The organism is Burkholderia aenigmatica (assembly GCF_902499175.1).
GTDB lineage: Bacteria > Pseudomonadota > Gammaproteobacteria > Burkholderiales > Burkholderiaceae > Burkholderia > Burkholderia aenigmatica.
The window spans coordinates 1-50,727 of record NZ_CABVQC010000021.1 but is presented as its reverse complement, the minus strand read 5'-3'; the positions used below and the strand labels follow the sequence as shown (position 1 = coordinate 50,727).

Below are 50,727 nucleotides of genomic sequence, written 5' to 3'. Positions count from 1 at the left end.
GGCTGACCCTTCTGCTCCCGATGCTGCAGACCATGTCAAAGGTGGACGTCCGGATCACGGCGACGAACATCAATCCGCAGGACGTGATCACGAGCGACAACGTTTCGGTCAAGGTGGATGCGAGCACCTACTACCAGGTGACGGACGCCAGGAAGGCGCTGCTCGATCTGCGCGACTATGCGGGCGCGATCAGCCAACTGGCCCAGATCACGCTGCGTTCGACGATCGGCCAGCACAAGCTCGACGAACTGCTGTCCCAGCAGGCGAAGCTGAACGACGCACTCAAAGCGACGATCGAGGAGCGTTCGAAAGAGTGGGGCATCCGCGTCGATCACGTCGAAATCCGCAGCGTGGATCTCGATGCGACGATGATCCGTGCGATGGCGCAGGAGGCGGAAGCCGAGCGCGGCCGCCGCGCCCGCGTGATCACTGCTTCGGGCGAATACGAGGCGGCGCAAAAGCTGAGCGAAGCGGCTGATATCCTGGCCAAGAACCCCGCCGCGATCACCCTGCGCACGCTGGCTACGCTCAAGGAGATCGGCGCCGAGCAGAACAGCGTGATCATCTTCCCGGTGGCGCAGGAGACCCTGTTGCCGACCAGCAGCAGCGGGCTCAGCGCAGCCGCGATCGCGAAGGCGCTGGCGGACCAGATGGGGCAAGGGAGCCGCACGGCGCCGGCCGCGAGCTGATTGGGGAGGCGCTTTGACGGTAGGGCCGTGACTAAGAGGCGGGATTGGGCCACCGTCAGGCCTTTGGATACCCGTTCCGCTGCAGCGCCTGCAGCACGGCGACCGCATAGGGCGAGAGTTGCCCCTAGCAAGCGGACAAGACCGTCGCTGCGGCGCGGGTGCCAACTGCCCAAACTGAGTTATCGCGAGGCCGTTCAATGGACAATTACCGCTTCTTCTATCGCATCGACGGGCTCGATCTCGTGCCGGGCAACAAGACTGCCGGCTTCTGCTTTTCAGTCTTGACCCAGGCGTTGGCCGATCTGATCCAGATTCAGGTCCCGGCCATCGAGATCGAGCGCCTGATGTCGGACGTCCACCAGCGAATCGCGAGGGTGGGCGGTTCCGTGTATGAAGCGGGACAGCAGGCCCAGATCCTGTTCGTCGAGGGAACGGCATGCCCGAGGGCCTTCATTTCGGATTCCCTGTTTGGCGGGAGCCTGGGCGCCGATCCTGAGACGTTCGGCCGGCTGCACAGACCCGATCGGCTCGACTGGATCGGTCCTGAGGTGGAATACACTCCCCACAACTGCGACACACCGGATCAGGCCATTATTTTGGTTGTGCTGGTGCAGGCCTGGGCTGAGTACGCGCGGGCCAAATTGCGCCAGCTTGAATGAGGAAATTATCTGGGTATAGTGGCTTAAGAGTCGAGCAATCCCAGCCGTTAACCCTGGGGTGCAGATTGATCACCGTAACCGATATCTTGCAGCAAGATCGGTAGGAAACAGATAGAGCCATGAAGAGACAGCTTATTTTGTTTGCGCTGGCAAGTTTAGGAGCGGCGACCGCTGTCGGTGCTCATGCCCTGGATGCACAGCAGATCTTGAAGATTTGCGGCGAACAGATTTCGCTCCTCGGTGATGGAGGCGATACGTGCATGCGGGCAGCCGCCGCCACAACGGCGCACTCGTACACAATGCGGATCGAAATCGATGGACAGCGTTACGCGGTTACTGCCGAGGATGGCCTGATGGCAACCGTTCGAGCGGCCGGTGTGGGAGTTGAAATTATCCCCAAAGGGGTTGACTCGGAGGGGCGCGTCAGCCTTGCCTACCATGTCGTCGATTTTGCTGACGACAAGGATGTGTACGGACGTGGATTGTCCCCAGATTACGCCTTACTTCCGCTCGGGATGACCGCCAAGATCGAAAGTTTGGCCGGCCGTCAGATCACTATCACGATGGAATCGATGCACGATTGACGTGACAATGCGGGCGAGATAACACATCAACGGGACAAACCGTGTCCCGTTCCGAGGATCGGCGATGACGTGTTCGTCAAACAGGCTCACGCGGATGGTCTCGAGATTCTCGGTGGTGATCGGGTTGGTGACGCCGGTACAAGACACGATTTTGCGATTGATCTGAGAACGACATGGCGAACAATATGTGGAACCGGCTGAAGGGTCTGTTACTGCTGGCATTTTGTGCAGGCATCTGGGCATGGATGCTGGGATGGTTCGCGAAACCGCTTCCGCCCGGCTGTCTCAAAGACGCGCCAATGTTAGCGGCGTGGATGGCGCCAGGCATGATGGGTTTCCCGGTACTCGTCTCAATCATCGCTGGCGTGGCCGGACTGCTTTACGTGACGGGTGTCTTCCCTTTGACGACTTCGGCAAACAACGTTTCGCGCCAGTAAGCATCAACACTGGCGAGGCTCAGCCCAAACGCAAAGCTAAGCGAACAAAAACAGGTGTCGGGACACCAGATACGAACTACGAGGATGATCGAATGAAGAAGCTGCTTGTGTTGCTCGCGCTGGCGAGTGTGTGGTCCGGGGCGATGGCGGCAGACGGAGATGGAGAAAGCAGTGCGGGACGCGTCGCCGAGAAGTTCCTCGCCAGTAAGTTCATCGCGATGGGCGCTCCCGATATTCACGGGGACGGTGCAACTGTCTATGCGCAAGTCGCGGGTCAGAAGTGCAAGGTCGAGCTCCGTCGGGACATGATTGCAAATCCGGAGGGGTGGCGAGTTCAGGCGCTCGATTGCGCACAAGGGCACTGGCCAAAGTAGCGGCAATTCAGATGCCGTGGCCCAAAATCGAACATTCAACAGGAGTCGAGACAATGATTGAATCGAAGACCTTCATCCCGAAATCCACCGATACCGACCAAAAGGACGCGTATCGGCAACTGGCGCTGACGCAAGAGGAATTCTCCAGGATTTCCCTGGACCGGACTCGGGAGACCGGTGTTTCGCCGAGTCAAAGCGAATAAGGGCTCTGGGAAGACGATAGAAGGCGGTATCGCCTTCCGGGAGTAATCCGCCTCGTTTGGAGAGGGCAAGCGCAGCAGAGCTGGTCGGCAGTATGCAACTGGCAGGGTGCGTGAGCCGGAATGCCCTCTCCAAACGAGGTGCCCTGTAACCAGCGGATGACCATGACGAACAAACTGATGGGCATCATCAATGGCGGAGAACCGACTTCGATGTTGAGTCGCCTCAACGACGAAGAAAGACGATCGCTGGATGCGTGGGCGACGCAGCAGCCGGCAGAACCCAACGGCTCTGTTGATCTGCGCAAGTGGCCGGGTTGGCTGGATGCGTTCGTTCGTCGAACCTCCTCGTCCGACAAGGCGAGCCCGACCGAAATCAGGAAAAGTTGACGTGAGCATCACATTTTGGGCGCCTGATGCGCCGACTCGAACTGTTATACACCAGCCGGAGGGATACGAAGAGTACACCGAGGAGGTGTCCGTGCTGCCGGAGATCAAACTGGTGGATAGCAACGCGTTCGCAATGCTCGAGGCTCTCGGTGTCGCGCCCGATCAATGCGGCTCGTGGTCTGCAAGCGAGCTCGGGGAGCTGCTGCGTCGCGCACTGAAGGTAGCGAACGTTCAATCGCTGCGCGAACCCGCGACGTCCGAGACGCTCGACACTCAAGGGGCGGTGCGAGTCGTTGACCGATCCGGGGGCGTCGTCTCGATCGGTCGGGGGCCGCGCATCGTGTCCTTCGGGCGGACAGACGACTATATTCGGCGCGTTGCACTGTGTTTTGTGGCCCTCTTTCAGCAGGCGCAGGCGGGCGGATACAAAGTCAGTTGGGGTTGAAAAGCCCTTGCGTGCGGCTAAATGTAAGGGCCTGCCCGCTAGCAAGGCCAAAGCAAATCGGCGCTCCAGCGCCCCGCATGAACGGCCGGTAGCCGGAACTTGCAAGACCAAGATGAACAAATTCGCGATCGCCTCATTCATTGCGGCTCTGCTAACGAGCCCGGCTTTCGCCGCGGATGTCGGGGGCGTTGTCGATCGCACTGCATATGACGCGGCACTTGCTCAAAATCAGCACGTCGCTGTGCCGATTGTAAAGAGGCTGGTGAAGGAAGAAGTAGTGAAACGCGAGCACGCCAAAGTTGAACGCGTCGATATTGTCTCGCCTGGCATGGCAAGAGCCGTTTTTGCGGGTGGTATTGCAACCGTGAGGTTTGGCTTCAAGTCGCCCATGGACTGTCCTGTCAGCGATAACCGCCAGTGTGAAAAGAAGTTCGAGGCCAATCCGTTCGGCTTCGAAGTTTTGTCCTATCAGGCGCATCGCAATTGAGCACACGGGAAACAGGAAAAGACGGCATGCGCACGTGCGTCTCTCATACACACCCGATCGGAAACGAGTCTCTGGCCACCGCACTTGTTGATGGCCTTGCCGCCGCACGGCGAGCACGCCCGATCCAACATGTGCGACCAGCAGCCCAGCCTCGGCCAAACTGTCACGATGCAGTCGACGCGTGGGTTGCCACTCATACGGGCACTCATGCCGTGCGCGGGTGGCTCGCGATCGAACTTGACGGCGCGTCGGTGCGATTCGTTGCGCATTCAATCGTACGCAGTGTTGACGGCATGCTGTTGGACCCGACCTTCTCGGAGAGCGAGCCGGGTTTCCCATTCGTGCCGCATCCGCGGGCGGCCGGAGGATTCTTCTCGCTCTTATGTCGGCCCGGAGCACCCTATGAGCTGATGGTGTTCACCCATAGCGATGATTTCTTGCCTGACTAGGAAGATGGGAAGCCCACATGATCAAGGCCATATTCCAGTATTTTGTACCGACGCCTCCGAACGAAATATCACGTGAATCGGTTGAGGCCCTACGGGCGGACGTCAATGCGGCTGGAGCGTGGGGTGAGTTCGGCGATGCCTACAGGAGTGCGGTGAACGTCTGGACGCGTCACGCTGATCGCCAAAGCCGTGAGGCCAACCTCGAGTGGCTGAAACCACGTGCCAAGTCATTTGCCGTGCGATGGGCAGTCTTGTCCTGCGTCCTATGGCTGGGTGCATGGATTGTGTCGGGGCGACTCGTAGCAGAGGTGCCCTTGACTCTTTCAGGATTCTTGACAGGAAGCGTCGCAATGGTGTTCATCTACCTCCATCTGGCATTGAACAAGTAACCGTCGGAAAAAAATGAAGCGAACATTGCTCGTATTGTTCCTTTGGTGCTGCACTCGCGTAGTTTGCGCCGGCCAGCTGGCTAATCATTCGGATGAGGGCGTGCCTGCATTCGCGGTCACCGCCCCCAACGGACGACAGAGTCTCTTGATTGGTGTAATGCACGTCCCTGCCAAAGGGCTGTTGCGGCCGTCCCCGGCAGTGCTTGCCGGAAAACGGCACTTCGTCCTCGAGCATGTGGGAGAGACGTCATCGGAAGAACTCGGTGTACCGGAGGCGGTATCGTCAAAACGTGCCGAACCTGCTGCATGGGCTGCCGGGCTGAGTGCGGCCGAGCTCGATACGTATCATCGACGAGCTGCCTGTTCTGGCAAGACGCCCGAGCAGGCAGACGAACTGCTCACACATCCCGAAGTGCGCGATGCCAATCAGGTGGCTTATACGGTGTGCGGCCTGAATCAGTTTCAGGCAGCGGATTTTTCGCTCACGCTATCCGCGATGCTGGACTACCACCTGAAGCCTGAGTATCTGGAGGACGACGCATTCGTCCAGCGTCAACGACTCGCGGTACCCGAGGGCATCGAGCGGCGCGGGTTCAGATGGGCGCTGTCCCATGATCCGGCCGCGGTGCTTGCTCCGGTCGCTGGAGCCTTCAATGCCGGAGACTTTGATGCCCTACAGCGTCTCGTAGACGGTTCCTTTGCCAATTCGACCGACGCCGCCACGCATCGGCACATCATGGTCGACGAACGCAATGCCGCATGGATGGACCGCCTGCGCGGTTATCTGGATGATGGTGATGCTGCAATCGTCGTCGGCGCCCTTCACCTGCCTGGCCCGCATGGACTCGTCGCCCGTCTGCGCGCAGACGGCTATGCCGTAGATTTGGTGCGAGTGCCTGCCTTGCCGTGACGCTGCAATTCGAATTGATAGGAAAAACAAACTGGCGCACGAGCGCCCGGCACGGCCCGAAGCCGAAAGCAAATGGATGCTGGATGAACCAATTTGTCGTGATGGGCACAGTAATCGTGACAGTCGCCATAGTTCATTGGGTGGTACGCGGCGATGTACCTCGCCAATGGCGGCTAGAGCGACGGATAAAGCAATCGACCCGGCGTCGAGAACGTCAGCTCTTGGAGTGGATGGTCAAGAATCGAATGGAACTCGATACAGTCCGTGATCTCTCGATAGACGGCTTGTTGGTTCGCGAGTTCGGTTATCTGCTCCGCCACGTGACAGACGGTCAGCTGGATACATTCAAAGATTTTGAGAAGGTTCACGATTTGTACCCCTTGATCGTCGCGGGGATCAACAAAGATATGCAGGACCCACTTGAGGTCGAGCGGAACCTCGCCGACTTGGAAACAGCACGTGCAAACCTGACGAATCTTCGCCGGATCGTTGACGTTATTGCTCGCTATGTCGAAAAATGCCGGGACCTGCATTTGACTGATCGACTAGCCCTCGACTGAGGCCGGAAAAACAATCGGTGCCAGCGGCGCCCCGCGCACGGCCGGCCGCCGTGAAATCAAACGAAGAGAACTATGAGCACTCCCGTAGTCACCATTTCCGTAGAAACGATCAGCGACTCCCTTACCAAACAAGGGAATCCTGCTCTCTTTGAAACGCACATCGTTGGACTCCTCAACGAGGGCTATACCGTCGGCATCAGCAATGAAGGTGCGCTGACCAAGGTGTTCACCGACGCCGCTGAGTTCGCTGCATGGTTCAACAACTTGCGCGTCGACATCGAGACTGCGTAAATTCTGCCTGATGCCCGCCGCCACGCGGGCATCAGGTGAGCGGTATGCCGGTTGGCATCGCGTGGGCGACCATGTCGCTCTCGCCGGCGTGGCAATCGCGACCTAGCGGTCAAGATATTCCCGCAGCAACGAGGGCTTACGAGCTCTTGTCGGGATCTACCGGGCAGGTATGCTGGCCGTATGGAAAACGCGGACACGCTCTACTATGCCGGCATCGGCTCCACCGATACCCCAGTCGAGATCTGCAGACGCATGACGGCGATCGCCAGGCGCCTCTCTGCGCTTGGCTACGTCTTGCGCTCCGGCGCAGCTGATCGGGCCGATGCAGCTTTCGAGGCGGGATGCGACGCCGTCGGCGGCGCGAAGGAGATCTGGCTTCCGTGGCCGGGTTTCAACAGCCATTCCGCGGATCATGCGCAATTCCCAACACCCAGGCACTCCGAAGTAGCGGCAACGGTGCATCCGGCCTGGTCTCGGGTGAAGGAAGGCGATCGTCGGCTGCATTCGCGCAACGTCGGCCAGTTTCTGGGGCCGAACCTCGACAGGCCGGCGCGGTTCGTCCTCTGCTGGACGCCGGATGGGTGCGAATCAGAGGCGACTCGATCTCCCGAAACGGGCGGAACTGCAACCGCAATCGTCTTGGCCAGTCGCCATCGCGTGCCGGTGTTCAATCTCGCCAACGACGGCGCATACGATCGTTTCGTGCTGTGGATGCTGGGGCAACATCGGATTTTCCATCTCGACGGAACCCTGCCGAAGGATGGCGAAATCTTCGTGTTCGGATCGAATCTTGCATCGCGGCATGGCAAAGGCGCGGCGCTTGTCGCTCGCGAGAAGTTTGGCGCAGCCTCAGGAAAACCGGCAGGCAGAAGCCGCCAGAGCTATGCGGTCCCGACGAAGGATGGCCGGCCGACGCCAGGAAATCCCCGTCCGCCACTGGACGATCCCGAACAGACCCTGCCGCTCGAGCAGATCGCGGGCGCGGTCGCAGAATTCATCGCATACGCGAAGAGCAAGCCGGCCGAGCGGTTCTTCGTGACAAGAATCGGTTGTGGACTGGCGGGGTACCGCGACAGTGAGATCGCACCGCTGTTCGCCTGGGCACCGATCAACTGTTCCCTGCCGGAACCGTGGAGGGAATGGCTCGTCCGAGTCGAGCCCGTCGCTCAAGCCGAGGAGGCTGTTCGCACGGGTGAGACGTCCCGCAGCGGGCAGGCGGACCTGTTCGGCGAATAAGTCGGTCAGCGCGACAGCGGCGAGGTCAGTGGTCGGTGTAGATGACGTGACCGACGACCTTCCCGTTCGCGATCATGTCGGCCGATGCGTAGTGAACCGGATGTTCCTGGTCGCTGTTCATTCGCGCCTGCTTGCCCAACGTCACAGGGTATAGCTCCCCGTCGACGTCGCAGTACAGGAACTCGGGGATCGGACCATCATCGCAATCGGAAAGATCGTGGCTGCGGCTGATGTGTGCCTCGGTAGTCGGCCAGAGTTTCTTCGATCCGTCATCGAGAATCCGGCGCTCGAAGAAGCGCGAAGACCACAGGCCGTTCATCTCCTCGGTCTGCTGGCGGATCTTGGCGCATGCAGCGTCGTAGGCGGCGTGGATGCCTTTCTGGTCGAAAATCCGGGCGATGTGTTCGGTGCTCATGTTCAGGCTCTCCAGTGTCGTATCCAGCGGCGCAGCGTATGCCGCTGAACCATGACATGAAGATACGCGGCGAGCTCGCGCATTCAAGGCATGTCGAACGAACTGAGTTTTCGCGCAGAGGCTTGAAACCCGGCGCCGGACCGGTAATGTGTTCCCATGATCTGCCCGTCAAGACAAATGGAGGATTCGGCAATGTACAGAAAAGCGAAGATCGAAAAGTGGAAGCTCGATATCCGGTGGACCTATGTGTTCGAGCACGGCACCGGACCGTATCTCGCGGTCCAGGACGATTTCGGCAATCTCGTCGAAGTCGACCCGGACTTCACGATTCTGGAAGTTTGACTTCTCAAGCGATAATGACGCGGTTGGCGATGTCTCGCCACTGCACGCTCAATCCGGACGAGAAAAATGCACGTAGACCAGAGAATTCCCACGCTTCCTGCCGCGATCCTTCGCCAATTTGCAGGGGGCAGGAACATCGCCAAATGCGAGATCAGTGACGCCAATGACACGGCGGTCATCACCTATGGCGAGCAGCAGCCGGGAGACAGTCTGAGCCTCTCGCTCAGCGTCATGGATGCACATACTGCATTCCTGTACCTGTATAACACCCACTCCAGGGTGGCGTCCCATCCGACCTACCAGCTCGATGACCGCCGGCAGACCGCGAAGCTGAGAGCCAGGATCGACGGATCCGTGATCGACCTGTGGTTTGCCGCGCTCCCGACGAAGGTCGGCAAGACCGTGATTCTCGCGAAAATGGGCGATGGGGACATGCTGTTCGAGCGCGAAACGCAGCTCGTCGAAGGGGAGGTGCTCGGCGTCGATGCGCTGGACAGTTTCGTCAAGTGGTGCGCCGACAACGAACCCTTCCTCGCGCTTGGCCGTAAGCATGGTTACCAGATCGCCGTCAGCCAGGAACTGAAAGACGCAATCGAGCGCCGACTGGATCCGCTGATGGCGGCGCGGGTCAACGCATTCCTGCAGGACATCAAGGCATGATGGGGGGCACGTCCATGTCGAACTCCAACTACCCGAAAGGGTGTTTCGTGGACGAAGACGGCTTCGTCCGTGATGTGGCGAACCCGGGACCGGGCCTCTCCTGCCAGGTGACGGAACGCACGGTCATGTTGTGCGGATCCTATGAGGAAGGCGACGGTGCCGAAGTGCTCGGGGAGTTCACCTATTATCCGACGCTGGACGCGCTCAGGAGCGTGGGCTATGCGCCGGGGATCAACGGAGAGGCCGTGCTGGTGGCAGCATCGGGCCGCGCCGAGGTTCAGTAAAGGCGACAAGTAATGGCTGACAATCCGCTTCACCACATGGCCAAGCCGTGCGCCTCGTGCCCCTGGCGGCTCGACAGCTCGGTGACCGACATCCCGCAATTCGACATGGAATTGGCGGAGAATCTGGCGGCCACCTGTCCGGACCATCGCGGGATGGGACCGGAGATCGGTGCCGGGATCTTTGCTTGCCACCAGTCGAGGGTCGGCGCAGAGCTCGCGTGCGCCGGTTGGCTGGCAACGGTCGGCCACAAGCATCCGCAGGTTCGTCTTGACGTGTTCAAAGGTCGTCTGGATCCGGGCGCACTCGAGCCGGGTCCGGACTGGCCAGCGCTCCACGAGAACTACCAGCAGGTCATGGAGAAGCTTCGCGCTACGCAGCCCGGTCAGGCAACTCGGGATCGTGTGGCCGGTGCAATCTGCTCGGCCTGTGGCGAGCAGCCCATGCATCAGGGCGACGCGGCGGGAAATGAATACAGATGGCAGGACTACCTCAACGTCGCGGACGCTGTGCTGACCGAACTGACGGCTGCTGAGGGAGGGGAGCCGGGCCGGAGCGCGGTGCCGCATATTGCCAGCGTGATCAGCCGCGCATGCGACGACAGGCCTGAGAACGCTCGACATTACGAGGAGGCCGCCGGCGACGCGGTGCGGGCCGCCATTCGTATTTAAGGCTGCTCCGTTCGAATCCGTTAACCTGTAGTTGCCGAATTTCGGCCAACCCGAAAGAGTCAGTCATGCAGATACTGGGAGTAACGCTTCGCCGGCCGACATTCAACGATGTGACATTCGCCGCGGCGATGGGCACGGCGGTCTTTGCTGTGTACGAGCTGGCGGTAATGGCCCTGGGCGTTCACGAGACGACCAAGGGCGGGCTGCTGTTCTTTGTCGGAACGGTATGGGGTGCTTTGAGCAACCGAATCGGAATTGACCTGGCCAAGGGCTGGCGGGCGAAGGTGTTGTTCCTGATCGGATTGGGGCTGTTGATCATGGTGCCAGCGGTCGCTGTGATCTTTACTCGATAGCTGGCGGCGCGAATCCAGACCGGAAAAACGATCGGTTCGGCACGCTGCGTTGTCTAGATTCGTGGGAACGGGCTGGCAAAATTTGGTCGTGTGCCGATAGTCCCTGACAGGAGTTGAGAGATGCCGAGAAATCATCAGGTCAATCGGGTGATCGCAGTCAATTCGGTAAGGAATGGGGAAGGTAGGATCGACATGGTAAATGTATTCACTTCTGCGCTAGGTAAGCTCGAGCGTCGAGCACGTTACGCGGCAGTAGGCATCACCGGCCTTATCGTTGTATTGGCCATCGCGTTTCCGTACGCGCGGGATCTGGCTCGTGAAGTCATGGTCCAATCCGGTATGGGTAACCCTGACATCATCATTCAGCCGGGATACAAGGTGCAGATTGACGGTCATGAGACTGCGATTTTCGGTTTCGATCCTTGCCCTGATGATCCTCGTCCGTGGAAGGACTATTGGATCGGAGGCCGTCCGGATGATAGCCTTCGCCCGTTCACCGGATGCGTCGTCGTCAAACCAGGCACGAACACCGTGCGGGTCCAGTTTCTGACTGGTGGTGAGCGAGTGGTGGAAACGTGGACCGTCGAACACCGCGAGCACGACGGAATGCCAGCGACGGTCGTCAAGCGCCCCAACGGGGACTACGTCGTTCCGGCACACTGACGGAAGAACGACGATGGATTCGATGAACGAACCCTGTCCGCGATGTGGAGCGCAGCCGGTTGTGACGAAGGGGCCAACGTATTGGACCGCGTACTGCACCAAGTCGCACTTTCCGGGGGGAGTCCGGGCAACCCCGATGCGAACAAAGTCGGCTGCGCTGCAGGCGTGGGACGATGGCGTTAAAAGCAAATCGATCCGGTAGGAGGGGCGTGGTCGTGTGTCCGTACGTTTAGTCCAGCCCGCGCGAGGTACTGCATCCGCTACGCGCAGTGGATGCAGCCGCAGCGGAGAAACAAGCGGATCTTCGAGCTGCAGTCGCACGAGCGGCCTCGGCGGCCGGGGTCAGCGTTGAAGAGCTTAAAGACCTCGAAGTGGCCCAGGTCGAAACCTAGCCACTCCACAGACAACAAGAAGGAAAGGGCATGTTGACCGAAGCGCAACTGAAGAAAGCGGTAGAGGCATTTTGCAACGCCCTCCCAGCGGGCCAGACGTTTTATGCAATGCACGCTCTACCCCGCGTGGGTTTCGGTGACACGGAAGCAAAGCCCGTCATGGCGCTCGTGCTTGCCGAGACGGAGGAGGATTTCAGGCGCTTCGAGCAGGTATTCAACCGGGGCATCACTTCCTATCGGGAGGAATTCGGGCTGAGCGCGAAAGTTTGGCGTGAGATCGACATGCGGCGCAACGGCGAAGCACCTTTAGATGTGTCTCCGGAAAACAAGGGCGCACTCGAAGACGAGACTCGCCCTGGCCAGCGACCGGCGGGCGAACAAGGCTGAAGAGAAGCGGCGCACGGAGCCTTCAAGCGTTGCGGCAAACCAAGACATCACCATGCATAACCTCGGCAACAGACAGGGCGCAGACGCTCCTCCGGTCGGATCTATTCCGCGACCATCGTGGGAATACGCTCAGGAACCGTTCGATCCGAGTCTGACCTTTATGCAAGACGGTCAGCGGACTCGGCACATGGACACTCCTCTTGATGAGAGGTATGTGACCGAACCCTTCGATCACTTTGCAGTGGGCAGCATTCCGCCAGAAGAGCGCGAGGTCAGAGACCATCTGATCGCGGCCGCTCTACTGCGGCGCAGAGTTTCCACGTTTGAATTTTGGTGGAGTCAGTTCGTGCGCCAGACCGAAAGCTATCGGACGTCGTGTGAGGCATTTGCAAAGCTGGAAGCGCTGTGCTCGAGATCACGAGAGCATCGGGCAGCCTTCATCAGGATGGGGAATGGAGAAACGCTCCCGAAATTCATTCGGGCCGAGCTGCTGAGAGTGGTCGCGCGCACTGATGCTCGCCCCAACGCCGGCAGGTAACAGTGTGGTCGGGACGCGGACTGTGTCCCGACAGACCTTAGGCCGGTTGAAGTACGGTTACGCCGGCTCCGTTACGCCAGTCGTCATGAGCCGCACGACCTCGATGCCGAGGAGCGTCAGCTTGACCTCGAAATGCTCGCCGCGGCCCGGCTCGCCGTCGATTGTGAGCAGGCCCTTGTCCTGGCACGCGCGAGCCGGGCGTAGCTCGTCCGGCTCACAGCACCAGTTCGTGCCCGTCTTGATCTCGTCAGCCGGGTCGAAGGTGCGCATAAGCTTGGCCTGAGGGGGCGTGAGCTTGACGCGCTTGGCGCCGAACTCAGCGATTTTCTGCACGACCTGGTCGGCCGGCACTTCGGCCTTCGCCCATGCCGCGAACGACTGGCGTGTGGAGTGGGCGAGCGGATTACCGTCGGGCGACTTGCCACGCTCGACAACGGACCCTGCCGCCGCGCTCGCGATGACCTCGTATTGGAGGCAGTCCGTTTCCTCCTGGCCGTCGTACAGCTTGTATTGCGGACCAGCAGCCGTTACCCGGCGCAGGCCCGCCTTACCGTCGGTATAGATGCTGCCGACCTTGATGTCCTGTTGTTTCATCGTGTTCCTCTCGAAAATGGGGAGCGATAGCCGTCGATCAGAGCGGCACGATCGGGATGTTCCAGCCGAGAAACGCTGCCCGGCCGGGCGCCTCATCAACGCCGTGAGGCAGACGATCGTCGAAGATGAAGCACTCACCCGCCTTCGGCTTGTGGCGAACCTTTCCTTGTCGGAAGGTTAGACCGTCGTTGTGCAGCACTACCATCAGCACCAGGCCCTCGTCGTCGGTGTGCATGTCTACGTCCGCGGTCGCCACGAGCAGTTCCTCACGGCCCCGGAAGCCGCTGTCAGCGCGGCGGTAGCCGAGCGCGGCGAGATCCGGAAGCCACGCGGCACCGTCGCGGCTGGCCCACGGCGGGATCGCGAAGGTCTCGACCTGATCGCCGCAGAACTCGATTTCCTCGGCGGCGGTGTAGAACTCGCCAGCCAACTGGTCAGAGAGGCGAATGACGTGACCAGGAACCTGGACCGAGCCGAGAATGGAGCCGGGTGGCAGGGCTCCGGCGGCGCGTGCCGTGATCCGGCGCTGATCGGTGTGAGCGAGATGCATGGTGAATTCCGTTCCTCGTGATCGGGTATGGACGGATTATCCCAGGAGGCGCGCGCCATTCAAGGTCCGGCACGCGGGCCCGGACCGAATACTGCGTGATCTGATTCCCGAAAAAGCTCACCTAATTCCGAACAGGAATTGACACCTCAAGTGGTCGAGGGAAAGCCGGGGAATGCGAGTTTCGCGGGCTCTTGTATGGGGTATCCGCGCCGCTATAGTGGGCGCATGGCAAGTCAGCCACCAACCAACAGGACATCCATGAACGAATTGAACCACGTCCGTATGGTGCCCACGGAAACAACCGCTCCCGTGCATGCGCCGGTTGCAGTGATCACGGACCACGCGGGCAATGCTCTCGAAGTCGGCGCGATGTACTGTTGCACCTTCCTGGATCTCGATTCGCAAGGCGACGAGTTCGAGATCCACGGCAATCTGGTGCGCTACATCGGCGCTGCTGATCGCGGCCGGCTTATTTTCGCCGACGCCGACGACTGGATCGAGATTGACTGCGAGTTTGACAGGCTCGTCCGGCAGGCCTGTCCGGTCATTGATCCGGCCGCGCACGGCTGGGGCGAAAACCTGCACTAAAATTCGATCACGCCGTTTAGGCAATCTCCGGATATTTAGAAAATGGGCCAGAATGCTACCCAGGTCGCGACCACCGGCAACATCCCCGAGCAGGACGTCTTGCCGAACGTCCTCTGCGAGCTCAAGGCGATGCGCGAAGTCGGCATGAACGTCCCGGCGAAGGCCGAAGCGTACGTGCGCGAGAACGAGCGATCGCTGCAGGACTACTACGATGGCGGAATGTCGTATTCGGAGATCGCGGACCACGTCTGTCTGGTCGCGTAAGACTTCTCAACCCTGACACGCAGGAACCGAAATGTTCACGCAAGCAAAGAATGAACTGAGGGAGCTCTTCAAGCTGGTCGCCGAGACGGAGCGATACGACGCGACGCTCGCGGCGAAACGCGATATCGTCCCTACCGAAGAATCGCGCGAGGATCGGCGCCGCAAGGAACGCCGGAAGCTCGAACTGATGGAAAAATACGAGCTGCTCTAGGACTCGCAATGACCACGACCTACGCGAAGCTCGATTCGATGATTCTCCACGCGATCGAGACCGGGCAAAACACCTACCGCAAGATGCTGGTGGAAGGTATCGAAGTGGAGTGCAAGCGCATCGCCGAGGCTACGGGTGCCAGCCAGTACGATCTCGTGCTCGACCGTCGTGTTCAGGCGCTGCGGAAGGCCAAGAAGATCATGTATCAGGATGGTCGCTGGTCGGTCATCAAGGCGCTTGGCAAGGTCGACCCGGAAGAGGCCGCGCGCATGCAGGCGTTCGCGGCCCGACCGCTGGGCGAGGACGAAGATCAGCAGAACAACGGGGGAAAGTGAACATGGGAATCGTGGTCGAGAAGCTGCAAGGGTTGCGTAAACAGGTGCAGGGCTGGCGCGAAGATGGGAGGCTTGGCGACGTCCTGACCGTCCTCATGATCGTCATGGCGACGCTCTTGAGCATGATCGGGCCGGCGGCCAGCGGTCTTTCCCCGTCCGTCCTGACCGTCTACCAATGGGCAAAGACGATCGGGTCGCTGTGGATTGCGCAGTGGGCAATCTTCAGTCTCGTGCGTGACGGTCGGGACGCGAACATCTGGAGTTTTGCGGCGCGTTCCGTGGAACGGATCTGCGCGCTGTTCTTCCTGCTCGGAAGCATCCGCATGTTCGGGCCGCAGATCGATTCCCTCATTGATGTCACGCTGGCATCGCCTCGTACGGCACTCGAAATCGTGTTCGCCGTCCTCGGATTGGCTGCAGTGTTCTTTGCTACCAGCCGTCCAACGTCGACGACGTCTCTCTACAGAATCGGTTGGGCGTCGGCTGCGGCGCAGTTTGCTCCTCCGCGCGTGCCGGTTCCGGTCGAGGATATCCGCAGTACGAGCGTTCACGAGGCAGGGCATGCACTGATTTACGCAGTGCTTCCGGAATTACCGGACGACTTCGAAGTGTCAGTCATGACGATGCTGGCGCCGACCGACGTGTTTGCCGGGTATGTGCGGCATGCGGCCGTCGACCTCAAGACGACCGAGTCCGTGGCCTATCTGCGTATGATCGTCTACCGGGCCGGCATTTGCGCCGAGAAGGAAATTTTCGGGGAACGTTCGCTCGGTGGTCAGAGCGACAATGAGGAGTGGATGCACATCGCAACCCGATACCTCGGCGGCGGCCTGGGTAACGAGACCTACTTCAAGAGCCCCGAGGAAGATGCCCAAGTCGCCCACAACCGGCAGGTCCTGAAGGCTCTCCGGGATGAACAGGACGCCGAGCTCGCCGCGTTCTTCACGGCGAACCACGAATTGCTGGATGAATTCGCGCAGCAGCTTGCGCGAGCCGCGACGATGAAAGCCGAGCAGGTCGCTCCATATCTGGCTCGTGTCACTTTCACCGGCCGGATCGCCCCGATGAAGAGCGAAAGATAAGGATCAACCGATGACCGAGCCGAAGACTGCAAAGCCGAATCAACATGACCAGGTCGACGTCGCCCGGCTTCTCCGGCTCGCGGAAGCCGCGACCCAGGGTCGATGGAAGTGGTGGACGTCCAACAGCGTGCGCCGGCTGACTGCGGCCGATGGTCCGGACGGCGGCGTGGCGCAAGCCTACATGATTCCAGGCGAGAACACGGCCGACATCCGGATCTCCGCGGAAGACATGGCATTTATGGAGGCATTCAACCCGGAGGCGATTATTGCTCTGTTGAAGCGGCTCGAAACCCTTGAGCAGCGGGTGCGAATGATGCCGGTCGCAACGCTGGCCATTCAGGGGACACTGGACGAGCTCGGCCAGAGCGAGGATGGCGGTTACGACATGACGATTGGCGTCGACGGGCGCAAGATTTCCGTGAGCGGTCTCGATCGGGAATCGACGCGCACACTGGCACGCGGACTGTTCGGATCCATCCGTATGGACGTCACCGTGGAGAAATCCGATCTGGAAGGCAGCGCTTCTTGACGCGCGGCTTCACCTGTTCCTGCCCACTAGAATAAGCGTGAGGTACAGGCATCCTTGTTTCAGTTTTGGCCATTTTCTGAAACAAGCTCATGATCCCAGCCCCGAACCAGCTCCCTGTCGCTGAAACTCCCGAAGTCGATGCGCTTCTTGCCGCCGGCGCCGTATGCGCGATCGGCGTGTCGGGCGGGCGAGACAGCCAGGCCTGCGCGCTCGCGACGCACGAATATCTGAACGCGATCGGGCATATAGGCCCGCGCGTCCTGGTCCACGCTGATCTCGGTCGCGTCGAATGGCGTGACAGCCTGCCGGTCTGCGAGCGTCTCGCCGAGTATCTCGACTATGAACTGCTGATCGCGCGAAGGGCAGCGGGCGATATGCTGGCTCGCTGGCAGGGCCGCTGGGCGGCAAACCTCGGCCGCTACCAGCAACTCGAATGCGTCAAGCTCGTGCTGCCGTGGAGCACGCCGTCCATGCGCTTCTGCACGTCCGAGCTGAAGTCCGCGCCCATCGCGAGCGAGTTGCGCAAGCGCTTCCCGGGTTTGCCGATCGTCAGCGCGACTGGCGTCCGGCGCGAGGAGAGTCCCGCGCGTCAGCGGATGCCGGTGTCGGCTCCCATGGCAAAGCTGGAACGCAAGAATGCGCCGGGATTGTCCTGGAATCCGATCATCGAGTGGAAGGCCGGCGATGTGATGGCTATTATCCAGCGCCATAACCTCTCTCTGCACGAGGCCTACACCATCTATGGGACATCTCGTGTCTCGTGCGCGTACTGCATCATGAGTTCAGAGGCTGATCTGTTGGCGGCGTCGACGTGCGCGGACAATGCCGATCTCTATCGCGAGATGGTCGAACTCGAGTGTGTATCGACATTCGCTTTTCAAGGTAGCCGCTGGCTGTCTGATGTCGCGCCGCAACTTCTGTCGGCGGATCAGCGAGATCGGGCCACCGCAGCGAAGGTTGCAGCGAGCGCTCGGCAGGAAGCCGAGGCGCGCATCCCTCGGCATCTGCTGTACAGCCCTGGATGGCCGCATGCCATTCCGAACCAGTCCGACGCAGAGTTGCTGGCCGACGTCAGGCGCGACGTTGCGGCCGCGGTCGGAATCGACATCGAATACACGACAGCGGGGGCCATTCAGGAACGGTATGAAGTGCTGATCCGCACAAAGAAGGCGAGTCCCACGACCGTCACGGGATTATCCGCACATCTAGTTTTCGCGGTTGATTCGAATCGACGCTGCGCAATGAACCCCGAGTCCCACGAACTTGAAGGAGCAACCTCATGAACATTCAGAAGCTACGGTCTCGGCGCGACAGCCCGATCTGGTACGGGTGGAAAATCAGGGTTGTCTGGCTAGTTAGCCATGTTATCGGTCCGTTCAGTAAAGAGGCAAGAAGCCGGTGCCAAGATTGGGCGATGGCACGCGCGTATCGGCTTGGTAGGGCAGATTACGGCGTGTATTTCAACACGCCTCGGTTTTCGCGAAGGGACGAACTCACGAACGCGTACGACAGTGGTGCCTATGATTTCTGGCTGGGGTGCAGTCATGCCGAGGACTGGTTGAGTAGCCTTCTCTAGGTCACCTGGTAAAGTCGATCGAGTAGTATCCCAAGCGCTTGATCGACCGTAAAACCTGGAACCTTGCGTGATAGGCTGATATGGTCTGCTGGCGTTCGTGTTTGTTGTCTTGGCCGAGCGTGCAAGGCTGGCCTGATGTGGCGCACCTTCAGGAGCTATCGGCGGACCAATGCCGAAAGTGACGAGCGGAAATAGTGAGAGGAAAGATACCGTGCAGTGGAAAGAACAAGCAGGCCATTTCAGCTTCGAGGTCAAGCCGAGCCTGACCGGGAAATATCGACTGAAGGACAGGAACGGAAACGCCGTGGAAGCGGAGTTCCGCAATGGAACGTGGTCGATCGACACGGCCGGGTATGTTGGCTGGTCCGGCCGCTTCTGGGTATCGGACAAGGACCAGATCCTCGCGGCCAAGCGCAAGTGCGGCGGTTTTCGGGCGCACAAGGACAAGTCGTACAGGCCGGCGGCGCGTAACGCAGTGAAGCTGGCGCGTTATTACGCCAATGAGAAGGGGAAGAAGGTCAGGGCAGTGGTGTACTACTTGATCGCCCACCGGATAGATTCGACCGTTCTGCAGCCATTCGATCTGGAATGGCAAGCGGCAAATGCCGCGAAGCTCCAACGCTACCGGGCCGGCATCGACGCACGGGTCGACAAATTCTTCGTCAAGCGTGGTGCGCCGGTGCGGCCATCGGCAAGTGTCTGACGGGCGTCTAGTAGAACTCCATGGCGACGCTCGAGCGCGCAATCCAGATCATGGTCGAGGTCCATTCAGGACAGGTGGACAAGGGCGGCAATCCTACGTCCTGGATCCGATGCGTGTCATGCTCGCGGGGGACATCGACGACGAGCGCATGGTTGGTGCGCTCCATGACGTGATCGAAGACAACCGGGGAGTGTGGACGGCAGCGAGGCTGCGGGAAGAAGGTTTTTCCGCGCGTGTCGTCGACGCGATCGTATGCGTGACGCGGCTTCCGGGGGAGAGCTACGGCGACTTCATCCGGCGGGCCGCGACGGATCCAATCGGGCAGGAAGGTCAAGCTCCGCGATATCGGCGACAACAGCGATCTGTCGCGAATTCAAAATCAGACGCAGCGGGATCTCGATCGTGTTGTGAAGTACCGTCGCGCAAACACAGTGCTCGCGGCTAAAAACTGAGTTCTTGGAAGGAACTTCAACAGAGAGATGCGGCGTTCACGTTGTAATTCTGACAAAAGTTTCCTCCTGATATAACTTCCCAACAAGAAATTCGTATAGCATCGGTTCCTGAAAAATCTCACCTGACCTGCGCCACTCGAAAGCGCGGCTACCCCGAAACAGCGGACCTGTAGAGACGGGTTACGCGCTCAATCAGGTACAGCACCGGCCATGCAATCGAATTACGACATCCCGACCGAGATTCGGGAACTGAACATGTCTTATCTCTTGCTCGCGCAACGTATGCTGCGCGAGGACCGCGACGCCGGAATGTTCCGGCTGGGGATCTCTGCGGAGGTGGCTGATATCCTGGGCACTCTGACAATCGCCCAGGTCGTCAAGGTCGCGAATATCAACCAACTGCTATGCCGGTTCAGGATGGACGATCGAACGTTCCTGTCCGCGCTGGCGGACAAGGGGCGTAGCGAGGTCCACCAGAACAGGCATGCTGCCATTCTCATGGCCGGCCAGCCGGCAGAACAACTGTAAGCCCATCGGTTGTCAGCGGCCAGTCAGATGCTTCAAGCATCGAGACAGTGCCATGCTGTACGGCCATTTCGGATCCGGCCTGACGGCGGGTTTGCCGCAATGCGAGCACATCTCGATCCAGCGCCCCGCGGTCTCTGCTTCCTGCAGTTGCGTCGTTTCGAGATCGTCGTCAAGCGTTGCGGCCGACCAGCACTCGTCATCCAGCAGAACGCGGAAACCGTCCCGCACGCGCGGCGATCCCGCATAGAGCCCCGTGGCTAGGGCGGCGATGCCGGCTTCGAGCTGAGCGATCGCAGCTTCGTCGTCAGGTTCGGGAAAATGGCCGACGAAGGCGCAACACGCGCGGCCGTATCCGACGTCCAATGCTCCATCCGATCGTCGAGCCGTATTATGGCGCCGGCAGGCGCAAACACCTCGTACACCGCGTCGGAAGTATCCCGGACACAGATCGACGTTTTCCCGTCATTCAGGCAGACGAGGTAGACAAAGCCGAACCCGTCGGCATGTGGGGCTACATGCGGCGCCCACCCGTACAGTTCGCAGCGTCCGGTGTTGTCGGTTCCGATCACGCGCTCAAGATCCTGGGATTCGCGGGAATGCGCGACCGCCAGCGCCTCGACGGTGAAGCGGTGTTCAAGCGCCGCGGGCGGAATGCTGAGACGGCCGACAATAGCAAGCGGGGAAGGGGACGTACTTGGCATGGCAACGAGGATAGCATCGGCCTGCTGCGCAGCAAGGCACCACGCGTCGGAGCGTTGGAATTCTCACGCGCTTCCTGACGGGAATCTAATGGAAAATTTTGTGCGATCTCGAAAAACTATTTGGAGGGGTCTGAAGTTCATGTGTATATTGGAACCGCTTCTCCCGTAAGTGGTAGGAAGTTAAAGGAAGCACGGACGGATGCCCGGTCTGGAAACCCCAGCCGGGCATTTTTTTCGCCCTGCCCGAGCTGGAAAAATCCTTCCGTCTACTTCCCATCAGGAAGTATAGAGCGAAATTTGTGGTAGGATCATCTCGACGGATCTTCATTGCCGTCCCTCGATTCGACGTCAATACGTCGATTGCCCTTGGGCCCCACGCTGGTATCCCCGTACTCAGCCTGGGGCCGATTTTTTGTCGGGGCTTGAACTGGAAGCGTCGCCCGACACAATGAGTCGACACTATCCAATCGCAAGGCTCGAATGCCTGTATCTACCCGAAAACCCGTCATCCGCAGTCGTGCGAGTTCCGGCAAGTACGCTGATCGCGTGTGCTACGAGCACGACGCGACGGGGAACTACGACATTCTGATCGACGGCGAGCTACGGTTCCGACTCGAGCGCGAGAACCAGTTCCCGGAGTTCTGGTACCTCTACCCGGTCGTCAACGGTGCCCGAACCGATCCGAGCATCGCATTTGAGATCCAACAATGGGACATCATTTCCCAACTGGAACGTGGAGAGCACTGGCTTCCGGCGGACCAAGTCGAACGAGAAGAGGGGGTGGCGATCCATGCAGTACGGCGTTTCCGATGGGCCTGATCATGGAGCGTCCGGGAAGGGTGAGAACTTGCAGGATGCATGGGCTTCAATTTCTCCGCAAATCTGCCGTTAACACCTGCGTTGATCTCATGGGCAACGTCGCTTCGGCGCGGCACACTGCCAGCTTCTTGTCCGGAAGGGATATGGCAGAGCCAAAGGGAGGACTCCCGGGATTCAGGCTTCCCGACTAAAGCAGGCACACGTCGCCCCTTGAAAAGGCGAAGTCAGTTTTTAGAATCAATCCGAATCAGATAAACCGAGGAGCCTCAATGAACTCTTTCATTCCGAATGTAAGCCCCGAAACGGCTCGCAAAGCCAAGATCGTCAAGTGGATCGTGATCGCTGCCGGGGTGGCGATTGCGGCGCCGGCGGCACTGCTACTGCTGAAGGGGCTGTTGGCCCTGATTGCCGCAGGTGCTGTAGGTTTGGCGGCGATCTATTTCGGGCCGGTGGTCGAGATGAAACTGCGCAACACGCAGGTCAAAATGGTCGTCGCCGAAGCGATGGCCAACCCGATCGAAACGCTGATCAACCAACTCGCCGATAAGCGGCGTGCGGCCTCGGATTTCGCCGACCGCATCACCCTGTTCCGTACGGAGGTCAAGAACTTCCAGGACAAGGTCGGCGTGTTCGAAAAGCAGTATCCGGACGATGCGCCGCGCTTCCGTGCGCAACTCGCCACGATGCAGCAGCTTTTGCATTTCCGTGAGGATCGCTACAAACAGGTGAACGCGGAGCTCGACAATTTCGCGCATGCGATCGACCGAGCCAAGGCGATGTGGGACATGTCGCAAGCCGCGCAGCGCATGAACAAGGTCGCCGGTCAGCAGTCGGGCAACACGTTCGAGCAAATCAAGACCGACGCGTCGATCGATTCCGTCATGAAGTCCGTCAACATGGCATTCAGCCAGATGGAAACGGCTCTGCTCGACAACCCGGAAGTCAAGCAGGCGCAGCAGGCCGCGCTTGCACAAGACACGCAAACGGCGATCGCGACCGATCCGCGCGTGTCGTTGCCTTCGCAACGCCCGCAGCAGTAAAACGTACCACAACGACCTAGCGAGGAAACATGAAGAATATCGGGAAAATTCTCGGCGCCGCCGCGTTCATCGTGGTCATTGGCGTGGTTTGGCTTTTCCAGCAGGGCGGCCTGTCGAAGCTGACGGGCGGTCAGCAATCGGCCAGCATTCAGACTCAAGGTACGCCGAGCGGATTCGACGCGAGCTCCGCAGCAGCGGCTGTGGCACGGGCGCCGGCGGCCAATACGGTGGCCTTGCCTGGCGGTTATAAACCGGACTCGGACACGCTCAAGGCGATCACCAAGAACGGCCTCGTGAGGGTCTCTGTCCAGAACCCGAGCGCACCGTTCTACGACGACGAGAACGGCGGCCCGGCTCACGGCTTCAATGTCGATTTCGCCAAGTTGCTTTTCGCCGACCCATCCTTCAGTCCTGATGGGAAGCAGGTGCAGGTCGACATGCATCACGAGGTCGATACGTACGCGGGTGTGCCCAAGCAACTGCTTTCGAACGATACGGACGGCAATCATGGCGTCGATATCGCGATGGACGGTCTGACGTTCCAGGACAATCGTCCGGTTCAAGGGGTCGTGTACACGGTTCCCTACATCGATGACTTCGGCTACTCGCTGATCGTGCGCTCGGGTTCACCGATTCGCACGGCGGCAGATCTCGCAGGCAAGCGCGTTGGTATCCTCAAAGGCGATCCGGACGTACGCGCCTTCGTGACGAGCCAGTATCCGAACACGACGGTTGTCGAGGAAGACGATTCCGATCCCGCCTTCATCCAGAAGAGTGTGGACAGCGGTGCAGTGGACGCATTCATTTACGACTACCCGTTTGCGGTCGATTCGATCAAGGGCTCGGACCTGCGGTTTGCGATCACGAAGCTCGACGGCTCGAACATCGCTTACAAGATCGGCGTGCGCGCACAAGACCAGGAGCTGCTGATCTACTTGAATGCTGCGATCGCGAAGGTCAAGCAGTCGCCCGCCTATCTCGATCTGCTGCGCAAGTACTTCATCAGCAACCAGACGCAGACCAGGGCCGCGGGCGCCGGCGAGCACGCCTACACGGTGCGCCAGCGAGACACGCTCAACCTGATCGCGTCCAACCAGCTGGGCGACGGTCAGCGGTACCGTGAAATTCAGACCCGGAACAACATTCCGAATCCGAATTTGATCCTGGTCGGGCAGAAGCTGGTGATTCCGGCGCGCTGATTGTTTTCTCGGCTCAAGGAGGTGGCTACCTCACCTCGATCGAGGTAGCCGACTCCGAACCAAGCGCAAGCGGAAAAACTTTCCAACTCGGCGCGATCCAATTGCGCGTCGAACAACGCTGAAGTACTCAACGGCATGATCTTCGACGATTTCGATAGCTGGGATGGACTGAGCGGCCTGGGCGCATTTGCAACCATCTTCGGGTGGGGCGCCGTGGCGTACTTCGCGTACGCGTTCGGATACCAGAGTGGCGTGGGTGCGGCAAAGCCTTGCACCGGATCGACGCCGACGTGTGTTGTTCAGGAAAAGCAGGGTTGGTTTGGTATTGGCTACCACGTCGTCCAACCCCTTCAGGCGAGGCCGCCGAATGGCTCCGCACCCGTGAAAAAGCAGGGGTGAAGGGCGGAATTCATTCGCCATCCCGCTGGCAGACGGTGTCGCGTCGAAACGAATCCCCGGTTCGGCTGCGCCGATGCCTTACAGAGCCTAAGACTTACTACGACACGCAATATGACCAAAAAATCTCTCGTTTTCCGTTGGATCATCTGGGGGGCAGCCGCAGCAGTGACCATGGCGCATAGAGGCCTCGCGCGATCCTTCGAGCCAATCACGAGCCTGCGGCAAGTGGAGCTGGGTCTGGGGCCGAATATGCCAACGCAGTTCGAGCACTTTGCCTCCGGAATGCTGTACTTCTGGCTCGGATTACTGCTCGTTCCGGTAATCGCGATGCTCGAGGGCAGTGTCAAGCAGCATTACCAGAATCGGTCGCTTCCGAAGGATCAGTTCCTGGCGTGGTTGCTGGGCTGCGCTGCTATCCCGGTTGTTCTGCATCATTGGGCGAATTGGTCTCCGCTTTGGATGCTTTCTGCCGCGCTGGCCGACCTGAGTGTCCTTGCGTTCATGTCTGCACCGGCACGTGTGATCGACGTGACTCGCCGGCATCCGACGGGTATCGCGTTGTTCATCTCGCTGATCGTCTGGAACGCGTTCGGGCTGTCGTGGGGGCTTGGCCAGCACATTCGCCAGACGCAAACGAACGAAATCATCGCCATACAGTTGCTTGCCAGTCTGTCCGGACTGCTGGTTGCCTTGCTGATGTCGATTGCGTTCCGCAGGTTGAAGACGACAAGCCGTTACACGGACTTGGTGTTGAACGTCGGGATGTTTCTGGGGCTGTGCATGGTGATCGCCGCTGCGGCCTTGGCCCCGCATGCACCGGAAGTCTCTGTCAAGACTACGGCCGCCTCGGATTCCACTGTGCTACACCCGGAAGCGATCGGGTGCTTGATCCTTGGGCCAGACGGCAAAAAGCTGGATCTGAATCCCATCGGGAAGCTGCCGGGCAACGCGATTCTCTTACCGAAGGGCACGAGCTTTACGGCTGCTTGTCTTTCGCCAAAGTAACGTACCGACCAGTGGTCGGGATCTGAAGAAGGAGCCGAACTTGAAAAAGAGTGTTCTCGCGATTCTGACGTACGCAGCGTTTAGCTCAATGGCGCACGCCGGCGAGCCGTTTAGCACGAAGTACCAGATCGTCGTACCGCCGGCGCCGCAGTTCACCCCGACGAAGGTATGGGATGACGGCAAGTTCACGTACATCCAACTCCGCGCCCCGTATCACGGCGAGCTCCCGGTCGTATTCGAGCAGCTCGACGATGGGGAGTTCGCGGTCGTGGACGCCAGGTGGGACGAGAGAACGTCCCGCTTCGTGCTGCCGAAACTGATCGATCGCGTGGTACTGCGGCTCGAAGAGAAGCACGTCGAGATCGACCGTTCCTGACAGGAGAGTGGGACATGTCCACCATTTCGATTCAGACGAAGCTTTGGCACCGCCTGGCCGACGTCATTTCAGACATGGGAAGCCACCACCCGGCGTTCAAAGGAACGGCGGTAGGCCGCGATCTTGAGGTGCTGGGCAGTGCGATCAAGTATGGCGTTCCACCATACGAAGGTGCGAGTCTGAGCGCGCATCACCAACGGCTGGTCCATGAAGCGAAAGCCGTGGCCGAAAAGCATGGTGGCATCCGGACGGGACTCTCCCCGGTCGAGGGGTTCGTCGAGACTGCAGAGAAGCTGCTCGGCCTGTGGAGTGACCGCTGATCAACGCGGCGAGATTGCCAGGCGATTTCCCCAACCGCCCGGCGAGAATCTCACTCATCGTCACCGGCCGCTGGTGCTGAATCGGCGTCGTCGGCGGCAAGAGGCGGATCATTCTTCTCCGCCTCGCTGAGCCTGTCCATCAGCTCCTTGATCTTCAGGCGCGTCTCCTCTTTGAGATTGCCGTAGGCCGGGTCAGCCTCGAGCTCACGAACTGCCGTCACGAGACGGGGTGCGATTTTCTTCGTCACGCGCTTGACCAGTGCGCCCGGGAGGTCGCGCGGCCGCACGTGCTCCTTGCCATCCGTCGCGCGCTGCAGGAACGACAGCGCATTGGCCTTGTGCTTCCGGATCTGCTTGATCGCCTCAGTGCCGGAGATCTTCTCGTCGGCGACGATTTCGTGGATACCGCGATCGGCGCTTGCCAGCAGAAGCAAGCCTTCGATGTAGTAGGGGGTGAGTTCGCCTTGGCTGTCTTGCATCTCCACAGCGATCTCCTCCGGGGACATACCGTCGACGGTGTTCAGGCGGTGGGCGAGGATTGCCTTCTCGAGAACAGTCAGGGGCTCCTTGTCATTGCGCCGGATCACGCCGAGGTTGAGCGACTTGCTGTCGGCTTTGTCCGTAATGGTGACCGGGACGCGCTCGATGCGCGGCTTTCCTTCCGCCACGCGGTACTGGTTTGCCAGGAACACTGCCTCGAGGCGGCGGTGGCCGTCATGCAGGCAGATGATGTGCTGGCCGTCCTCGTAGATGAGGAAAACCGTCAGCGTCTGAGTCTCGTCGAAGCCGTCGCGGGCCATGTCGCGAGCCAGCTTTTCGATGCCGAGGCGGTACTTCTTGGTCTTGATGCGCGGGTTGAAGTTGTCGATCACCCGGATCTTCTCGATGAGCGGGCGATACAGGTCGGCAGACTTCGTACCCTCGAACGCTTTCTTCTTCACGCCGGACTGGAATGCGAGATCGACGTCCAGAGGGATGACAAGCTGCTCGCCCATCACCGGAGAATTGCCCTTCCGCTTGTTCATGTTCAGCTCCTGTAGGTTAGGCCAACTCGCAACGCACACGTCGCTGCGAGCCAGACAGATCCCATGCTAAACATCACAAACTCAGTTTCTAGGGGGCGCGCGCCGATTTCGCACCGACTACAGGGGGCTGGTTTCGGTTGTATGGCGTGATAGGCTTTCATTCAGTCGATTGAGTTCCCAGCAGGAAGAATCTCGCCGCTGAGACTCAAGTCATGTCGTCCGACTGCCGTAAATTACAGGACGGGAATTGATCGGGTCATCGAGCGGAACGGGCTGGCACGACGAGTCGCTTGCGTACGAGGGAACGGAGCTATATGGGAAGGTATCAAGCTGAATATGCGTGGGAAAAGATCAAGCGATTTGATCTGGTGCTTGCTGTCGAGGCCATGCTGGAATCCGAGGTCACGACCTTTTCCCGGCCGGTCGAAAACGGCGAGCTGGGCGTGGTGAACATTCAATTCACCAAGGATCCGGAATACCTGAAGGATGCCGGGGAGCACTTTGGGCGGTTGGAGTCGCTGCGGATTTTGTTCAAGGACGTCGCGCCGGAAGACCGATTCAACTTCCAGAGCAGCTTGGATGCGACTGATGCTCAGTACAACATCAACGTCAAATACAGGCTTCCGCTTCTCAGTGCAAAGTTTGTGCAAGAGAGCGAACGGACATTCCTGAAGCGCATGGCGCTGTTCGACCTCGGCTTCTTGCTCGGGCAGGCGCTCGATAGTGATTATTACCAAGGCCTACTGCTCAAGAAGTTCCCGGATCCACGGCACAAATGGGAGCGCGCCATTCGTAGCCGCGTTCCCTTCCTGGACAACGCAGCCCGGATCTACGTGCCGCCGCGTCCCAAACACGAACCGCTTCAAAACAGAAAGTACTTCGACCGATAAGGGCCGGTATGCTGCATCATCTCCACCACACGATCATCATCAGCGCGATCACGGCGCTTTCCGTACACGCTGCCGGGGCAGTCATATTCGGGGAGCGCGCGAAGCGTTTCCCGATCGGAGTCGTCCTCTCTGCGCTCTTTGTTGGCCCGTGGTGGGCAGCGTTATCTGCAGGAACGATGGCGCACCTGCTGGCCGTCATCATCGAGAATCTGTTTCGCCGTAAAAAGTCCCCGAAAGGCCTGCCTTTCGCGGCCGGCGCGGCGTGCCTTGCGTTGACCTTCGGCTTCAATATGACCTTGGAGCACGCGGCTGACGATGTGATGAAATCGATCAATCAGAGCAACGATGCAGCCTGGACCAAGATCTCCAGCAGCGGCGAAGCAGGGCAGATGGTGGCCGCTCACTACAAACCGTGCGTCGACGAGAAAACGGTCGTGACGCAGGGCTACGGCCGGTTCGCGACGATGACGCTGGAGCCGAAAAACGGCCCGAACCAATGCGAGATGGACGTTGTCGCCCTGGCAAGGGTTGAGGGCGGTGATGGCTTCGCGCGGGACGTTGCGGCGGTCATCGACAATCTGCCGAACAGCCTGCAGCTGTCCCCGGATGCGCAGGCGAAACTGGACAGTCTCACAAAGGACACGGCGGGCATCTAACACGCGGTTTTTCTGGACAACCTCGTAGGCCGACAGGTTCAGAATGTCCGCGGGCGCGTATTCATTTTTTGTAGCCATGAACGAAATTGAAGCTGTCGGCATGAGGCATCGATTGCAACTTAGCCGAGCATTTCTTTCATGCTCGATAGGTCCTGATACGCGTGCGTCACCGTGAGACCGGAGCTCCTCGATTTCGAGAACAACGCACTCATCGCCTCAGCTGGTGACTTCGGCTTTTTCAGCGGGATAGGATCGCCAACCCGAATGAATTCGCCCTGCGCTTGGACGCGCTCCGCGGCACATTCGATTCCACGCCAGTCTCCGACATCCTTTAGCTGCTTTTGGGCGACTTTCAGGAGGCGCTCGACCGCGTAGGCGCTCTGATACCACGTGCCGATCTGTTCCTTCGTCCAATCGGGGCGACCGCTGCCCACGCCAAGCACCGGAGCGATCGCACACGTCAGTGCGAGCCAGGATACTTCACGGGCGCCCAAGGCCTCGTAAATCAACATCGTCGCAAGCGATCTACTCTGGGCGCCCCAGTCTGTCGTGGCCGGCGCGTCGACCATCCCCTGATATCTGCTCCCCGGATATTCGCCGTTGGCGACGAGGATCATGTATCCGAGCGACACGACCGAGTAGGGCTGCAAGCCAGGCATGTTGGCTTTGACTGTAGCCCCCAGTTGTTCGGCAAGGCTCAAGGCACGTTGCCGCTCGTCTACTAGGACTTCGTTATCTTCCGTGTCTCCCTCATACCGCAGAGGCAAGCACTCGCTGATGGCCTGATCGACGAACCCATCGAGCGCCGAGGAGTTGATGTTGTCCAGTACAGCCGCCATCAATCTGTCGATACCCGCCCGCGTTCCCGCTGCGGCTTCGACTTCGGCCTTCCGCGTGGAAAGCATGTGCTCAACCGCGTCATGCCAGCGATTGCCCAGCGCAGGAACGCCAAGTTCGGAGCGAACCTCATCGAGCAACGCCGTGCCCAACGTGAAAGTCTCAAATAGAGACTCTTCGTCCAGCGTGCGTTGCTGTTCGTGCGCATCGAACGAGGTCATCGCGAGATAGGTCTGCCCGCGTTCCGAAAATTCGGTCGCCCCTGCCAGCTGACAACCCGTCTCAACACGATACAGGCCGATGGTGGCAGGCCATTGGTCGTGATGCCACAGCGTCTTCAGCAGATCGCTTTCCTGTCCGTCTTTCAGTCGTTGAAGGCGGTAGCGCTCGATGAACCAGACGGGTTCGGACACCAGGGTGCCCACCGCACGACTTGCGGCGGGCGGCACGACGTCACCGCACAGCAAGCTCGCGAGGGCCGCATAGGCATCTGCTCCATCCGGGTCGAATACTCGCGGAATCATGCCGCCGAGTTTTTCAGCGACGATACAGCAACCTAGCACCTCGGTCTGCTGGGTGACGATCCACTTCACCTGCCATTGCTGCTGCCCGCCAATCGACGCGGCCAGATCACCACTGACCAGTGCGTCGGTCAGAGGCTGGCACGCTGCGGGCATGAGCGAATCGATCATGAACGAATCAACGGCATCTGACTCGTTTCCCAGCTTGCCTGCTTGCCGAAGGTCCTCAGCGAAGTCTTCCGGCAGCATTTCGATTTGCGCGACGAGCTTTGACCACAGGAAGACTCGGCGATCAGGATAGATCGCCCACTTGTACGCCGGGATGCCCCTCTCAAGCAGGCGTGGGGTCTCTTCCGGCCAGGGCTCACGATGGTTCATGAGATCCCCCATCTCGTCGTAGAAAAAACCCTTCTTGGCGGCGTCTTCGATGGTGCGCCGCATCTTTTCTTCGAGACTGATTCCCGTCACGGCCAGTTCGTCCAGATGTAGCTTGGCAACAAGTCGCCGAGCCAGCAGCAGGTCGATGCCGTAGCGAACGAACATGCGCCACGCGACGCCTCTCGCAATTTTCTCCAGGCTCACTGAGCCGTCCGGTACCGAGAACGACGCGGTCGCTTCGTGCTGCGCGTCGTGCAGGCTGTTGTAGCCCAGCACGATGGCCAGCGAATTCTGAGCCTGCATCAGGGATTGATCACCGAGCGGCCATATTTTTCGCAGCGCCTTGGCGATCTTTGTGTACGAGCCATGCTCGAAGTCGGCATGAAGCAACGGGGTACGCATATCAACTCCTTCCGTAGCGCGGATCAGATTTCAGTGGCTGGCTCACCGTTATGCGCTACGCAGGGTTGTGTGCGTCTAACGGAATGGGGTGTTGCGTCTCACGGCACTGCCTTTGCCATTACCAGCGGCACGATCGAGATAGACCGATCCGAACAAGATACCGCTGGCCTTCGCGTTGCGTCAACCGCAGAATCTGGTTTTATGCTTCAATGTCGTGAGCCGTCATCAACCGCGTATTCCGGATACCCGATTCTTCGCATCTCCAGGTGAAGTGACCGAACTATGGAGCATCCTGCCGACACCGCCCCGCGCTTCACGAAGTGGCACTGTCACTTCGAACTCGACTACCTGCTCGCCCAGTCCGACGCCATGCTCGCCAAGATGCTCAAGGGCGGAACTCCGGTCGAAATTCGGGTCCGGCTCATCTGCATGAAGGCGTCCGGAAAGCGTTTCCTGATCGTGGGCGAATGTGATCACATCGGCCACGATGGGAAGTGCGCAGGACACCCCGGCAGCGACGGGGAACAATTCGATTGAGGAGGCTGGCAGCGGCTGGTAGCCAAGCGTTCGAAACGACTGACCGGTCTCTGATCTACCGCACCAGGATTTTGTCGGGCCGACGGCACTGCCACCGGCCCGAGTCGTTTCAGTCGTCGATGTAGGGGATCTCGAAGCCTTCCCACTCGGCAGACTTGCGCATGAGCCACACGCGCCGCGTGTAGTTGAGCAGGTCGTACTGGGCCGGATTCCCGGGGTAGATGTCGCTTTCGTCGAGCGCGAGCATCCGTTCGACTCCGGTCATGCTCGAGTCGGCCCGCATAGCGGCTGCCTTGCGCGCCTTCGCTGCGGCGATACGGTCTTCACCGTGCACCACGATGATCGGGTTGATCGGGGCGCCCCAGCCGCCGAAAAGCACCTCATGGCGCTTGGCCGGCACCGGGCGATCGACGGCATAGCGAAGTCCCGCGCCATTAGGCGACAGGCCGGTGGTCAGCTCCCAGGCCGGCCACTCCCCATGTTTGAGTGTCCAGATCGGCGACTGGTCGGCCAGCTCAAGGAACTTGCGGCCGTTGAAGCTCTCGTCATCGAGCAACATCGTCATGATCTCTTCCGCAACGGAATTCGTCCCGACCAGCGCGTAGAGGCACTGGTTCACGACCATGCTGGTGTTGCCGGGAGCCCCGCCAGTACCGTTCAACATACTGCCAAGGGTCGTCGGCCCGCCCAGGACGACATTCCGGACCTCCGGCTCTTCGACGAGCTCATAGTGCGGATAGGAGTGGGAGGTCGGGGGCCGGAAGCGCAGAGGTCGCTTGTCGTTCATGATCCGCAGCAGCAGCGCGGATTTGCTCGGGGCTGAGGGGTTAACGTGGCCGCTGCCGGGCAGGCCGCCGGACTTGACCACGCGTGCGTGAAGATCGAGCGCCTTCGCGATTGCGTCGCGCGAAAGCTTGATCCCGGGAATCGAGGCTTCCAGATCCTCGCGGCGAGCGAGGAGGTTTTCGACGACAAGGTCGACGTCTTTCGGGCTATATGGCATGGTGAAACACCTGTTTCTGAAGAGGGCACGCCACATTGGGAATGTGCACCCCTCAACGATACCGGCGCCACCGTGGCGAACAAGCTCGATTCGGATCCTAAAGCGACACATTTCTGCGCCATCTCCGGCTCAGGATCCTCCTTTCAGGACTTCCTTCGCTTCGGCAATTGGGGTACGTAGTCAGCGATCGCGCGAACATGCTTGCCGTGGTGCGACGACGGCCAGAGCCCGAGCTTAGCGAGGCCCTGAACATAGTAGCGAAGCACGTCGTCAACGCACATGCCGGTATCGACCCGGAACATCGCCTCGTGGAAGCGCGAGAGGAAGTCGAAGTCGTGATGATGCTCGCCCGCCGACGTCTCGGGGTGTGCGTATTCATGCACCAACAGGGATACCAGCCAGGCTGCACCACGCTGGCGGATCCCGAGGAGGGATTCGCGTGCTACGGCGATGAACGTTGATCCGTCCGTCCACGCTTCCTTGGTGTCTGAGAGGCCGGCAACGATCTTCCGCGGCTCGGTACGCCAGTCGCTGCCCGGGTAGACGACGCGCTGGACTCGATGGTTGATCGAACGTAGGCACTCGAGTACGAGGCGCTCCTCTTTGCCGAGATCCTCGTCGTCGACGAATGACGCGGTATCGTTCAGCTGCTCGACGAAGTGGAAAAACGGTACGACCTTGATCGGCGCGTCGCCATCCCAGCTAAGGTGAAGCTTCGTTCGTAGCTTTGTGAGGACACGCGGGAGATTGTCGTCGGCCGCAGCAGCATTGGCGATCGTCAGCAGCTTCGGCATGACGACTTTCGCCAGTCCCTCGCGCTCAACCCGCTCGGCAATGCCCGTGTGGCGGCCATCGAAGAGAGTGAAACACCGGCCGGCCAAACCTTCTTCCGGCGAAACGAGTTTCCCGAAAATATCGGGAATAAACCGCAGTTTGAAGATGGCTTTGACAGTTTTCCCATCCAGATTGGCAGGAGAAAAGTAGATGTCGCGGAGGAGGGCGGCGGCCTCGTTGTCATTGAGCTTTTTCACGCGCGTGAGCTGAAAGGCAAATCTCTCACGCACGACCATGTCGATCGTCTGCCACACTTGGCACCGATCCTCAAGCACGCTGTTGCGAGCAAGGTTGACCGCTAGGGGCACGTTCGACGTGATTGCCCCGCCGATGCCGTATCGATGGCTCGGATAGCTGTTGACTAGGATCCCGCGGTTGTAGACTCGCAACTCGTGCGACTCCCGATCGAAGCGATATCGCGCATGCTCGTCTTGGAGATCCCACTTCGCGTCGGCCGGAAGCGTATTGATCTGTTGTCCGTTGACGTAGATCGGAATCGGAGCGTACCGGACAATCTGGCCCAGTTCGCCTCCCGGCCCAACGGGAAAGCCCTCATCGTCCCGAGTGCTACCGACGAAGTACGTCCGAAGGGAGTAGTCGCTCGTTTGGAATCCAACCTTGAAATTGTAGAACTGGCCCGTGATGCGGCAGCCGGCGTACGGCTCGGCGTGCTCAACCAGGTCGTAGCCAGATTCAATGGATTCGTCTTCCAGATCGACGCGCATTTCGAATTGACCGCTGCGCCATACGGTCGATGCATAGGACATGATCTGGCCGCGGCCGCACCTGAAACGACCGTAAAGAGCGTCGCCGTTGACGTGCGGCGTACCGAAGGTCTCGAAGAACTGCTCGATTTCGTCCCGAGACTGGAACCCCTTGCCGTCATCGACGAATTCGAACGCTCCCTTGGCATCGACGGTCAGGTCAATGCGGGTCGCGCCGGCGTCGATACTGTTCATCACGAGCTCGGCGACAGCTTTCGGCAGACTGCCAGACTGCTCATGGATGAGCGTCTTGATGATGGAAGAGTGGATCTTGAACGCGCGGCGCTGGGCTCCGGTCGGCGCGGTGGAAGGGCTCATAACTGATTGCGTGCTTGTTCTCAGAAGCTACAGACGATACCAGCCTGACTCGGATCAGCAACGGCGATTGGTGAGCTGAAATTGGGGGGATTCGGTGTTTGATGGACTGCCCAAGTGACGAGAGCCTCATAATTCAGAATCCGGATCAGATAGCGATCGGGAAGAAGTTGGGGACATACCGGTCGATTTGGAGGGTGCCGTGTCAGACGAAGCAATCATCGCAGCAACGACGCAGGTCGTGTACGCAAGTGAAATTAGCGAAAGTGACTGGTCCGCCGTGAAGCAACGTCACGTCGTGGGCCAATTTAAGGCTGCATGTTGTAACGCAGCAATGGTCCCCAAGACGAGCCTTGGTGGGCTCCGTTTCTTCGCGCATGCGTCCGGGGAATGTGGAAACGCACCGGAGTCGGTGTGGCACGAAGAAACGAAAGCCAGCGTCTTTGACGCCTTCGCGTCTGTGGCCTCATTGGCGTCAGTCGAGTCGCCGGGGCGCGGCGCCGTCGGTCGATGGATTGCGGACGTGCATGTTCGCGTCGGCAATAGGCAGATTGCAATCGAGATTCAACATTCGCAGCAGACATTGGCCGAATATCTCCGCAGGCAACGTCGTTACCGCGATGGCGGCTGGGAGTGCTACTGGTTGTTGTATAGGCCAAGATTTTTCACCCTAGCCAAGGCAGTTGCAACGCGAGTCATCAAAGAGCGATACGGCGGTCGCTGGCCGGACCCGAGTCCCAAGGGCTTCGGATTGCCCGAACTCCCTTTTGCGTTGATCGAAAATCAGGGTAGCCAGATTGTCATGGGCCCGGACTTGAGCATTGACCTTCTTCCTTGGGCGCAGGCGATTAAAGATCAAAGGTACCGGTACGAAGAAGGGCGGTGGATCGTCGCCGATGTCTAGCAGATGCACAAGAATGCAACCGCACGTGTTGGCCCCGAAGCTCACAAAAAAGTTCGTGCTCCCTTGCGATCCAATCCGGATTCCGTCAACGCGACTGCATCGAGGGCTAGGCGACAGCGAACTCGTCGATCTCCACGATGGCCTGATTCTTTCCGGAAAGAAGTCGGACTTCATGATGGGAATTCTGGCTTCCCGGCGCATCCGGAACACGGCGGCACTCGATGTGATTCTGCCGGCTCGCCAGCACGCTCAGAGACGAGGCACCGTAGATGCGCGTATCGAAGCCCGGTTGGGCTTTGCGGAGTTCCGCGCCGACATGCGACAGGTTCACCCAGCTGCCATCTTTCGCCGCGGCGCGCACGGCGCTCGCAAAGAGCCCCTGAATGTCGGCCTTGACCAGCGGCGTTACAATGGGCGGCTCCGCCGGCGTCCGCAGGTCCTCGACCCACGTGAACGTGTCGCAAGCAGCTACGAACGCCTCGCAAGCCTTGCGCTCGCCGAAGCCGTAGACGGCTTTGCCTGACTCGCGCAGGCGAGTCGCGAGGCGCGTGAAGTCGCTATCGCTAGAGACGATGCAGAAGCCGTCGACATTCTCGGTGTAGAGAGTGTCCATAGCGTCGATGATCAGCGCCGAGTCGGTAGCGTTCTTGCCCGAGCAGTACGCGAACTGCTGCACCGGCTGGATCGCGTTGCGGTGGAGCTGGGATTTCCAGCTACCGAGGTTCGAGGTGGTCCAGTCGCCGAACGCGCGACGGATGATCACCTTGCCGAACTTCGACGCGGCCTTGATCACTTCGGTAATGACCGATGCGGATGCATTGTCTGCGTCGATCAGCAGGGCGAGGCGGGGTTGGTTGGTGTCGTGCATGTTGGTTCCGTTCGTCATGGAATCCACGATACCTGGGGCCGTTCACGTTTCAAGGCCGTGCGCGGCGCGAGCAGACGAGATGTATCATCCGGGTGTCAACACATCCGGACAAGAAGCATGAAGAACGAGAACGGCGGTCGGCGTCAGCGGGACATGACTCCAGGCCCGTTCAGTTGGCACCACACCTCACGACGCTTTGTCGGGTACTTCATCTTCTGCTTGATCGCGGGCGGCGCGCTGCTGTTCTGCCTATGGTTCAAACACCGCTTCTGGAATGAACCGTTAGGCTTCGACGGGATCATCTTGTGGTTCGCGATCGTGCTGATCATTGTGGGTCCAATACGGATCGGACTTCTACGATTGATGGAGAGTGGGTTCGACCGCAAGCGATAGCTTGGACTGCCGGGCAGCCTTGCTGGCCGGGAATGCCGATTTCACCCAATTCCAATACCTCGCCCAAGTGGTCCACGGGCGTCAGATTGACGCCTTCAGGCGGCTGCAAGCGCCAGAGCCTGCTGTTGCGGGTCGAGCATCTTCGGGTAGGGCCTTGCCTCAGCGAATGTCCGCTCAAGCAGTCGCTTCTCCCCTGGCCGACCGATACTGAAAACGTAGCAGTGGTTGCCAGGGTGCTTGACGCGAGCGAATGCCCCACTGGATAGGACCTCGTCGATCCATTCCGCCGGCGCCTGTCCGAATCGTCGCTCCGGAGCACCAAGCCGCACCAGATTCCTTTCCGCTCCCTGGGCGCCTTGCTCCTGACGGCGAATCTTCGAGATCGCGCGGGGGGCTGAGCACATGCCCACTCGCGGACAGATGCAGGACGCGGGAGGCCGACCGCCCGACGTAGCGGGCGCTACCTGCTTGGTAGATGATGCCGACGTGCCCTGGCATGACAACCCGCCCGGCAGCGGTGTGTCGTGGCACCGGATCGGAGTAGGCAATCACGCCCTTGATCTGCGGCTTGGACTGCTGGAGCGCAACAAATGCCCGTTTGAGGAAGTACGTCTCCCCGTTGTACGGGACGTTGTCCAGCAAGATGAAGCGACCGAGATCAACACCGGCGGACGGGGCCAGGCCGGTGTACTTCGGGATTGCCGCGTTGTTCATGGGCACGCTGAACACGCAAACTCCCACGAGCTCCGTGCCGCGGAACAGGCCCGCGCGCTCGACCGCGGCGGGATAGCTGGCCGAGTAGTGGTGTTCGACGACAAACTGTTTCGCGACGGAATCGCTGATCAGGTCGACGGCGTAGTCCTGTTTCCGGAAACCTTCGTCCCGGTCGACGCGCCAGTAGTCTCGGCCGAGGCGCCAACGTTGGACAGGGCATGCGTTCGTGGTGATCTGCATCGACATTTCCGCCTCGATCAAGCAGCCGTTTGGGTGAACAGCCGCTCGTGGCCGAAGTTGGCGCGAACCAGAGCCTCCGCCTGGACTGGGGAGACACTGTTGCCGCACATGCGAATCCGCGCAGTGATCGAAAGCGGGATGCGCGGGATGTCGCGCGGATCGCCGGGCACCTGAACGCCGTCTACAAACAGCAGCTTCGGATCGGGGATCTCATGGATGATGTAGCTATCTGGGAACGCCTGCCCTCGGTAGAGCTCGCGATCCTTCAACATACGCAGCGTGATGTCGACGAGAACCCACCAGGCGCCGTCGTGAAGCATCATCACCATGTCGGCGTCTTCAGTGAATTCGTCCGGAAGATGCTCGCGCAGCAGCGCAGCGCACATGCGGGCCTTCGCGCGGTGCTCATCCGGCAGGCAGGCAGCCGGGACCTTCACGGCCTGCACAAGTCCCATGCGGGCCTTGGTCGGCAACGTGTGCATCGGGGCGCCGATGTCCTGCCACTGGCCGCCCGAGCTGTAGTACTTGATCAGATAGGCCGTGATAAGGCGCTGATTGGCACCTTTTGACGCGATCGTCGACAGCGGAGCAGTTGCGGGGCGGCCGCCGTTATCCTCCCAGAAGCCGCCGTTTGCCTGCTCGAAGAAAGCGGTGGCCAGTGCCTGCTCACCGCGATGCGCGCCAGTGATGGTCGGCAGCGGATGAGCCGGCGTGCTGCCGGCGCGCTCGCCGTGATGGGTTACATGCATCAAGTGCGCCGACACGATGCCGAGCGGGGCTGATCCGCCGGGCCGCTTCACGAAGCTGTTGGCCGTGACGGTCGGCATCGGCTCGTCCATCGATGCGCCGGAGCTGCCGGTACGGAACTTCGTGATGTGCGCGGCGACGATCGCCTGCTTTACCCCGCCGGCTACAGCAGTGCCGAGCGGGGCGGTGATCTCCTGCGTGCGTGGCCGCTGGCCCGGGCGCTCGCCGTAGCCGACCGTGATCAGGTGCGCGCTCGCCAGTGCGTGCTGATTCCCGCCAGCCGACACGGTCGACAGCGGCTGCTCGACGCTATCGGCGCCGAGATGCGCCTCGCTCGTGCCGCGCAGTTTCACCATCGTCGGCGCGACGACGGAAAAGTGGCCGCCTTTGACCTGCGCGCAGATCGTTCGCAGGGGCTCGTCGGCGCGCATCGTCCGCTGGTTGCTGGCGTTTGCGTGCTCGTTGACAAAGGGCGCCGCCACGGCGTCGCCGGATGGGACGATAAACGGATTCGGGCTCGCGAGCACGTGGCGCCACATTCCCTTGGCGACGCGGCGCAGTGTGTTGCGCACGAGCTCCTTCTGTCGGCCGAAGATGCTTGGAGCGCTGATGCTGAAATCGATGCACTCGGCAGCCGTGCGGTAGGGGGCAAGCATACCGGCGAGGACTTCGCGCGAGGCTGGTTCACCATGCGTTGGCTCGGGGAACACGATGGGCAGGCCGTCACGCCGTCCAACGATGAACAGGCGCTTTCGAAGCGTAGGCGCTCCGTTGTCGCACGCGCGCAGTTCCCGCCAATCGACAGTGTAGCCAAGGCCGGATACAAGCCGCTTTGCGTCGGGGCTGTCGAGTTCGATCCCGAGTGCTTCGCATGCCTCGGCTAGTGCGGGATGTGTCGCGTCGACGCCACTGGTAATCATTCCGATGAACGCGCGGAATGTCTCGCCCTTCTTGGACGGGTCCGGCACCCAGATCCCCGGAGACACCTCGATCAAATCCCCCCATGTCACAAATTCTTCGACGTTTTCGATCATGAACGTCCGCGGCGACGTTGTCAGGAGCCATCGCAACGTGACCCAGGCCAGCCCGCGGATGTTTTTGGAGACCGGCGTGCTGCCCTTCGCCTTCGAGAAGTGCTTGCAGTCCGGCGACAACCACACAAGGCCGACCGGGCGATTCTGCGTGACCTCGATAGGATCGACGTCCCACACGGATTCGCACAGGTGCTTTGTGTACGGGTGGTTCAGTGCGTGCATCGCGAGCGCTTCGGGATCGTGGTTGATCGCGATGTCGACGGGGCGTCCGAATGCGGCTTCCAGCCCGGTGCTGGTGCCGCCACCTCCAGCGAAGTTATCGATGATCAACTCGTTCCCGAGATCCAGCGGCAAGGTAAAGGCATCGCGCTTCATTTTTTCGTGGTCCTTTGTTCTTAGGCTCGATGGCCTTGAAACCACGATAACAAGCGAGCCTTCTGAAACAAGAGGGGACGAGCGCCGAGTATTTCTGCCTCACATTGACGTCAATTTCCCAGCAGGAAGTTCTTGCCGGTTCCATCTGTTGAGTACCTTTCCCCCCTCGAATAGCGGCTGTTTGACGATTGTTTGGAATCTGGATGGTGGGTAAGGTGGCATCTTCCGGAAATTATTTTTTGGGATGTCCAGAATGAAGAAGCTCATCGTTTTCGCTGCTGCCATCGGCATGTTCTCGGCGGCTCATGCGCAATATGTGTCCAAGCCGCCCGTTTTGGCGCCAACTCAAGGTGCCCATTGCAATGTCGGCTCCGGGCCGTTTCCCTTGATGGCATACGATGCAAATGGCCATTCGATGCAGTGCACGAACACTGGGACGAACGACGCGGGATCGTGGCAGTACGTCGCTGAAAGTGACGTCGATCGCGTCACTCGAAAGCTTGACCAACTGAATGCCACGGATACGCAAATTCTCGCGAAGCTCACGGAGCTGCTCGCAGTCCAACGCGCCAACGTCCAGAAGTAAATCAACCGGGGGCATCTGCGATGGTCGATTTCAGAGCCGAGGCAGAACGTGACCTGTCGCCGAATTTCCTGAGTGGAAGTTTGCAGGGTGCATCCGAAGTATGGCGGCGGATTTGCCGACCGATCACCCGCCGCGCGGCGCGAGGCCGAGCGCTTGCCTTCCTCGATGGTGTGTTGGCTGATCGGCGGCGCGGATCGGACACGGCAGCCCTCGTACTTCCGGAAAAGAATTCGCCGAGCAACGATGACCAGATGGTTATCGCCGATTTTGGCCATCGCCCCGAGCGGGTCCCCCAGTGTCCGTCCATCCGTAATGCTCAGATCCTGAGCATGAACGTCCGTGAGGAAATTTCATGAAAAATCAGATCGTGGCTTCCACTGCCGCAGTCCTGCTTTTGTTCGCTGCCGGCTCCGCCAACGCTGATCCGCTCGGTGTGATCGACGCGCCGAGCCAGATCGTGCCGGCGGTGGCCGCGCCGGCCAACGGATACGATGTCGTGGTGATGCGGCGAGACGCTCGCGGCGCGATCAGCGATTTTGGCGAGCGGCAGACGCACGGCGAGTCCGTGAATTTCGGCGAGCAGTTCAACTATCTGGTTGCCACGAATGGTCCGCGCGACGGGCTCGACGGGTACCGGAAGATGGCGGTCAGCGACATCCAGTCGATGCCGTTCGGCCTCACGACGTTCCGCCTCCAACTGGAGGAAAAGGATTCCGGCAGCGAACTCACGGTCAATCGGCGAGTGTGGCTGAACGCCGGCGAGGATACCGCTGTCGTGCATGGGCTCAACGGCCAGGACTATCTGGTCAAGCTGCGCCGCGTCGACGGCTGATTCGCACGACCTCGCGATGACTAATTCTCTCCCGAAAGCCATACCCGACGGTCGGAAGACGGATCAGGACCGTCTTCGGCAACTCGCGAAGATCGAATCGACGATTCGACTCTCTCGGCAGTTGGCATCGCATCCAATCAAGCTTGGCCCGGCGGGCTATACGGCTCTTTTTGCGGCTGTTCTGTACGCCGTGCTGGTGAACGCCCTCGAGGCGAGCCTGGATCACACCCGGTGGCACGTCAGTGGCGACGTGGGCATCCTCATCAGCGGGGCGGCCGCCATTCTGGCGGGCGTGGTCGCCTATCGACGGTCCCCGTACAAGACGTATACCGGAAGGGTATATGGGTTGCTCGCGGAGTACGAGCCGGTCGACGCCGAAGGCTTCCGCTTGATTCAGGGTCAAGCCGAGAGCGGCTCTCTGAACTCGGACGACATTCTCCAATGGGTCGGATGGGAGCGCCAGGAGATCCGCAGACGATCCGGCCAGACCGAAACGCTCAGCCAAGACACGGCCGCTCGACTGGAATTCATTCGGAAACGCCTCTAACCCCTGGACCGGATGGTAATCCGGCCCAACTAAACGCACCGGGTACCCGGTCAGGAAGCCGGTAGCCAATCAGGCCCGCCGATGCGGACCGGGAACTTCTGAGCAGGAAATCGCTGATGAAACGAGTATTGCTGTTGGCCCCGATCTTTGCCGCACTCTCCGGTTGCGGTATTGCTGCGGCACCGTGTCGAATCACGTCAGCCGGCCTCGATATGATCCCACTGGTTGGGCACGTTCTGGCCGCCCCGAGCAACGCTTGCGCGGCCGTAATCGATTGAGGACTGCCCCATGATCCGGCGTATCTTCCGAGCGCTCGACCTGAGCTTCTGTTTCACACAGCGTGCACGGGATGCTCAACTCGCGAGCGTCACGACCGGGATTTCCGTCTCGCTCATGTATGACGGTGGGCTGGAGGTTCAGGCCGACGATCTTGTTCCCGCTTTCCGGAAAGGACAGCCGAAAGTCGAAACCCTCTACGTCGTCGGCCGAATCCTGGAGGGAACTGGCGGCGCATTCAACGCCTTCCACGCGATGTATGACCCCAAGGCCGACTCATGGATGACGCGAGCCAACGGTGTGAGCCGCAAACGTGGGTGCGACGATTTGTGGCTCCAGATCGAAGAATACGAGGATGCGTATCGCGCGGCGGTGGGGCGAATGCGAAAGCGCGCAGCGTTCGGCACAGACACGTGACGACAAGGGCTGCCATCGGGCATTTCAGCGACCGGTATCGGAAACTGTGGGATCTGACGCTGCCCCATAGAACGGTACCTGAGTCCCCTTGAAATCCGGCTTCTGTCTGCCAGCATGGTTCCGACCAATCGAGGCGCGGCTTTTTCAGGCTGTTCCCGGTTCAATCCTGACAGGAACCATCCGTGGCCAAAGCAAAGACCGTCTATAGCTGTACCGAGTGCGGGGCAACCGCCCCCAAGTGGCAAGGCCAGTGTCCCGGGTGTAGCACGTGGAACACGCTTGTCGAAACTGCTGCCGACACCGGATCTGGATCGCACCGCTTCCAGTCCCTCGCAAAGAGCGCCCCGGTCCAAAAGCTGGCGGACATCGAAGCGACTGACGTGCCGCGATTCTCGACTGGCGTCGGCGAATTTGACCGCGTCCTCGGTGGCGGCCTGGTGGCTGGCGGCGTGGTGCTGATTGGCGGCGATCCGGGCATTGGGAAATCGACTCTTCTGCTGCAGTCCCTCGGCGCGATCGCTGGCGAGCGCAAGACGCTCTACGTGAGCGGTGAAGAATCGGCAGCGCAAATCGCCCTCCGCGCTCAGCGCTTGTCGCTGCTCGAGGACGATTCGAAGGCCAGTGACCTTCAGCTACTCGCCGAAATTCAACTGGAGCGTATCCAGGCGACGATCGAGGCTGAAAAGCCCGACGTGGCAGTGATCGATTCGATCCAGACGATCTATTCGGAGGCGCTGACCTCCGCACCGGGGTCAGTGGCCCAGGTTCGTGAGTGTGCGGCGCAGCTCACGCGGATCGCCAAACAGTCCGGTACCGCGATCATCATGGTTGGTCACGTGACGAAAGAGGGCAACCTGGCGGGGCCGCGCGTGCTCGAGCACATTGTTGATACGGTGCTGTATTTCGAAGGCGATACCCATTCGTCTTTCCGGCTCGTCCGGGCGTTCAAGAACCGCTTCGGCGCAGTGAACGAGCTCGGCGTGTTCGCCATGACGGAAAAGGGACTGCGAGGCGTGGCGAACCCGTCGGCGCTGTTTCTGTCTCGTCACGATCAGACGGTTCCGGGTTCCTGCGTGATGGTCACGCAGGAGGGAACGAGACCGCTTCTCGTGGAAATTCAGGCGCTGGTCGATGGCACTCACTCCCCGAATCCGCGGCGCCTCGCTGTCGGCCTCGAGCAGAACCGGCTCGCGATGCTGCTGGCGGTGCTACACCGGCACGCGGGCGTCGCATGCTTCGATCAGGACGTGTTTCTCAATGCCGTTGGTGGAGTGAAGATCACCGAGCCGGCCGCGGATCTTGCCGTGCTGCTCTCGATCCACTCGTCCATGCGAAACAAGGCGATGCCGAAGGGGCTGATCGCCTTTGGAGAGGTCGGCCTGGCGGGCGAAATTCGTCCGTCACCGCGCGGACAGGAACGCTTGAAGGAGGCTGCGAAACTCGGTTTCTCGGTGGCGCTAATCCCCAAGGCGAACGCCCCGAAACAACCTATTGATGGGCTTACTGTGGTCGCGGTCGACCGGATTGAGGAGGCGATCGACAAGGTCAAGGGGCTGGAATAGTGGGGGCAGGGGGATTCGGAACTATCTTGAATGCTTTTCGGAAACAAGTTGAAAGATCAACCGCTGGACCGTACTGGGCATAGCTCGGCAAGCCAAAGTCAGAGTTGATTTCTTGTACGGACGCCTCCAGTATTTCGAATCGCGGGTCAAGCTTGGGCGTTGTAGGCCGATAAACGGATGAATGTGGCGGGGATGCAAAGCATGAAAGGCGTCGGAGAGTTGAAAAAGAAGGGAAGCGACGGCCAAGTGCCTGGCTGGACGCTGTTGGTCGGTTTGCTGGGCTGGGTCGTTGCGCCGATGATTTTGGTGGCATGCCAAGATCATGCCCTCTCGTGGAAGGTTGGGATTCCGGCTTCGATCGCCGCGATCGCCATTGGCGCGTTTCTGGAGCGATGGCTGGATCGCAAGTACCAACCGGCGTGCGAGCGCGGTTAGCTATGGTGATTTCCTGGCTCGAGTGTTTTGCGAAGCGGCGCTACATTGACGCATGGACCTGATCGAACCGAAAATTCGCCCCGTATGCGATGCGCTGAATGCCATCGCGGACGTCCGCACGCTCTGGTCATGCGAGGGCCATGCTTCACGGCCTTCTCGCCCCTATGTCGTGTTCGAGGCGCCAGAGACGATCGCTCTGCAGATCCACCGAATGATCGGGGATGGGCATGCCGGCGGCGCGCTGAATTACTGGTGGAACATGACGGCAAACTTCCGGGAAAATGGCCAGCTACAGTGGCTCATCGAAGCGCCGACGATTCCGGGCTGGCATTACCTACCGATCGCCAGGCGAAGGATCGACGCGGAGTTGCGAACGTTCGCCTCGCTGCTAAATGATCGCCAGTGGGCGTGATCGAGATTGGGGAAATCAGGTGACCAGCGCCATGATCAAGTCTCTCCCCCTGTATAATCGACAGCGTTGGCTCTCTCTCGGCCTGGCGGTCATCATTGCCGTCAGCATCCCCATCGTCATGAGGCTCGAACCGAAGTGCTCACCTCAATTGCCGATCGCCGGCGCAGTCGCGTTCGTCCTGTGCATCCGGGCGGCACGAGGATATACGCTTCGCGCGAGGAAGAAGTAATCTGCCTGCCCGGCTAGACCAGCAGGTTGTAGCTTTCGTGCGAGAGGAACTTCAGAGGCTTGAGAGATGCTGCGTCGACCAGCAGGCGGTATCGCAAACCCAGCGGGATCGAAAAATCGCCGCGTCGGGACGTCAGCATCTTCCCGCCAAGAGTAAGGGGATGTGCTCCCTGCTTGAGTCTGCCTAGAACCTCCAACGCACGCTCGAGAACGGCCGGCAGATGCATTGCTGCGCTCAGATCGATCGGCGCGTTCGCGGCGGCCGCGACGAGTTTTGAGCGGTGCGCAGCAGCTTTCTCCGCGGCGCGGCGCGATTCATCCGCGATCGCAGCACGCCGTGCATCGACTTCGGCCGCCGCCATGGCCACTGCTTCGGCGTGACGGTCTCGGCGTGCCTCAGCGGCCTTTGCCGCCATCAGTGCAGGACGTGCCTCGTTTGCGCATCGATGGCAGAACTTCCCCAAGCCGGAATGGCCGCATTCGAATCGTTTTTTCATGGCTGAATGTGTGTGGCTGCGTTACTCGCTCTCTACGGTGGCGAGCCACGCCATCTCACGCGCCTTGTCTACAGCGGCATCCATTTTCGGCGCAGTGTCTCGATCGATCCACCGCTGTACGTTCTCGTGCCACGTCTCGATCGCATACCATTTCACCTTGCATGCGCTTCGCTCAACCACCCGGACGGGATGCGGGCAGGTCTCATTCTGCGGCAGGAACAGCACGAGCTCCGAAGTGGCCGGCATCATCGACCTTTCCTCGTGGAATATGTACGCGAAGTGGGGTATGGCAGGCTCGTCCTGCACTGGCGCCGGTTCGACTTCAGGCGTACCACCTGCAGGAGAACTCGCCGGGAATCCATGCAGAACCAATATGCGAGCCAGAGCAGCCAGCGGGGAAAGCGTTACCTGGTTTGGTTCAGACAGCGGGATGTTTCCGGAAAGTAGTTGATTCAGCATTCATTCTCCGATGCAGCCGGCGAGCGCGATCGCGCGGGATGTGCCCGTAAATTACGGCAGCAGATGCCGATTATTTAGGGTCATCGCATGTAGTCCTATTCCAAGGCAACCTGACGTCCTAGAAGGGTTGTGCCTGTTCTTAGTGTCCGATACTTCCTGACGAGAACGCAAGAGATGCTTCCCACCAGGAAGGATCTGTATAATCGGTCGTGATTCGACCTATCGGCAGCTGGGCCGCAACCAGCCAATCGGCCTCTGGCCATGAACTTCCGACGCCATCACGCCGTCACTCACCTCAACCCATACGGGGCATTCTGTCCCGCTGGGCGTCTGCTTCGTAATTCCCAGGAGCAGCTACTCATGTACGACGCAAAAACTGCAACCGACTACGTCAAGGGGGCGTTCCCCTACAAATTCGACAGGATCGAGGTCACCGGCGGCGTGTTTTCCGGTCCCCCGCCTGGCGATTATCTGATGGCCGATTTTCAGCGCCCTCGCGAGCCCGTTTCCTTTTGTCTGCTGGGCGAATGGTATTGCGACTACCCCAGCGGTCCTCATTTGGGCGTCCTGGCCCACATGGTCGCTGACATCGTCGGTGGCGGTGGATTCTACGGATTGGCGGGTGCTCGCCGGATCTCATAATTTCCGATTCACCAGCGGGCGTGTGATATCGGACGTCCACGTCGCAAGGTGATCGCGGACCGGCACTGCAATTTATTTCCTGACAGGAAGTTTTTCGCCTATATTTAAGGCGTTTTCAACGGTAGCTGGACCCAAAACCAGCCAGTACGGCAGCTGTAACGCCGTCATCCTTTCACACCACTCTGGTGTTTTACCCTCGCGGGGCTTTCGTCCCGGAGGGGCGTCTGCTTCGCTGCCCTCAAGGAGCAGACCATGCCTTTCCTGTACGTTGTGCAATGCGATCGCTGCGGCCATTCCCACCGTGGGGTATTCAACGGGGATTGCCGTCACAACATCGAATGCCTGACCGGCGACCATTTCGACGCTCATTTCGGACCGGCCGGCAGGCAGATCCGTAAGTCGTCCAAGTGACTGTTCACATGATCCCTGCGGAGCACGCCCGCGAGGGCTAATTCCGCTGAATTCAAGGAGCAGTCACCATGGACGGTATCCAGTATCGAAACGGCAGTGCGATCAAGCACTTTCTGTCCGCATCGGCTGCAATCAGCTATGCGGCCAGGAATGAGATCGGGGATTACAAGCTGCGCGAGGTCACGAAAGATGCAATCGTGAACGTCGCGCTCGAGTGGACCCCGGATCCTTCCAAGATCCGCGAGCAGGAATATCCGCAGATTTTCGATCTCAACCCGCACGAGCGGAGGGGGATGGAACTGCTGGCGATTTCTAAGCATCGCGGCTGGAGTCTGTGCCAGCACGATCCATGGCTTTACGAGGGGACGCTCGACGCTCTCTCACGATACGTGCTCGTGCAGGCCTGCGCGATGATTCAGTTTCCGTACCCAACCGGAGACGAAGACAAGCGTCGCAAGGCTAAGCTTGACGCGATGATCTTCGCGGATGCGAATCCGCTCACGACACGTCGCGTGGGCAGTTTTTGCTTCGCGGTGTGTCCGAGGGTCGTGTACTTCACGGCGCCCCGCTACGCGGCAGGGTGGATGCGAGGTGAAGTGGCCACGGCAATCATCGAAATGATCGAGGGCGACGACGGCGAGGAGCTTGACGCCGTTCTGAAGGCCATCCCCGTGAACGGCGGTCCCCGCGATTTCACGGCGGTGGTCAAAGCCACCCTCGAGCAGTTGGAGGTGACGTATGGCTGATCCGAAGCTCACGCCTGCAGCGGACTGGCAAACACCAGTCCGAGGTGCCAACGACGACGAGTATCAGATCTACGTTGCCAACGCAATTGCGCTGGGCTGGAAGGTCAAGAGCTACGACGACTGGCTCAACAGCTAGGCGCCCGCGGTCTTTCAGTTTACGACCAGCGTGGGGCAGGAGATTCCCTCGGGCATCTCCAGCCGCCTGTCTCGACACGTCGATTGAAGTGTCGATCATACGGCCCGTGGCGCCCCCGTTTTGGGGGCGCCACGGGCCTTTTCCATTTGTCGGGTACGCCGGTGCTGAATTTCGGAGATTCGCGTCGGCAGATCCTTAGGGGGACGTACCTGATGACTCTGGCAGCTCTAAAGCTGTGCAGGGGGGCTCTCCGTTAACAGGGTGTGAATTCCTCGCTGCCGCCCATTGAAAACGAGGGCGCGGTCTGGATAATGGCTCAATCGTGGGATTCGAATGGCAGGGAGGAAAGGTGATCGAGATAAGACGCCGGCGGCAAGGGATGTTCGACGTGGTGTTCGGCCTGGACGAGCTGGAGGATCTGCTTCGCAAGCATGGCTGTGCCGGTGTCGTCGATATCGATTCCGGCATGAAACTGGAAGTTCATGACGTCTACGGCCGAATGACCGTGTTCTCGCCCGGAGCGATTTCGAGCATCTCGGCTACAGCGGCAACAGTCATCGCCATGGCCAGCAAAGGGAAATTCGTTCAACGCACCGGGAAGCCCATTCCGCTGCGATCCAACATTGATATCGAGCGTGTCGACCAGGTCGCGGTCGTAATCGATCGGGACGAGGGCGGCTGTAGCGTCACGAACGACATTCTCGCCGTGGTGGATCATCTTCTGCGCAACGGGCACGTCCGCGAGGACGACGCGTTCGTGTACCGCGACAGTATGAAGGTCTACGACGGCGTGCAGGTGGTCAACGGTGTGTTCGGTCGCTTCATTGCGCTGCAGGAAACTGATGCGATGCGCGCAGTTTCCCGTCTCCGGGAGAAGATGGGACCACTTCGTAGCAAGTAGCCTCCCGCTCCGTGAAGCGCCCTCCCAAGATAAATTTTCTCGGGGAACAAGACAGGAAGCGCATGGCAGATTCGAATAGGGGCGATTCGCCACCACTGCATACCATGGGACTTGCTTTCGTGAAACGCCTTGTTAGCCTGACGGGAACAAGCATTCCTGGGGAAAATGATGAGCGAAAAAGATGCGAGCGCCGTTTTGGGTGGTAGTGCGCATAGTGCAAGTGACGTCGGCCGAGATTTACCTGCTACGAACAGCGAAGCCAAAGTCCATCAGTTTGCTCCCGGCGATCGGGTGCGTGTCTCCGAAGACGTGAAAACCAGATACTTCCCTCAGTCGGAGCAGGCCGGACGTGCCGGGTGGACTGGGACAGTCAATACCCTGTGCAGCCGCCCCTTCGAAGATCACGTCTATGTGGACTTCGACCTGCGCCCGCGGCAAAGACGTCAGCGTCTCAAGGAATTCATGGACGTCCGGGATCTCGAGCGGGCGCCGGAAATTCCGTCGGCCAAGTAACTTAACCGCCCGATTCAGCGCTGTCGGTGCTCCGCTTGGCGGATTCCCATCAAGAAGTTATCGTGTACAATCAACCTGATTTCCCACGGTAGCTGGTCCGTATCCAGCCTCGGCCCTTTTGCGGCTGTAATTCTGGCATCCCTAGCTGGTGCCGAATCTTGAACCCTAGCGGGGCACACAGCCCTGCAGGGTTGTCTGCTTCGCGTTCCCGGAGCAGAGCATGAATCAACCTCGACCGCGGTCTCGCCGCAAGGTCTCGCAAGACCAGATTGTTCTGCCGTTACTCGATTGCATCGAAAACGAAGGCGGCAAGGCGCATACCCACGACCTTTACGACGCGATCGCACTCAAGTGCGGCGTGCCGGATGTCGAACAGCAAGAAACGACGCTACTCGCAGGACGAAATGTCAACGTGTACCAGCGATCTGTCAGGTGGGCGCAGCAGCGCGCCCGTTTGATGGGGCTGATCAACTCGTCCGGTCGCGGCGAATGGGATCTGACGGGCAAAGGGCGAGACGCACTTCGTCAGGCCGCACCTGGCATCGTCATCACCATCTTCACGACGAGCAAAGGTGTGGCGCTGTTCGGCGAAGCGAAGGAGGCCGTCGCGCACATCGACGACGGATCTCTCAGACTGATCCTGACGTCGCCTCCGTATCCGCTTCTCCGCGAAAAGCAGTACGGCAATAAGCCTGTCGAAGAGTATCTCGACTGGTTGATGCGGATTGCCGAACTGTGGCCGCAGAAGCTGGCGGGCGACGGCTCGGTGGTGCTCAATCTTGGAGACGTATTCCAGAGCGGCGAGCCGATGTTGTCGACGTATCAGGAACGGTTGATCATCCGGCTCGAGGACGATCTGGGATGGAAGCTGTGTTCCCGATACGCCTGGCACAACCCGTCGAAGATGCCAGCGCCGGCGGAGTGGGTTACCGTGCGCCGCGTCCGCGTCAAGCCGTCGCTCGAGCAGATCTACTGGCTCGCACCGAACGGCGATCCGTATGCCGACAATTCTCAGGTACTCGTGCCGTACAGCGAGTCCATGCGATCGCGCATTGCCGCGGGTGGTGAGAAGGCGGCTGTACGACCCAGTGGCCACGAGCTGTCGGCCGGCGCTTTCGACGTCGACAACGGAGGGGCAATACCACCAAATCTGATCGTCGCGGCGAATACCGAGTCGAACAGTCATTACATGAAGGCTTGCCGTGAGCAGGATCTGCCGGTCCATCCGGCGCGGTTTCCGGGCGCTGTCCCGGAACACTTCATCAAGCTGTGCACGATGGAAGGCGACACGGTCTACGACCCGTTCTCGGGTTCGTTCAAGACTGGAGCAGAGGCTGAGCGGCTTGGCCGGAACTGGATCGGAAGCGAATTGATGCTTGACTACGTGTTGGGGGGAGCAAACCGCTTTCCGGATGCAGTACTGACACGGCAAGGCATCGGTGATTTCCGGCGGGCCGCGGATCTTTTCGCCTGCTAAGCAGGCATGTCGGCACCACTCCCGGTGCCTCATTTTTTTACCCTAGCGGGAAGCTGTTCCCGCTAGTGCAGTGTTCCGTTCTGTTTGGAACTTAAGCGACTGTTGGCGCGAATGACCTTCTGCAAGATGTCGCGCGCGC

74 protein-coding genes (1 of these 74 only partly in view) are annotated in these 50,727 nt (G+C 60.0%); 59 read left to right on the top strand and 15 right to left on the bottom strand.

What is annotated here, in order from left to right; all coding sequences use genetic code 11:
* From BDO18943_RS16915 to BDO18943_RS16850, 14 genes are all read left to right on the top strand, one after another.
* Positions 1-689: the 3' portion of a slipin family protein gene (locus tag BDO18943_RS16915; protein ID WP_175023355.1), read on the top strand. It extends 85 nt beyond the left edge of the window; 689 of the gene's 774 nt are visible here — the last part of the coding sequence; its start codon lies beyond the left edge, outside the window; it ends in the stop codon at positions 687-689.
* 197 nt (positions 690-886) lie between these two features.
* The gene (locus BDO18943_RS16910) at positions 887-1,348 is read left to right on the top strand and encodes a hypothetical protein (RefSeq protein ID WP_089454776.1); all 462 of its coding nucleotides are present in this window, start codon (positions 887-889) and stop codon (positions 1,346-1,348) included.
* A gap of 119 nt (positions 1,349-1,467) precedes the next feature.
* A complete protein-coding gene (locus tag BDO18943_RS16905) occupies positions 1,468-1,932 on the top strand; it encodes a hypothetical protein (protein WP_089454777.1) in 465 nt (154 codons plus the stop codon).
* Positions 1,933-2,105: 173 nt separating this feature from the next.
* Positions 2,106-2,369: a hypothetical protein gene (locus BDO18943_RS16900; RefSeq protein ID WP_089454778.1), complete on the top strand. Its 264-nt coding sequence runs from the start codon at positions 2,106-2,108 to the stop codon at positions 2,367-2,369.
* Between the two features lie 92 nt (positions 2,370-2,461).
* Complete coding sequence (locus BDO18943_RS16895; RefSeq protein ID WP_089454779.1) at positions 2,462-2,743, top strand: hypothetical protein; 282 nt, start codon at positions 2,462-2,464, stop codon at positions 2,741-2,743.
* A 53-nt stretch (positions 2,744-2,796) separates the two neighbouring features.
* Entirely contained in the window at positions 2,797-2,946 is a 150-nt protein-coding gene (locus tag BDO18943_RS16890; protein WP_171030068.1) for a hypothetical protein, read from the top strand.
* Between the two features lie 162 nt (positions 2,947-3,108).
* A complete protein-coding gene (locus BDO18943_RS16885; protein ID WP_137962560.1) occupies positions 3,109-3,333 on the top strand; it encodes a hypothetical protein in 225 nt (74 codons plus the stop codon).
* Between the two features lies 1 nt (position 3,334).
* Positions 3,335-3,778 carry a MerR family transcriptional regulator gene (locus tag BDO18943_RS16880; RefSeq protein ID WP_089454781.1) on the top strand — a complete coding sequence of 148 codons (444 nt, stop codon included), beginning with the start codon at positions 3,335-3,337 and terminating at the stop codon, positions 3,776-3,778.
* A 112-nt stretch (positions 3,779-3,890) separates the two neighbouring features.
* Entirely contained in the window at positions 3,891-4,265 is a 375-nt protein-coding gene (locus BDO18943_RS16875) for a hypothetical protein (protein WP_025496772.1), read from the top strand.
* A 466-nt stretch (positions 4,266-4,731) separates the two neighbouring features.
* Positions 4,732-5,103, top strand: a complete 372-nt coding sequence (locus BDO18943_RS16870; RefSeq protein ID WP_025496774.1) for a hypothetical protein — start codon at positions 4,732-4,734, stop codon at positions 5,101-5,103.
* A gap of 13 nt (positions 5,104-5,116) precedes the next feature.
* Positions 5,117-6,013 carry a TraB/GumN family protein gene (locus tag BDO18943_RS16865; RefSeq protein ID WP_025496775.1) on the top strand — a complete coding sequence of 299 codons (897 nt, stop codon included), beginning with the start codon at positions 5,117-5,119 and terminating at the stop codon, positions 6,011-6,013.
* Positions 6,014-6,096: 83 nt separating this feature from the next.
* A complete protein-coding gene (locus BDO18943_RS16860; protein WP_137962559.1) occupies positions 6,097-6,573 on the top strand; it encodes a hypothetical protein in 477 nt (158 codons plus the stop codon).
* A gap of 72 nt (positions 6,574-6,645) precedes the next feature.
* Entirely contained in the window at positions 6,646-6,864 is a 219-nt protein-coding gene (locus tag BDO18943_RS16855; RefSeq protein ID WP_025496173.1) for a hypothetical protein, read from the top strand.
* Between the two features lie 180 nt (positions 6,865-7,044).
* Positions 7,045-8,100 (top strand): A1S_2505 family phage non-structural protein, encoded by a 1,056-nt coding sequence (locus tag BDO18943_RS16850; protein WP_175023354.1) that lies wholly within the window; start codon positions 7,045-7,047, stop codon positions 8,098-8,100.
* Positions 8,101-8,125: 25 nt separating this feature from the next.
* On the opposite strand, the gene BDO18943_RS16845 is transcribed toward BDO18943_RS16850, so the two are convergent.
* On the bottom strand, positions 8,126-8,515 hold the full coding sequence (locus tag BDO18943_RS16845; RefSeq protein ID WP_025496174.1) for a hypothetical protein: 390 nt from the start codon (positions 8,513-8,515) through the stop codon (positions 8,126-8,128).
* 192 nt (positions 8,516-8,707) lie between these two features.
* Between BDO18943_RS16845 and BDO18943_RS16840 the strand changes: the two genes are divergently transcribed.
* The 8 genes from BDO18943_RS16840 to BDO18943_RS16805 all read left to right on the top strand — a co-directional run bounded on the left by BDO18943_RS16840 (position 8,708) and on the right by BDO18943_RS16805 (position 12,803).
* Positions 8,708-8,857, top strand: a complete 150-nt coding sequence (locus BDO18943_RS16840) for a hypothetical protein (protein ID WP_171030067.1) — start codon at positions 8,708-8,710, stop codon at positions 8,855-8,857.
* A 66-nt stretch (positions 8,858-8,923) separates the two neighbouring features.
* The gene (locus tag BDO18943_RS16835) at positions 8,924-9,517 is read left to right on the top strand and encodes a hypothetical protein (protein WP_025496175.1); all 594 of its coding nucleotides are present in this window, start codon (positions 8,924-8,926) and stop codon (positions 9,515-9,517) included.
* A gap of 14 nt (positions 9,518-9,531) precedes the next feature.
* Complete coding sequence (locus BDO18943_RS16830) at positions 9,532-9,801, top strand: hypothetical protein (protein WP_025496176.1); 270 nt, start codon at positions 9,532-9,534, stop codon at positions 9,799-9,801.
* A gap of 12 nt (positions 9,802-9,813) precedes the next feature.
* The gene (locus BDO18943_RS42655; RefSeq protein ID WP_235996070.1) at positions 9,814-10,470 is read left to right on the top strand and encodes a DUF6283 family protein; all 657 of its coding nucleotides are present in this window, start codon (positions 9,814-9,816) and stop codon (positions 10,468-10,470) included.
* Positions 10,471-10,535: 65 nt separating this feature from the next.
* Positions 10,536-10,823 (top strand): hypothetical protein, encoded by a 288-nt coding sequence (locus BDO18943_RS16820; RefSeq protein WP_025496178.1) that lies wholly within the window; start codon positions 10,536-10,538, stop codon positions 10,821-10,823.
* A 120-nt stretch (positions 10,824-10,943) separates the two neighbouring features.
* Positions 10,944-11,486, top strand: coding sequence for a hypothetical protein (locus BDO18943_RS16815; protein WP_025496179.1), 543 nt, complete (start codon positions 10,944-10,946; stop codon positions 11,484-11,486).
* Between the two features lie 422 nt (positions 11,487-11,908).
* Positions 11,909-12,265 carry a hypothetical protein gene (locus tag BDO18943_RS16810; RefSeq protein WP_025496180.1) on the top strand — a complete coding sequence of 119 codons (357 nt, stop codon included), beginning with the start codon at positions 11,909-11,911 and terminating at the stop codon, positions 12,263-12,265.
* A 187-nt stretch (positions 12,266-12,452) separates the two neighbouring features.
* Positions 12,453-12,803: a hypothetical protein gene (locus BDO18943_RS16805; protein WP_235996068.1), complete on the top strand. Its 351-nt coding sequence runs from the start codon at positions 12,453-12,455 to the stop codon at positions 12,801-12,803.
* 57 nt (positions 12,804-12,860) lie between these two features.
* On the opposite strand, the gene BDO18943_RS16800 is transcribed toward BDO18943_RS16805, so the two are convergent.
* Both BDO18943_RS16800 and BDO18943_RS16795 read right to left on the bottom strand, forming a co-directional pair.
* Positions 12,861-13,397: a hypothetical protein gene (locus BDO18943_RS16800; RefSeq protein WP_025496182.1), complete on the bottom strand. Its 537-nt coding sequence runs from the start codon at positions 13,395-13,397 to the stop codon at positions 12,861-12,863.
* Positions 13,398-13,434: 37 nt separating this feature from the next.
* Positions 13,435-13,947, bottom strand: coding sequence for a hypothetical protein (locus tag BDO18943_RS16795; protein WP_025496183.1), 513 nt, complete (start codon positions 13,945-13,947; stop codon positions 13,435-13,437).
* 258 nt (positions 13,948-14,205) lie between these two features.
* Here BDO18943_RS16795 and BDO18943_RS16790 point away from each other — a divergent pair, with 258 nt between their 5' ends.
* The 8 genes from BDO18943_RS16790 (at position 14,206) to BDO18943_RS16755 (ending at position 19,235) form a co-directional block, all read left to right on the top strand.
* On the top strand, positions 14,206-14,535 hold the full coding sequence (locus BDO18943_RS16790) for a hypothetical protein (protein ID WP_025496184.1): 330 nt from the start codon (positions 14,206-14,208) through the stop codon (positions 14,533-14,535).
* 42 nt (positions 14,536-14,577) lie between these two features.
* Positions 14,578-14,799 (top strand): hypothetical protein, encoded by a 222-nt coding sequence (locus tag BDO18943_RS16785; RefSeq protein ID WP_025496185.1) that lies wholly within the window; start codon positions 14,578-14,580, stop codon positions 14,797-14,799.
* 31 nt (positions 14,800-14,830) lie between these two features.
* Positions 14,831-15,010: a hypothetical protein gene (locus BDO18943_RS16780; protein WP_025496186.1), complete on the top strand. Its 180-nt coding sequence runs from the start codon at positions 14,831-14,833 to the stop codon at positions 15,008-15,010.
* Positions 15,011-15,018: 8 nt separating this feature from the next.
* Positions 15,019-15,345 (top strand): hypothetical protein, encoded by a 327-nt coding sequence (locus tag BDO18943_RS16775; RefSeq protein WP_025496187.1) that lies wholly within the window; start codon positions 15,019-15,021, stop codon positions 15,343-15,345.
* 2 nt (positions 15,346-15,347) lie between these two features.
* Complete coding sequence (locus tag BDO18943_RS16770; protein ID WP_025496188.1) at positions 15,348-16,427, top strand: FtsH/Yme1/Tma family ATP-dependent metallopeptidase; 1,080 nt, start codon at positions 15,348-15,350, stop codon at positions 16,425-16,427.
* Between the two features lie 10 nt (positions 16,428-16,437).
* On the top strand, positions 16,438-16,956 hold the full coding sequence (locus BDO18943_RS16765; RefSeq protein WP_025496189.1) for an ead/Ea22-like family protein: 519 nt from the start codon (positions 16,438-16,440) through the stop codon (positions 16,954-16,956).
* 89 nt (positions 16,957-17,045) lie between these two features.
* Positions 17,046-18,239, top strand: a complete 1,194-nt coding sequence (locus BDO18943_RS16760) for a phosphoadenosine phosphosulfate reductase domain-containing protein (protein ID WP_025496190.1) — start codon at positions 17,046-17,048, stop codon at positions 18,237-18,239.
* A gap of 504 nt (positions 18,240-18,743) precedes the next feature.
* A complete protein-coding gene (locus tag BDO18943_RS16755; protein WP_025584279.1) occupies positions 18,744-19,235 on the top strand; it encodes a hypothetical protein in 492 nt (163 codons plus the stop codon).
* 7 nt (positions 19,236-19,242) lie between these two features.
* Here BDO18943_RS16755 and BDO18943_RS16750 read toward each other — a convergent pair whose 3' ends face one another.
* Positions 19,243-19,569, bottom strand: coding sequence for a hypothetical protein (locus BDO18943_RS16750; RefSeq protein WP_025584281.1), 327 nt, complete (start codon positions 19,567-19,569; stop codon positions 19,243-19,245).
* 328 nt (positions 19,570-19,897) lie between these two features.
* Between BDO18943_RS16750 and flhD the strand changes: the two genes are divergently transcribed.
* Positions 19,898-20,215 (top strand): flagellar transcriptional regulator FlhD, encoded by a 318-nt coding sequence (gene flhD, locus BDO18943_RS16745; RefSeq protein WP_025496193.1) that lies wholly within the window; start codon positions 19,898-19,900, stop codon positions 20,213-20,215.
* A 12-nt stretch (positions 20,216-20,227) separates the two neighbouring features.
* Here flhD and BDO18943_RS16740 read toward each other — a convergent pair whose 3' ends face one another.
* On the bottom strand, positions 20,228-20,578 hold the full coding sequence (locus BDO18943_RS16740) for a hypothetical protein (protein WP_025496194.1): 351 nt from the start codon (positions 20,576-20,578) through the stop codon (positions 20,228-20,230).
* Here BDO18943_RS16740 and BDO18943_RS16735 point away from each other — a divergent pair.
* The 8 genes from BDO18943_RS16735 to BDO18943_RS16700 all read left to right on the top strand — a co-directional run bounded on the left by BDO18943_RS16735 (position 20,578) and on the right by BDO18943_RS16700 (position 26,074).
* A complete protein-coding gene (locus BDO18943_RS16735) occupies positions 20,578-20,994 on the top strand; it encodes a hypothetical protein (RefSeq protein WP_025496195.1) in 417 nt (138 codons plus the stop codon). The genes BDO18943_RS16740 and BDO18943_RS16735 overlap by 1 nt on opposite strands.
* A 402-nt stretch (positions 20,995-21,396) precedes the next feature.
* Positions 21,397-21,735: a hypothetical protein gene (locus BDO18943_RS16730; RefSeq protein WP_025496196.1), complete on the top strand. Its 339-nt coding sequence runs from the start codon at positions 21,397-21,399 to the stop codon at positions 21,733-21,735.
* A gap of 269 nt (positions 21,736-22,004) precedes the next feature.
* Positions 22,005-22,775: a hypothetical protein gene (locus BDO18943_RS16725; RefSeq protein WP_025496198.1), complete on the top strand. Its 771-nt coding sequence runs from the start codon at positions 22,005-22,007 to the stop codon at positions 22,773-22,775.
* A gap of 29 nt (positions 22,776-22,804) precedes the next feature.
* The gene (locus tag BDO18943_RS16720) at positions 22,805-23,974 is read left to right on the top strand and encodes a transporter substrate-binding and LysM peptidoglycan-binding domain-containing protein (protein ID WP_235996066.1); all 1,170 of its coding nucleotides are present in this window, start codon (positions 22,805-22,807) and stop codon (positions 23,972-23,974) included.
* Between the two features lie 135 nt (positions 23,975-24,109).
* Positions 24,110-24,373, top strand: a complete 264-nt coding sequence (locus BDO18943_RS16715) for a hypothetical protein (RefSeq protein WP_025496426.1) — start codon at positions 24,110-24,112, stop codon at positions 24,371-24,373.
* A gap of 111 nt (positions 24,374-24,484) precedes the next feature.
* Positions 24,485-25,378: a hypothetical protein gene (locus BDO18943_RS16710; protein ID WP_025584284.1), complete on the top strand. Its 894-nt coding sequence runs from the start codon at positions 24,485-24,487 to the stop codon at positions 25,376-25,378.
* 40 nt (positions 25,379-25,418) lie between these two features.
* Positions 25,419-25,754 carry a TrbG/VirB9 family P-type conjugative transfer protein gene (locus BDO18943_RS16705; protein ID WP_025496424.1) on the top strand — a complete coding sequence of 112 codons (336 nt, stop codon included), beginning with the start codon at positions 25,419-25,421 and terminating at the stop codon, positions 25,752-25,754.
* Positions 25,755-25,768: 14 nt separating this feature from the next.
* A complete protein-coding gene (locus tag BDO18943_RS16700; protein ID WP_025496423.1) occupies positions 25,769-26,074 on the top strand; it encodes a hypothetical protein in 306 nt (101 codons plus the stop codon).
* 50 nt (positions 26,075-26,124) lie between these two features.
* On the opposite strand, the gene BDO18943_RS16695 is transcribed toward BDO18943_RS16700, so the two are convergent.
* Positions 26,125-27,099: a hypothetical protein gene (locus BDO18943_RS16695; protein WP_025496422.1), complete on the bottom strand. Its 975-nt coding sequence runs from the start codon at positions 27,097-27,099 to the stop codon at positions 26,125-26,127.
* Between the two features lie 314 nt (positions 27,100-27,413).
* On the opposite strand from BDO18943_RS16695, the gene BDO18943_RS16690 reads away from it, so the two are divergent.
* Together BDO18943_RS16690 and BDO18943_RS16685 are read left to right on the top strand one after the other, a co-directional pair.
* Positions 27,414-27,989: a hypothetical protein gene (locus tag BDO18943_RS16690; RefSeq protein WP_025496421.1), complete on the top strand. Its 576-nt coding sequence runs from the start codon at positions 27,414-27,416 to the stop codon at positions 27,987-27,989.
* Between the two features lie 8 nt (positions 27,990-27,997).
* Complete coding sequence (locus tag BDO18943_RS16685) at positions 27,998-28,645, top strand: hypothetical protein (RefSeq protein WP_025496420.1); 648 nt, start codon at positions 27,998-28,000, stop codon at positions 28,643-28,645.
* A gap of 119 nt (positions 28,646-28,764) precedes the next feature.
* On the opposite strand, the gene BDO18943_RS16680 is transcribed toward BDO18943_RS16685, so the two are convergent.
* A complete protein-coding gene (locus BDO18943_RS16680; protein WP_025496419.1) occupies positions 28,765-30,783 on the bottom strand; it encodes a hypothetical protein in 2,019 nt (672 codons plus the stop codon).
* Positions 30,784-31,065: 282 nt separating this feature from the next.
* Between BDO18943_RS16680 and BDO18943_RS16675 the strand changes: the two genes are divergently transcribed.
* Entirely contained in the window at positions 31,066-31,320 is a 255-nt protein-coding gene (locus tag BDO18943_RS16675) for a hypothetical protein (RefSeq protein WP_175023353.1), read from the top strand.
* Between the two features lie 109 nt (positions 31,321-31,429).
* Here the strand turns inward: BDO18943_RS16675 and BDO18943_RS16670 are convergent, their stop codons facing one another.
* Together BDO18943_RS16670 and BDO18943_RS16665 are read right to left on the bottom strand one after the other, a co-directional pair.
* The gene (locus tag BDO18943_RS16670; protein ID WP_025496459.1) at positions 31,430-32,323 is read right to left on the bottom strand and encodes a hypothetical protein; all 894 of its coding nucleotides are present in this window, start codon (positions 32,321-32,323) and stop codon (positions 31,430-31,432) included.
* 143 nt (positions 32,324-32,466) lie between these two features.
* Positions 32,467-34,239, bottom strand: coding sequence for an ATP-binding protein (locus BDO18943_RS16665; RefSeq protein ID WP_025496460.1), 1,773 nt, complete (start codon positions 34,237-34,239; stop codon positions 32,467-32,469).
* A gap of 199 nt (positions 34,240-34,438) precedes the next feature.
* Between BDO18943_RS16665 and BDO18943_RS16660 the strand changes: the two genes are divergently transcribed.
* Positions 34,439-35,140 carry a competence protein CoiA family protein gene (locus tag BDO18943_RS16660; RefSeq protein ID WP_025496461.1) on the top strand — a complete coding sequence of 234 codons (702 nt, stop codon included), beginning with the start codon at positions 34,439-34,441 and terminating at the stop codon, positions 35,138-35,140.
* Between the two features lie 106 nt (positions 35,141-35,246).
* Here BDO18943_RS16660 and BDO18943_RS16655 read toward each other — a convergent pair whose 3' ends face one another.
* A complete protein-coding gene (locus tag BDO18943_RS16655) occupies positions 35,247-36,008 on the bottom strand; it encodes an NYN domain-containing protein (RefSeq protein WP_025496462.1) in 762 nt (253 codons plus the stop codon).
* Positions 36,009-36,125: 117 nt separating this feature from the next.
* On the opposite strand from BDO18943_RS16655, the gene BDO18943_RS16650 reads away from it, so the two are divergent.
* Entirely contained in the window at positions 36,126-36,401 is a 276-nt protein-coding gene (locus BDO18943_RS16650; protein WP_025496463.1) for a hypothetical protein, read from the top strand.
* Between the two features lie 174 nt (positions 36,402-36,575).
* On the opposite strand, the gene BDO18943_RS16645 is transcribed toward BDO18943_RS16650, so the two are convergent.
* Positions 36,576-37,355, bottom strand: a complete 780-nt coding sequence (locus BDO18943_RS16645; RefSeq protein ID WP_137962558.1) for a Mom family adenine methylcarbamoylation protein — start codon at positions 37,353-37,355, stop codon at positions 36,576-36,578.
* 17 nt (positions 37,356-37,372) lie between these two features.
* On the bottom strand, positions 37,373-39,511 hold the full coding sequence (locus BDO18943_RS16640) for a DNA cytosine methyltransferase (RefSeq protein ID WP_137962557.1): 2,139 nt from the start codon (positions 39,509-39,511) through the stop codon (positions 37,373-37,375).
* 253 nt (positions 39,512-39,764) lie between these two features.
* On the opposite strand from BDO18943_RS16640, the gene BDO18943_RS16635 reads away from it, so the two are divergent.
* The 9 genes from BDO18943_RS16635 to BDO18943_RS16600 all read left to right on the top strand — a co-directional run bounded on the left by BDO18943_RS16635 (position 39,765) and on the right by BDO18943_RS16600 (position 44,578).
* Positions 39,765-40,097 (top strand): hypothetical protein, encoded by a 333-nt coding sequence (locus tag BDO18943_RS16635; protein ID WP_137962556.1) that lies wholly within the window; start codon positions 39,765-39,767, stop codon positions 40,095-40,097.
* A gap of 20 nt (positions 40,098-40,117) precedes the next feature.
* Positions 40,118-40,453: a hypothetical protein gene (locus tag BDO18943_RS16630; protein ID WP_137962555.1), complete on the top strand. Its 336-nt coding sequence runs from the start codon at positions 40,118-40,120 to the stop codon at positions 40,451-40,453.
* Positions 40,450-40,929 carry a hypothetical protein gene (locus BDO18943_RS16625; RefSeq protein ID WP_137962554.1) on the top strand — a complete coding sequence of 160 codons (480 nt, stop codon included), beginning with the start codon at positions 40,450-40,452 and terminating at the stop codon, positions 40,927-40,929. Before BDO18943_RS16630 ends, BDO18943_RS16625 begins: the two co-directional genes overlap by 4 nt.
* Positions 40,930-40,945: 16 nt before the next feature.
* On the top strand, positions 40,946-41,476 hold the full coding sequence (locus BDO18943_RS16620) for a hypothetical protein (protein ID WP_137962553.1): 531 nt from the start codon (positions 40,946-40,948) through the stop codon (positions 41,474-41,476).
* A gap of 116 nt (positions 41,477-41,592) precedes the next feature.
* Positions 41,593-41,754, top strand: a complete 162-nt coding sequence (locus BDO18943_RS43070) for a DUF6726 family protein (protein ID WP_321533536.1) — start codon at positions 41,593-41,595, stop codon at positions 41,752-41,754.
* 10 nt (positions 41,755-41,764) lie between these two features.
* On the top strand, positions 41,765-42,169 hold the full coding sequence (locus BDO18943_RS16615; RefSeq protein WP_137962552.1) for a P-loop NTPase family protein: 405 nt from the start codon (positions 41,765-41,767) through the stop codon (positions 42,167-42,169).
* A 182-nt stretch (positions 42,170-42,351) separates the two neighbouring features.
* Positions 42,352-43,731 (top strand): DNA repair protein RadA, encoded by a 1,380-nt coding sequence (radA, locus tag BDO18943_RS16610; RefSeq protein WP_137962551.1) that lies wholly within the window; start codon positions 42,352-42,354, stop codon positions 43,729-43,731.
* Positions 43,732-43,923: 192 nt separating this feature from the next.
* Positions 43,924-44,166: a hypothetical protein gene (locus BDO18943_RS16605; protein WP_235996064.1), complete on the top strand. Its 243-nt coding sequence runs from the start codon at positions 43,924-43,926 to the stop codon at positions 44,164-44,166.
* Between the two features lie 52 nt (positions 44,167-44,218).
* Positions 44,219-44,578: a hypothetical protein gene (locus tag BDO18943_RS16600; RefSeq protein ID WP_137962549.1), complete on the top strand. Its 360-nt coding sequence runs from the start codon at positions 44,219-44,221 to the stop codon at positions 44,576-44,578.
* Positions 44,579-44,820: 242 nt separating this feature from the next.
* On the opposite strand, the gene BDO18943_RS16595 is transcribed toward BDO18943_RS16600, so the two are convergent.
* Together BDO18943_RS16595 and BDO18943_RS16590 are read right to left on the bottom strand one after the other, a co-directional pair.
* Positions 44,821-45,303, bottom strand: coding sequence for a DUF7682 family zinc-binding protein (locus BDO18943_RS16595; RefSeq protein WP_137962547.1), 483 nt, complete (start codon positions 45,301-45,303; stop codon positions 44,821-44,823).
* A gap of 21 nt (positions 45,304-45,324) precedes the next feature.
* Positions 45,325-45,762: a hypothetical protein gene (locus BDO18943_RS16590; protein WP_137962546.1), complete on the bottom strand. Its 438-nt coding sequence runs from the start codon at positions 45,760-45,762 to the stop codon at positions 45,325-45,327.
* A gap of 360 nt (positions 45,763-46,122) precedes the next feature.
* Between BDO18943_RS16590 and BDO18943_RS16585 the strand changes: the two genes are divergently transcribed.
* The gene (locus BDO18943_RS16585) at positions 46,123-46,404 is read left to right on the top strand and encodes a hypothetical protein (RefSeq protein WP_137962545.1); all 282 of its coding nucleotides are present in this window, start codon (positions 46,123-46,125) and stop codon (positions 46,402-46,404) included.
* A 72-nt stretch (positions 46,405-46,476) separates the two neighbouring features.
* Here the strand turns inward: BDO18943_RS16585 and BDO18943_RS16580 are convergent, their stop codons facing one another.
* Positions 46,477-46,773 (bottom strand): hypothetical protein, encoded by a 297-nt coding sequence (locus BDO18943_RS16580; protein ID WP_137962544.1) that lies wholly within the window; start codon positions 46,771-46,773, stop codon positions 46,477-46,479.
* 110 nt (positions 46,774-46,883) lie between these two features.
* Between BDO18943_RS16580 and BDO18943_RS16575 the strand changes: the two genes are divergently transcribed.
* The 5 genes from BDO18943_RS16575 to BDO18943_RS16555 all read left to right on the top strand — a co-directional run bounded on the left by BDO18943_RS16575 (position 46,884) and on the right by BDO18943_RS16555 (position 50,588).
* Positions 46,884-47,561, top strand: coding sequence for a hypothetical protein (locus BDO18943_RS16575; RefSeq protein ID WP_137962543.1), 678 nt, complete (start codon positions 46,884-46,886; stop codon positions 47,559-47,561).
* Complete coding sequence (locus BDO18943_RS16570; RefSeq protein WP_171030066.1) at positions 47,554-47,697, top strand: hypothetical protein; 144 nt, start codon at positions 47,554-47,556, stop codon at positions 47,695-47,697. Before BDO18943_RS16575 ends, BDO18943_RS16570 begins: the two co-directional genes overlap by 8 nt.
* Before the next feature lie 379 nt (positions 47,698-48,076).
* A complete protein-coding gene (locus BDO18943_RS16565; RefSeq protein ID WP_175023352.1) occupies positions 48,077-48,598 on the top strand; it encodes a hypothetical protein in 522 nt (173 codons plus the stop codon).
* A gap of 168 nt (positions 48,599-48,766) precedes the next feature.
* The gene (locus tag BDO18943_RS42650; protein ID WP_235996062.1) at positions 48,767-49,111 is read left to right on the top strand and encodes a hypothetical protein; all 345 of its coding nucleotides are present in this window, start codon (positions 48,767-48,769) and stop codon (positions 49,109-49,111) included.
* Positions 49,112-49,331: 220 nt separating this feature from the next.
* Positions 49,332-50,588 carry a site-specific DNA-methyltransferase gene (locus tag BDO18943_RS16555; protein ID WP_175023351.1) on the top strand — a complete coding sequence of 419 codons (1,257 nt, stop codon included), beginning with the start codon at positions 49,332-49,334 and terminating at the stop codon, positions 50,586-50,588.
* The last annotated feature ends 139 nt before the right edge of the window (positions 50,589-50,727 follow it).

Excerpts from the sequence above, each read along its gene's own strand:
- BDO18943_RS16720 (WP_235996066.1), top strand. The coding sequence starts at position 22,805 with ATGAAGAATATCGGGAAAATTCTCGGCGCCGCCGCGTTCATCGTGGTC.
- BDO18943_RS16695 (WP_025496422.1), bottom strand. The coding sequence starts at position 27,099 with ATGAACAAGCGGAAGGGCAATTCTCCGGTGATGGGCGAGCAGCTTGTC.
- BDO18943_RS16890 (WP_171030068.1), top strand. The coding sequence starts at position 2,797 with ATGATTGAATCGAAGACCTTCATCCCGAAATCCACCGATACCGACCAA.
- BDO18943_RS16870 (WP_025496774.1), top strand. The coding sequence starts at position 4,732 with ATGATCAAGGCCATATTCCAGTATTTTGTACCGACGCCTCCGAACGAA.
- BDO18943_RS16580 (WP_137962544.1), bottom strand. The coding sequence starts at position 46,773 with ATGAGCGTCGAAATGGTCGCCGGTCAGGCATTCGATGTTGTGACGGCA.
- BDO18943_RS16625 (WP_137962554.1), top strand. The coding sequence starts at position 40,450 with ATGAAAAATCAGATCGTGGCTTCCACTGCCGCAGTCCTGCTTTTGTTC.
- BDO18943_RS16630 (WP_137962555.1), top strand. The coding sequence starts at position 40,118 with ATGGTCGATTTCAGAGCCGAGGCAGAACGTGACCTGTCGCCGAATTTC.
- BDO18943_RS16830 (WP_025496176.1), top strand. The coding sequence starts at position 9,532 with ATGTCGAACTCCAACTACCCGAAAGGGTGTTTCGTGGACGAAGACGGC.
- BDO18943_RS16810 (WP_025496180.1), top strand. The coding sequence starts at position 11,909 with ATGTTGACCGAAGCGCAACTGAAGAAAGCGGTAGAGGCATTTTGCAAC.
- BDO18943_RS16875 (WP_025496772.1), top strand. The coding sequence starts at position 3,891 with ATGAACAAATTCGCGATCGCCTCATTCATTGCGGCTCTGCTAACGAGC.
- BDO18943_RS16905 (WP_089454777.1), top strand. The coding sequence starts at position 1,468 with ATGAAGAGACAGCTTATTTTGTTTGCGCTGGCAAGTTTAGGAGCGGCG.
- BDO18943_RS16865 (WP_025496775.1), top strand. The coding sequence starts at position 5,117 with ATGAAGCGAACATTGCTCGTATTGTTCCTTTGGTGCTGCACTCGCGTA.
- BDO18943_RS42650 (WP_235996062.1), top strand. The coding sequence starts at position 48,767 with ATGAGCGAAAAAGATGCGAGCGCCGTTTTGGGTGGTAGTGCGCATAGT.
- BDO18943_RS16555 (WP_175023351.1), top strand. The coding sequence starts at position 49,332 with ATGAATCAACCTCGACCGCGGTCTCGCCGCAAGGTCTCGCAAGACCAG.
- BDO18943_RS16730 (WP_025496196.1), top strand. The coding sequence starts at position 21,397 with ATGCCTGTATCTACCCGAAAACCCGTCATCCGCAGTCGTGCGAGTTCC.
- BDO18943_RS16675 (WP_175023353.1), top strand. The coding sequence starts at position 31,066 with ATGGAGCATCCTGCCGACACCGCCCCGCGCTTCACGAAGTGGCACTGT.
- BDO18943_RS42655 (WP_235996070.1), top strand. The coding sequence starts at position 9,814 with ATGGCTGACAATCCGCTTCACCACATGGCCAAGCCGTGCGCCTCGTGC.
- BDO18943_RS16850 (WP_175023354.1), top strand. The coding sequence starts at position 7,045 with ATGGAAAACGCGGACACGCTCTACTATGCCGGCATCGGCTCCACCGAT.
- BDO18943_RS16570 (WP_171030066.1), top strand. The coding sequence starts at position 47,554 with ATGGCTGATCCGAAGCTCACGCCTGCAGCGGACTGGCAAACACCAGTC.
- BDO18943_RS16620 (WP_137962553.1), top strand. The coding sequence starts at position 40,946 with ATGACTAATTCTCTCCCGAAAGCCATACCCGACGGTCGGAAGACGGAT.
- BDO18943_RS16795 (WP_025496183.1), bottom strand. The coding sequence starts at position 13,947 with ATGCATCTCGCTCACACCGATCAGCGCCGGATCACGGCACGCGCCGCC.
- BDO18943_RS16690 (WP_025496421.1), top strand. The coding sequence starts at position 27,414 with ATGGGAAGGTATCAAGCTGAATATGCGTGGGAAAAGATCAAGCGATTT.
- BDO18943_RS43070 (WP_321533536.1), top strand. The coding sequence starts at position 41,593 with ATGAAACGAGTATTGCTGTTGGCCCCGATCTTTGCCGCACTCTCCGGT.
- flhD (WP_025496193.1), top strand. The coding sequence starts at position 19,898 with ATGCAATCGAATTACGACATCCCGACCGAGATTCGGGAACTGAACATG.
- BDO18943_RS16815 (WP_025496179.1), top strand. The coding sequence starts at position 10,944 with ATGCCGAGAAATCATCAGGTCAATCGGGTGATCGCAGTCAATTCGGTA.
- BDO18943_RS16575 (WP_137962543.1), top strand. The coding sequence starts at position 46,884 with ATGGACGGTATCCAGTATCGAAACGGCAGTGCGATCAAGCACTTTCTG.
- BDO18943_RS16665 (WP_025496460.1), bottom strand. The coding sequence starts at position 34,239 with ATGAGCCCTTCCACCGCGCCGACCGGAGCCCAGCGCCGCGCGTTCAAG.
- BDO18943_RS16710 (WP_025584284.1), top strand. The coding sequence starts at position 24,485 with ATGACCAAAAAATCTCTCGTTTTCCGTTGGATCATCTGGGGGGCAGCC.
- BDO18943_RS16595 (WP_137962547.1), bottom strand. The coding sequence starts at position 45,303 with ATGAAAAAACGATTCGAATGCGGCCATTCCGGCTTGGGGAAGTTCTGC.
- BDO18943_RS16640 (WP_137962557.1), bottom strand. The coding sequence starts at position 39,511 with ATGAAGCGCGATGCCTTTACCTTGCCGCTGGATCTCGGGAACGAGTTG.
- BDO18943_RS16895 (WP_089454779.1), top strand. The coding sequence starts at position 2,462 with ATGAAGAAGCTGCTTGTGTTGCTCGCGCTGGCGAGTGTGTGGTCCGGG.
- BDO18943_RS16715 (WP_025496426.1), top strand. The coding sequence starts at position 24,110 with ATGATCTTCGACGATTTCGATAGCTGGGATGGACTGAGCGGCCTGGGC.
- BDO18943_RS16820 (WP_025496178.1), top strand. The coding sequence starts at position 10,536 with ATGCAGATACTGGGAGTAACGCTTCGCCGGCCGACATTCAACGATGTG.
- BDO18943_RS16655 (WP_025496462.1), bottom strand. The coding sequence starts at position 36,008 with ATGCACGACACCAACCAACCCCGCCTCGCCCTGCTGATCGACGCAGAC.
- BDO18943_RS16840 (WP_171030067.1), top strand. The coding sequence starts at position 8,708 with ATGTACAGAAAAGCGAAGATCGAAAAGTGGAAGCTCGATATCCGGTGG.
- BDO18943_RS16765 (WP_025496189.1), top strand. The coding sequence starts at position 16,438 with ATGACCGAGCCGAAGACTGCAAAGCCGAATCAACATGACCAGGTCGAC.
- BDO18943_RS16785 (WP_025496185.1), top strand. The coding sequence starts at position 14,578 with ATGGGCCAGAATGCTACCCAGGTCGCGACCACCGGCAACATCCCCGAG.
- BDO18943_RS16770 (WP_025496188.1), top strand. The coding sequence starts at position 15,348 with ATGGGAATCGTGGTCGAGAAGCTGCAAGGGTTGCGTAAACAGGTGCAG.
- BDO18943_RS16835 (WP_025496175.1), top strand. The coding sequence starts at position 8,924 with ATGCACGTAGACCAGAGAATTCCCACGCTTCCTGCCGCGATCCTTCGC.
- BDO18943_RS16800 (WP_025496182.1), bottom strand. The coding sequence starts at position 13,397 with ATGAAACAACAGGACATCAAGGTCGGCAGCATCTATACCGACGGTAAG.
- BDO18943_RS16680 (WP_025496419.1), bottom strand. The coding sequence starts at position 30,783 with ATGCGTACCCCGTTGCTTCATGCCGACTTCGAGCATGGCTCGTACACA.
- BDO18943_RS16700 (WP_025496423.1), top strand. The coding sequence starts at position 25,769 with ATGTCCACCATTTCGATTCAGACGAAGCTTTGGCACCGCCTGGCCGAC.
- BDO18943_RS16855 (WP_025496173.1), top strand. The coding sequence starts at position 6,646 with ATGAGCACTCCCGTAGTCACCATTTCCGTAGAAACGATCAGCGACTCC.
- BDO18943_RS16600 (WP_137962549.1), top strand. The coding sequence starts at position 44,219 with ATGGACCTGATCGAACCGAAAATTCGCCCCGTATGCGATGCGCTGAAT.
- BDO18943_RS16645 (WP_137962558.1), bottom strand. The coding sequence starts at position 37,355 with ATGCAGATCACCACGAACGCATGCCCTGTCCAACGTTGGCGCCTCGGC.
- BDO18943_RS16735 (WP_025496195.1), top strand. The coding sequence starts at position 20,578 with ATGCTCCATCCGATCGTCGAGCCGTATTATGGCGCCGGCAGGCGCAAA.
- BDO18943_RS16760 (WP_025496190.1), top strand. The coding sequence starts at position 17,046 with ATGATCCCAGCCCCGAACCAGCTCCCTGTCGCTGAAACTCCCGAAGTC.
- BDO18943_RS16790 (WP_025496184.1), top strand. The coding sequence starts at position 14,206 with ATGAACGAATTGAACCACGTCCGTATGGTGCCCACGGAAACAACCGCT.
- BDO18943_RS16585 (WP_137962545.1), top strand. The coding sequence starts at position 46,123 with ATGTACGACGCAAAAACTGCAACCGACTACGTCAAGGGGGCGTTCCCC.
- BDO18943_RS16650 (WP_025496463.1), top strand. The coding sequence starts at position 36,126 with ATGAAGAACGAGAACGGCGGTCGGCGTCAGCGGGACATGACTCCAGGC.
- BDO18943_RS16635 (WP_137962556.1), top strand. The coding sequence starts at position 39,765 with ATGAAGAAGCTCATCGTTTTCGCTGCTGCCATCGGCATGTTCTCGGCG.
- BDO18943_RS16780 (WP_025496186.1), top strand. The coding sequence starts at position 14,831 with ATGTTCACGCAAGCAAAGAATGAACTGAGGGAGCTCTTCAAGCTGGTC.
- BDO18943_RS16775 (WP_025496187.1), top strand. The coding sequence starts at position 15,019 with ATGACCACGACCTACGCGAAGCTCGATTCGATGATTCTCCACGCGATC.
- BDO18943_RS16885 (WP_137962560.1), top strand. The coding sequence starts at position 3,109 with ATGACGAACAAACTGATGGGCATCATCAATGGCGGAGAACCGACTTCG.
- BDO18943_RS16605 (WP_235996064.1), top strand. The coding sequence starts at position 43,924 with ATGCAAAGCATGAAAGGCGTCGGAGAGTTGAAAAAGAAGGGAAGCGAC.
- BDO18943_RS16845 (WP_025496174.1), bottom strand. The coding sequence starts at position 8,515 with ATGAGCACCGAACACATCGCCCGGATTTTCGACCAGAAAGGCATCCAC.
- BDO18943_RS16725 (WP_025496198.1), top strand. The coding sequence starts at position 22,005 with ATGAACTCTTTCATTCCGAATGTAAGCCCCGAAACGGCTCGCAAAGCC.
- BDO18943_RS16910 (WP_089454776.1), top strand. The coding sequence starts at position 887 with ATGGACAATTACCGCTTCTTCTATCGCATCGACGGGCTCGATCTCGTG.
- BDO18943_RS16565 (WP_175023352.1), top strand. The coding sequence starts at position 48,077 with ATGTTCGACGTGGTGTTCGGCCTGGACGAGCTGGAGGATCTGCTTCGC.
- BDO18943_RS16805 (WP_235996068.1), top strand. The coding sequence starts at position 12,453 with ATGGACACTCCTCTTGATGAGAGGTATGTGACCGAACCCTTCGATCAC.
- BDO18943_RS16670 (WP_025496459.1), bottom strand. The coding sequence starts at position 32,323 with ATGCCATATAGCCCGAAAGACGTCGACCTTGTCGTCGAAAACCTCCTC.
- BDO18943_RS16900 (WP_089454778.1), top strand. The coding sequence starts at position 2,106 with ATGGCGAACAATATGTGGAACCGGCTGAAGGGTCTGTTACTGCTGGCA.
- BDO18943_RS16860 (WP_137962559.1), top strand. The coding sequence starts at position 6,097 with ATGAACCAATTTGTCGTGATGGGCACAGTAATCGTGACAGTCGCCATA.
- BDO18943_RS16590 (WP_137962546.1), bottom strand. The coding sequence starts at position 45,762 with ATGCTGAATCAACTACTTTCCGGAAACATCCCGCTGTCTGAACCAAAC.
- BDO18943_RS16615 (WP_137962552.1), top strand. The coding sequence starts at position 41,765 with ATGATCCGGCGTATCTTCCGAGCGCTCGACCTGAGCTTCTGTTTCACA.
- BDO18943_RS16685 (WP_025496420.1), top strand. The coding sequence starts at position 27,998 with ATGCTGCATCATCTCCACCACACGATCATCATCAGCGCGATCACGGCG.